This is a genomic window from Segatella copri (assembly GCF_024330485.1).
In the GTDB taxonomy this organism is placed as follows: Bacteria; Bacteroidota; Bacteroidia; order Bacteroidales; family Bacteroidaceae; genus Prevotella; species Prevotella copri_L.
In genome coordinates, this window is the sequence record NZ_JANDWX010000003.1 from 1 (window position 1) to 57671 (window position 57671).

Annotated in this window: 46 protein-coding genes, 2 tRNA genes and 2 rRNA genes (1 of these 50 running past the window's edge); 46 read left to right on the plus strand and 4 right to left on the minus strand. The window is 42.7% G+C overall.

Annotation, left to right across the window (positions count from 1 at the left end; translation table 11 throughout):
• The 9 genes from NNC77_RS03235 to NNC77_RS03275 all read left to right on the plus strand — a co-directional run.
• A 23S ribosomal RNA gene (locus NNC77_RS03235) occupies window positions 1-203 on the plus strand; the annotation flags it as partial.
• Window positions 204-329: 126 nt separating this feature from the next.
• Window positions 330-442, plus strand: a 5S ribosomal RNA gene (rrf, locus tag NNC77_RS03240).
• 120 nt (window positions 443-562) lie between these two features.
• Window positions 563-1729: a sensor histidine kinase gene (locus NNC77_RS03245; protein WP_233339192.1), complete on the plus strand. Its 1167-nt coding sequence runs from the start codon at window positions 563-565 to the stop codon at window positions 1727-1729.
• A 104-nt stretch (window positions 1730-1833) separates the two neighbouring features.
• Window positions 1834-2352 carry a YceD family protein gene (locus NNC77_RS03250; RefSeq protein WP_117728544.1) on the plus strand — a complete coding sequence of 173 codons (519 nt, stop codon included), beginning with the start codon at window positions 1834-1836 and terminating at the stop codon, window positions 2350-2352.
• 28 nt (window positions 2353-2380) lie between these two features.
• Window positions 2381-2566, plus strand: a complete 186-nt coding sequence (gene rpmF / locus NNC77_RS03255) for a 50S ribosomal protein L32 (protein WP_006848356.1) — start codon at window positions 2381-2383, stop codon at window positions 2564-2566.
• A complete protein-coding gene (locus tag NNC77_RS03260; RefSeq protein WP_006848355.1) occupies window positions 2566-3579 on the plus strand; it encodes a beta-ketoacyl-ACP synthase III in 1014 nt (337 codons plus the stop codon). Before rpmF ends, NNC77_RS03260 begins: the two co-directional genes overlap by 1 nt.
• 146 nt (window positions 3580-3725) lie before the next feature.
• Complete coding sequence (era, locus tag NNC77_RS03265) at window positions 3726-4607, plus strand: GTPase Era (RefSeq protein WP_254969949.1); 882 nt, start codon at window positions 3726-3728, stop codon at window positions 4605-4607.
• A gap of 220 nt (window positions 4608-4827) precedes the next feature.
• Window positions 4828-6141, plus strand: a complete 1314-nt coding sequence (gene der / locus NNC77_RS03270) for a ribosome biogenesis GTPase Der (protein ID WP_117694991.1) — start codon at window positions 4828-4830, stop codon at window positions 6139-6141.
• A gap of 39 nt (window positions 6142-6180) precedes the next feature.
• Complete coding sequence (locus NNC77_RS03275; RefSeq protein ID WP_118081422.1) at window positions 6181-6579, plus strand: hypothetical protein; 399 nt, start codon at window positions 6181-6183, stop codon at window positions 6577-6579.
• Between the two features lie 71 nt (window positions 6580-6650).
• Here the strand turns inward: NNC77_RS03275 and NNC77_RS03280 are convergent, their stop codons facing one another.
• Both NNC77_RS03280 and NNC77_RS03285 read right to left on the minus strand, forming a co-directional pair.
• Window positions 6651-7424 carry an ABC transporter ATP-binding protein gene (locus NNC77_RS03280; protein ID WP_203053025.1) on the minus strand — a complete coding sequence of 258 codons (774 nt, stop codon included), beginning with the start codon at window positions 7422-7424 and terminating at the stop codon, window positions 6651-6653.
• A 3-nt stretch (window positions 7425-7427) separates the two neighbouring features.
• Window positions 7428-8174, minus strand: a complete 747-nt coding sequence (locus tag NNC77_RS03285; protein ID WP_006848350.1) for an MlaE family ABC transporter permease — start codon at window positions 8172-8174, stop codon at window positions 7428-7430.
• Window positions 8175-8307: 133 nt separating this feature from the next.
• Between NNC77_RS03285 and lptB the strand changes: the two genes are divergently transcribed.
• The 37 genes from lptB (at window position 8308) to NNC77_RS03470 (ending at window position 53004) form a co-directional block, all read left to right on the plus strand.
• Complete coding sequence (gene lptB / locus NNC77_RS03290) at window positions 8308-9132, plus strand: LPS export ABC transporter ATP-binding protein (protein ID WP_117694997.1); 825 nt, start codon at window positions 8308-8310, stop codon at window positions 9130-9132.
• Between the two features lie 132 nt (window positions 9133-9264).
• A complete protein-coding gene (tig, locus tag NNC77_RS03295; protein ID WP_117728552.1) occupies window positions 9265-10623 on the plus strand; it encodes a trigger factor in 1359 nt (452 codons plus the stop codon).
• A 134-nt stretch (window positions 10624-10757) separates the two neighbouring features.
• On the plus strand, window positions 10758-11420 hold the full coding sequence (clpP, locus tag NNC77_RS03300) for an ATP-dependent Clp endopeptidase proteolytic subunit ClpP (RefSeq protein WP_006848346.1): 663 nt from the start codon (window positions 10758-10760) through the stop codon (window positions 11418-11420).
• A 65-nt stretch (window positions 11421-11485) separates the two neighbouring features.
• Complete coding sequence (gene clpX, locus NNC77_RS03305) at window positions 11486-12715, plus strand: ATP-dependent Clp protease ATP-binding subunit ClpX (RefSeq protein WP_117695001.1); 1230 nt, start codon at window positions 11486-11488, stop codon at window positions 12713-12715.
• A 76-nt stretch (window positions 12716-12791) separates the two neighbouring features.
• Window positions 12792-14972: a DNA helicase RecQ gene (recQ, locus tag NNC77_RS03310; protein ID WP_117728554.1), complete on the plus strand. Its 2181-nt coding sequence runs from the start codon at window positions 12792-12794 to the stop codon at window positions 14970-14972.
• 103 nt (window positions 14973-15075) lie between these two features.
• On the plus strand, window positions 15076-16560 hold the full coding sequence (guaB, locus tag NNC77_RS03315; RefSeq protein ID WP_117728556.1) for an IMP dehydrogenase: 1485 nt from the start codon (window positions 15076-15078) through the stop codon (window positions 16558-16560).
• 14 nt (window positions 16561-16574) lie between these two features.
• Window positions 16575-17561: a peptidylprolyl isomerase gene (locus tag NNC77_RS03320; RefSeq protein WP_117728558.1), complete on the plus strand. Its 987-nt coding sequence runs from the start codon at window positions 16575-16577 to the stop codon at window positions 17559-17561.
• 19 nt (window positions 17562-17580) lie between these two features.
• Window positions 17581-19035 (plus strand): peptidylprolyl isomerase, encoded by a 1455-nt coding sequence (locus NNC77_RS03325; protein WP_117728560.1) that lies wholly within the window; start codon window positions 17581-17583, stop codon window positions 19033-19035.
• 50 nt (window positions 19036-19085) lie between these two features.
• The gene (locus tag NNC77_RS03330) at window positions 19086-20687 is read left to right on the plus strand and encodes an OstA-like protein (protein ID WP_420377566.1); all 1602 of its coding nucleotides are present in this window, start codon (window positions 19086-19088) and stop codon (window positions 20685-20687) included.
• 42 nt (window positions 20688-20729) lie between these two features.
• Entirely contained in the window at window positions 20730-22601 is a 1872-nt protein-coding gene (mutL, locus tag NNC77_RS03335; RefSeq protein ID WP_117728564.1) for a DNA mismatch repair endonuclease MutL, read from the plus strand.
• Window positions 22602-22752: 151 nt separating this feature from the next.
• On the plus strand, window positions 22753-23925 hold the full coding sequence (locus NNC77_RS03340; RefSeq protein ID WP_234564761.1) for an OmpA family protein: 1173 nt from the start codon (window positions 22753-22755) through the stop codon (window positions 23923-23925).
• Between the two features lie 337 nt (window positions 23926-24262).
• Window positions 24263-24337: transfer RNA gene (locus NNC77_RS03345), tRNA-Val, on the plus strand.
• Window positions 24338-24389: 52 nt separating this feature from the next.
• A tRNA-Val gene (locus NNC77_RS03350) sits at window positions 24390-24464 on the plus strand.
• Window positions 24465-24592: 128 nt separating this feature from the next.
• Window positions 24593-25939, plus strand: coding sequence for an adenylosuccinate lyase (gene purB / locus NNC77_RS03355; protein WP_022121328.1), 1347 nt, complete (start codon window positions 24593-24595; stop codon window positions 25937-25939).
• A 94-nt stretch (window positions 25940-26033) separates the two neighbouring features.
• Window positions 26034-27464: a pseudouridine synthase gene (locus NNC77_RS03360; protein WP_022121329.1), complete on the plus strand. Its 1431-nt coding sequence runs from the start codon at window positions 26034-26036 to the stop codon at window positions 27462-27464.
• A gap of 66 nt (window positions 27465-27530) precedes the next feature.
• Complete coding sequence (gene asnS / locus NNC77_RS03365; protein WP_234564762.1) at window positions 27531-28958, plus strand: asparagine--tRNA ligase; 1428 nt, start codon at window positions 27531-27533, stop codon at window positions 28956-28958.
• Between the two features lie 1116 nt (window positions 28959-30074).
• A complete protein-coding gene (locus NNC77_RS03370; RefSeq protein WP_118066454.1) occupies window positions 30075-30464 on the plus strand; it encodes a HEPN domain-containing protein in 390 nt (129 codons plus the stop codon).
• On the plus strand, window positions 30443-30739 hold the full coding sequence (locus NNC77_RS03375; RefSeq protein ID WP_118066456.1) for a nucleotidyltransferase domain-containing protein: 297 nt from the start codon (window positions 30443-30445) through the stop codon (window positions 30737-30739). The genes NNC77_RS03370 and NNC77_RS03375 overlap by 22 nt, the downstream gene beginning before the upstream one ends.
• A 280-nt stretch (window positions 30740-31019) precedes the next feature.
• Window positions 31020-31337, plus strand: coding sequence for a hypothetical protein (locus NNC77_RS03380; protein WP_254969948.1), 318 nt, complete (start codon window positions 31020-31022; stop codon window positions 31335-31337).
• A gap of 111 nt (window positions 31338-31448) precedes the next feature.
• The gene (locus NNC77_RS03385) at window positions 31449-35000 is read left to right on the plus strand and encodes a PL29 family lyase N-terminal domain-containing protein (RefSeq protein WP_254969947.1); all 3552 of its coding nucleotides are present in this window, start codon (window positions 31449-31451) and stop codon (window positions 34998-35000) included.
• A 96-nt stretch (window positions 35001-35096) separates the two neighbouring features.
• On the plus strand, window positions 35097-35597 hold the full coding sequence (locus NNC77_RS03390; protein ID WP_117695021.1) for a hypothetical protein: 501 nt from the start codon (window positions 35097-35099) through the stop codon (window positions 35595-35597).
• Between the two features lie 23 nt (window positions 35598-35620).
• Entirely contained in the window at window positions 35621-38317 is a 2697-nt protein-coding gene (locus tag NNC77_RS03395; protein ID WP_254969946.1) for a hypothetical protein, read from the plus strand.
• Window positions 38318-38335: 18 nt separating this feature from the next.
• Window positions 38336-39481, plus strand: coding sequence for an OmpA family protein (locus NNC77_RS03400; protein ID WP_254969944.1), 1146 nt, complete (start codon window positions 38336-38338; stop codon window positions 39479-39481).
• A gap of 185 nt (window positions 39482-39666) precedes the next feature.
• Window positions 39667-40752, plus strand: coding sequence for a tryptophan--tRNA ligase (gene trpS / locus NNC77_RS03405; protein ID WP_117695026.1), 1086 nt, complete (start codon window positions 39667-39669; stop codon window positions 40750-40752).
• A gap of 194 nt (window positions 40753-40946) precedes the next feature.
• Complete coding sequence (locus tag NNC77_RS03410; RefSeq protein ID WP_234564766.1) at window positions 40947-42794, plus strand: transglutaminase domain-containing protein; 1848 nt, start codon at window positions 40947-40949, stop codon at window positions 42792-42794.
• Between the two features lie 35 nt (window positions 42795-42829).
• On the plus strand, window positions 42830-44980 hold the full coding sequence (locus tag NNC77_RS03415; RefSeq protein WP_254969943.1) for a DUF3857 domain-containing protein: 2151 nt from the start codon (window positions 42830-42832) through the stop codon (window positions 44978-44980).
• A 91-nt stretch (window positions 44981-45071) separates the two neighbouring features.
• Window positions 45072-46367 (plus strand): MATE family efflux transporter, encoded by a 1296-nt coding sequence (locus NNC77_RS03420; protein ID WP_254969942.1) that lies wholly within the window; start codon window positions 45072-45074, stop codon window positions 46365-46367.
• A 193-nt stretch (window positions 46368-46560) separates the two neighbouring features.
• Complete coding sequence (locus tag NNC77_RS03425; protein WP_006848323.1) at window positions 46561-46740, plus strand: tetratricopeptide repeat protein; 180 nt, start codon at window positions 46561-46563, stop codon at window positions 46738-46740.
• A gap of 69 nt (window positions 46741-46809) precedes the next feature.
• Window positions 46810-47040: a 4Fe-4S binding protein gene (locus NNC77_RS03430; RefSeq protein ID WP_006848322.1), complete on the plus strand. Its 231-nt coding sequence runs from the start codon at window positions 46810-46812 to the stop codon at window positions 47038-47040.
• A 3-nt stretch (window positions 47041-47043) separates the two neighbouring features.
• The gene (locus NNC77_RS03435) at window positions 47044-48126 is read left to right on the plus strand and encodes a 3-methyl-2-oxobutanoate dehydrogenase subunit VorB (protein WP_254969941.1); all 1083 of its coding nucleotides are present in this window, start codon (window positions 47044-47046) and stop codon (window positions 48124-48126) included.
• Window positions 48123-48887 carry a thiamine pyrophosphate-dependent enzyme gene (locus NNC77_RS03440; RefSeq protein ID WP_118416053.1) on the plus strand — a complete coding sequence of 255 codons (765 nt, stop codon included), beginning with the start codon at window positions 48123-48125 and terminating at the stop codon, window positions 48885-48887. Before NNC77_RS03435 ends, NNC77_RS03440 begins: the two co-directional genes overlap by 4 nt.
• A gap of 64 nt (window positions 48888-48951) precedes the next feature.
• Window positions 48952-49497, plus strand: a complete 546-nt coding sequence (locus tag NNC77_RS03445; protein ID WP_006848319.1) for a 2-oxoacid:acceptor oxidoreductase family protein — start codon at window positions 48952-48954, stop codon at window positions 49495-49497.
• A gap of 258 nt (window positions 49498-49755) precedes the next feature.
• A complete protein-coding gene (locus NNC77_RS03450; protein ID WP_117586854.1) occupies window positions 49756-50037 on the plus strand; it encodes a hypothetical protein in 282 nt (93 codons plus the stop codon).
• 1 nt (window position 50038) lies between these two features.
• The gene (locus tag NNC77_RS03455) at window positions 50039-50380 is read left to right on the plus strand and encodes an addiction module toxin RelE (protein WP_118081345.1); all 342 of its coding nucleotides are present in this window, start codon (window positions 50039-50041) and stop codon (window positions 50378-50380) included.
• Window positions 50381-51100: 720 nt separating this feature from the next.
• Window positions 51101-51712: a master DNA invertase Mpi family serine-type recombinase gene (locus NNC77_RS03460; RefSeq protein WP_118081343.1), complete on the plus strand. Its 612-nt coding sequence runs from the start codon at window positions 51101-51103 to the stop codon at window positions 51710-51712.
• Window positions 51709-52605 carry a TaqI-like C-terminal specificity domain-containing protein gene (locus NNC77_RS03465; protein WP_437343725.1) on the plus strand — a complete coding sequence of 299 codons (897 nt, stop codon included), beginning with the start codon at window positions 51709-51711 and terminating at the stop codon, window positions 52603-52605. Before NNC77_RS03460 ends, NNC77_RS03465 begins: the two co-directional genes overlap by 4 nt.
• A gap of 150 nt (window positions 52606-52755) precedes the next feature.
• The gene (locus NNC77_RS03470; protein WP_254986857.1) at window positions 52756-53004 is read left to right on the plus strand and encodes a hypothetical protein; all 249 of its coding nucleotides are present in this window, start codon (window positions 52756-52758) and stop codon (window positions 53002-53004) included.
• On the opposite strand, the gene NNC77_RS03475 is transcribed toward NNC77_RS03470, so the two are convergent.
• Window positions 52997-56323, minus strand: coding sequence for an Eco57I restriction-modification methylase domain-containing protein (locus NNC77_RS03475; RefSeq protein ID WP_254986858.1), 3327 nt, complete (start codon window positions 56321-56323; stop codon window positions 52997-52999). The two genes, NNC77_RS03470 and NNC77_RS03475, sit on opposite strands and share 8 nt — an antisense overlap.
• Before the next feature lie 10 nt (window positions 56324-56333).
• Window positions 56334-57671 carry the final stretch of a helicase-related protein gene (locus NNC77_RS03480; protein WP_254969939.1) on the minus strand. The gene runs 1923 nt beyond the window's last position, so only the last 1338 of its 3261 coding nucleotides appear in the window; its start codon lies off the right edge, out of view; its stop codon occupies window positions 56334-56336.

Below are 57671 nucleotides of genomic sequence, written 5' to 3' on the forward strand. Positions count from 1 at the left end.
CGGTTTACCAGTTGTGCCGCCAGGCGCACCGCTGGGTATCTGAGTCTGGATTGGATAAGCGCTGAAAGCATCTAAGTGCGAAGCCAGCCGCAAGATGAGAACTCCATTGAGGGTCGTCAGAGACGATGACGTTGATAGGATGCAGGTGTAAAGACAGTGATGTCAAAGCCGAGCATTACTAATTGCCCGAACACTTTCTTTATGAAAGTTCATAGTTTCAACTGTATGTACAGTCTGAATGGTGCTGAAAGTTGTAATTCAACATTCAACAATCAACATTCAACATTACTTATACGTTTGCTTGTGTGCAAATACGTCATAACCCATTATCAGGTGGTTATTGCGGTGAGGTCCCACCTCTTCCCATTCCGAACAGAGAAGTTAAGCTCACTTGCGCCGATGGTACTGCAATGCAATGCGGGAGAGTAGGTAGCCGCCTCCTTTCAATTTCAGAAGCCTCGATTACGAAAGTAGTCGGGGCTTTTTTTGTTTTTTTATCTGCTCAAGATGTTTTTTATCAGCAGATGACGTTGATTACACGGATTTTTATTATCTTTGCAGCATGATTTGGACCGATAGAATAAGACAGGTGAAGATTTTTTTGGTGATAGCGGCAGTGTTTATTGCTGTCGCCTCTCTTGTTGTGTCTCATTTTCTGGTTCGTGATCTAGCAGAAGAGGAACGCAACCGTATGGCGGTTTGGGCTGAAGCTATGCGTACGCTCAATAATGCCGATGAGAATACTGACTTGAACTTGGTATTGAAGGTTATCAATGAAAATAATTCCATTCCGGTTATCGTAATGGATTCTGAAAACCATGCTCAGACTTTTCGTAATGTTGATGTGGAAGGGAAAGATTATGCTGATTCCCTTGCTTATGCTTCTGCCATCGGTCAGCGGCTCTTGAAACAAGGCAAGAATATTAAAATTGAACTAGATGATTCAACGCATGACTATATTCAGGTTTGCTATGATGAATCCCTCATGATACGACGTCTGTCAGCTTATCCTTATATTCAGTTGGGGGTAGTCATGCTCTTTGTGGTTATTGCCATCTTTGCTTTGCTTACTTCCAAAAGAGCGGAACAGAATAAGGTGTGGGTGGGGTTGTCTAAAGAAACTGCTCATCAGTTGGGTACTCCAATTTCCAGTCTGATGGCTTGGATTGAAATTCTGAAGATGAATTATCCGGATGACGAACTCATTCCTGAAATGAACAAGGATATCCAGCGTTTGCAACTGATAGCAGACCGTTTCTCAAAGATAGGTGCCCTGCCAGAACCTGTTTCTGCAAGTTTGAACGAAGTGATGAATCATGTTATAGACTACATGGATCGTCGAACATCGAAGAATGTTAAAATGGTGAAGGAAATACCTGAACAGGATGTTATCGTTAAGATGAATGCCTCTCTCTTTGAATGGGTGATAGAAAATCTGTCGAAGAATGCTGTTGATGCTATGGGAGCAAATGGTGGACAGATTACGCTCCATGTGGAAGAAATAGATGATAAAGCTATTATAGAAGTTTCAGATACAGGAAATGGTATAAGAAAAAAAGATTTGAAGAATGTATTCCGTCCCGGTTTTACTACCAAAAAGCGAGGCTGGGGCTTAGGTTTATCACTAGCTAAACGAATCGTAGAAGAATACCATCATGGTAAAATATGGGTGAAAAGTACAGAAATTGGGCATGGAACCACCTTCAGAATCGAGTTAAAGAAAGAATAATCAATTAATAATGAGTGATTTTAGTGATTTTTACATAAAAAATTATTTTATCTCAAAAATTATTTGTAACTTTGCAGCCCGAAACAATATAGTATATATTGAATATGTGTAACATAGATTCTTTTAAGATTGATTTGAAAGCTTTACCTCAAGGTATAACCGAAAAGGAATTTAAGCTTACCAATGAATATTTTGAGGCAATCGATGCTCCTGATGTTCAGAGAGGCGAGTTGTCAAGTAGTCTGTCTATCAATAGGACGGATGACTTCTTCGAACTCAATTTCCATACTAAGGGAGTGGTTCACATACCATGCGACATCTGTCTGGACGATATGGATCAAACCATTGAGACTAATGACAGGCTAGTCGTAAAAATCGGAGAAGAGTACTCAGAGGATGATGATCTGGTGACTGTGGCCGAGAACGAAGGAATACTCGATGTCGCCTGGTTTATCTATGAATTTATAGATCTCAATATTCCCATCAAGCATGTGCATGCACCTGGAAAATGCAACCCTGCTATGATTGAAAAGCTCAATGAGCATTCTGCCGCCCGAAGCGGTGAGGAAGAAGAGGAAACTGTAGATCCACGCTGGGAAGCTCTATTAAAATTGAAAAAATAAAAATTAAAATTTTAAACATTTAAAAATTATGGCACATCCTAAAAGAAGACAGTCAAAGACACGTACACTTAAGAGAAGAACTCATGATAAGGCAGTAGCTCCTACATTGGCAGTTTGCCCTAACTGTGGTGCATACTATGTATACCACACTGTTTGCCCTACTTGCGGTTACTATCGTGGTAAGGTTGCAATCGTTAAGGAAGCAGCTGAATAATGGGTAAAATTAATGCTGTAATTACAGGTGTCGGTGGCTACGTGCCAGACTATATCCTCAACAACGAGGAATTGTCTCGCATGGTAGATACTACAGATGAGTGGATTACCACCCGTGTGGGTATCAAAGAGCGCCGCATCCTTACAGAGGAAGGCCTCGGAACCAGCTATCTGGCGCGTAAAGCTGCCAAGCAGTTGATTCAGAAGACTGGCGTTGATCCAGATACAATCGATGCACTGATTGTAACAACCACGACACCTGACTACAAGTTCCCTTCTACAGCATCTATCGTCCTCGGTAAGCTGGGCTTGAAGAATGCTTTCGCATTTGACTTCTCTGCAGCTTGCTGTGGATTCTTGTATACCCTTGATGTTGCTGCAAGCATGATTCAGAGTGGTAGATACAAGAAGATTATTGTGATTGGTGCTGACAAGATGTCTTCATTGGTAGATTACACAGACCGTGCTACTTGTGTTCTCTTTGGAGATGGAGCAGGTGCGGTTTTGGTGGAGGCAACTGAAGAGGAGAACGTTGGTGTTCAGAACTCATACCTTCGTACAGATGGACAAGGTTTGCCTTTCCTTCACATGAAGGCTGGTGGTTCTGTTTGCCCTCCATCACATTTTACAGTTGATCATCGCCTGCACTATCTTTATCAGGAAGGTCGTACTGTATTCCGTTACGCAGTAACAGATATGAGCAACGACGTGATGAAGATCATGGAAATGAACAATCTGAAGGCTGATGATGTGAACTGGGTAATTCCTCACGAGGCTAATCTCCGTATTATCGAGGCAGTAACCAAGCGTGCTGGAATTCCACTTGATAAGGTGGTTGTAAACATCGATCATTATGGAAATACTAGTGCAGCAACAATCCCATTGGCACTCTGGGATGCAGAAAGCCAATTGAAGAAGGGCGATAACGTCATCTTCACAGCATTTGGTGCAGGATTTGTACATGGCGCTTCTTTCTATAAGTGGGCGTATGATGGCGCTGCTTACGGAAAGTAATCTATAAAAATAGGATAGAATAATAATCTATATAAGGAAACGCATCTTTCTTATTTCTCTATAAATAAGTAAGGATGCGTTTCTTTAGCTTAAAAACAATAGAGCTTAACTTCTTGATAGTAAAATTTTGCTAAATTCAATTTTTTATGCATAAAGCTGGTTTCGTAAATATAGTAGGTAACCCTAATGTGGGAAAAAGTACCTTGATGAATCAATTGGTGGGTGAACGTATTAGTATTGCAACTTTTAAGGCTCAGACAACCCGTCATCGTATCATGGGTATTGTGAATACTGATGATATGCAGATTGTATTTTCTGATACTCCTGGTGTTTTGAAGCCTAATTACAAGATGCAGGAGATGATGCTTGCCTTCTCTGAGAGTGCATTGGCGGATGCTGATGTGCTGCTTTATGTGACTGATGTGATAGAAAACCCTGAAAAGAACATGGAATTCTTGGAAAAGGTTAAGAAACTGCAGATTCCTGTACTCTTGCTCATCAACAAGATTGATCAGAGTGATCCGAAGAAGTTGGGTGATATTGTTGAAAAATGGCACTCTTTGTTGCCTAATGCAGAGATTCTTCCTATCTCAGCGAAGAATAAATTCGGAACGGATATGCTCTTGAAGCGCATTAAGGAACTCTTGCCGGAATCTCCTGCTTTCTTTGATAAGGATCAGCTGACAGACAAGCCTGCCCGTTTCTTCGTTTCAGAGATTATCCGAGAAAAGATTTTGCTCTATTATGATAAGGAAATACCTTATTCTGTAGAGGTAAGAGTGGAGCGATTTAAGGAAGATGAAAAACGTATCCACATTAATGCAGTGATTTATGTTGAACGTGATTCCCAAAAGGGTATCATCATCGGGCACCAGGGTATCGCATTGAAAAAGGTGAATACCGAGAGTCGTAAGGCTTTGGAAAAGTTCTTCGACAAGAAAATCTTCTTGGAGACTTTCGTAAAAGTTGATAAGGATTGGCGCAGCTCTCAGCGAGAACTTGATGCCTTTGGATATAATCCGGAATAATTGATAGTTAAGAGTTAATAGTTTAAAGACGCCTTAATAACTATAAACTATCAACTGTAAACTATCAACTAAAATAACTCCTCCCTGAATGTAATCGAGGGAGTGACTCTCGCCAAAAGAGCGAGGGCCGGAGCAAGGTCAGCTTCGGCAAATTATTAACTTGGATGCAGAGACCACATCCTTGAATACCTCCTAAAAGGAAGGAGGATAATGACTGTTTATGGCAAATTTAGTAGCTATTGTAGGACGCCCTAATGTGGGTAAGTCTACTTTATTTAATCGTTTGACTCAATCACGTCGCGCTATCGTTAGTGATACTGCCGGTACTACTCGTGACCGCCAGTATGGTAAGTGCAGTTGGAATGGTAGAGAATTTTCGGTTGTTGATACCGGTGGTTGGGTTGTAAAATCTGATGATATTTTTGAAGATGCTATCCGCAAGCAGGTGCTTGTTGCTACCGAAGAGGCTGACCTGGTTCTCTTCCTGGTAGACGTTAACACTGGCCTTACTGATTGGGATGAAGACGTGGCGCTTATTTTGCGTCGTGCCAAATTGCCTGTTATCCTTGTTGCTAACAAGGTTGATAACAGCGCAGAGTATTATCAGGCTGCTGAGTTCTACAAGTTGGGCTTGGGTGATCCTCAGTGTATCAGTGCTGCTACAGGTGGTGGTACTGGTGATTTGCTTGATATGATTCTGGACAAACTTCAGGACAATCCGGAGGAGGCAATCGAAGAAGATATTCCTCGTTTTGCGGTAGTAGGTCGTCCGAATGCTGGTAAGAGTAGCATTATCAATGCTTTTATCGGTGAGGATCGTAATATCGTGACAGAAATTGCTGGTACTACACGTGATAGTATCTATACCAGATACGATAAGTTTGGTTTCGATTTTTACCTGGTTGATACAGCTGGTATCCGTCGTAAGAACAAGGTAAGCGAAGACTTGGAATTCTATTCAGTGATGCGTTCTATCCGTGCCATCGAGAATAGTGATGTCTGCATCCTGATGCTCGATGCTACCCGTGGTATCGAGACCCAGGATATGAACATCTTCCAGTTGATTCAGAAGAACAACAAGAGTCTGGTGGTTGTAGTAAACAAATGGGATTTGGTTGAGGAGAAGAATCAGAAGGTAATTGATACTTTTGAAAATGCAATCCGCAAGCGTATGGCTCCATTCGTAGACTTTCCTATCATCTTTGCTTCTGCCTTGACTAAGCAGCGTATTTTCCGAGTATTGGAAACAGCCAAGGAAGTTTACCAGAACCGTAAGGCTCATATTGGAACTTCTAAGTTGAATGAGGTGATGTTGCCTATTATCGAGGCATATCCTCCACAGAGCATAAAGGGTAAGTATATCAAAATTAAGTATTGCACCCAGTTGCCTAATACAACGATTCCTTCGTTTGTGTTCTATGCAAACTTGCCTCAGTATGTCAAGGAGAACTATCGCCGTTTCCTGGAGAATAAGATTCGTGAGAACTGGTCATTACATGGCTGTCCTATCAACGTCTTCATTCGTCAGAAGTAAATAAATGAAGCGAAGAATGCAGAATCAAAGTGTATAAAAATGAAGAAACTTTTGATTTTTATGATATTCATGGTGGGATTGGTATTTTCTTCCTGTAGGGAGGAAAAGCCTGATCCTGGCTATCTTGCAGGTATTGCTGCCAAGGGATATTATGATTTGCTTTTAGAGGGCAAGTATAAGGAGTTTGTAGACGGCTACAATCAACCTTATCGGTTGCCAAATGGCTATCAGAATCAATTGCTGATGAATGCCAAAATGTTTGTTGAGCAGCAGCAAGATGAACATAAAGGTATGGTTAAGGTGAATGTACTGAATGCAAAGGCTGATACAGCGCATCATGTTGCTGATGTTTTTCTGCAAGTGGTGTATGGTGACAGTACTAAAGAACAGATAGTGGTACCTATGGTAGAGGTCAAGGATGCCTGGAAAATGAGATAGTATTTATTTTGTAATAAAAAAGCCATCAGCCAGTTTCTGGGCTGATGGCTTTTTTTTTGAACGATACTGTTTTATTTGTTTTTAGCTTCTTCCAGCTCCACCTCCTTTACTTTGCGGAAGAGATCGGAAGCAAAGACTAAATCGTTGAGTTTCTCGTTTGTTGAGGTCATCACTTCATCTTTGTTGCCTTGCCATTCTTTATGACCTTGGTAGATAAAGCAGATGTTTTCACCAATGCCCATCACCGAATTCATGTCGTGGGTGTTGATGATGGTAGTCATATTATAGTCTTTGGTGATGCCTGAAAGCAGTTCATCTATCACAAGTGAGGTCTTTGGATCCAAACCTGAGTTTGGCTCATCGCAGAACAAGTATTTCGGATTCATTACGATGGCACGTGCAATAGCTACTCGTTTCTGCATACCACCCGAGATTTCTCCAGGATATTTCTGCTGAGCCTCTATCAGATTGACGCGGTCAAGACATTCCTGAGCCCGTTTTACGCGCTCCCTGTAATTCATGGTAGAGAACATATCAAGTGGAAACATGACATTCTCAAGTACATTCAGAGAGTCGAACAGGGCTGCACTTTGGAAAATCATTCCCATCTCGCGGCGCATCTGGACTTTTTCTTTTTTTGACATCCGGGTGAAGTCACGGTCATCGTAGAGAACTTCGCCACTTGTAGGCTGAAGTAATCCTACGAGATTCTTCATGAGTACGGTCTTTCCGGAACCGCTCTGTCCGATTATCAAATTAGTCTTTCCTGTTTCAAAGGTGACGTTTATATTGTCTAATACAACCTTGTCGCCAAACGACTTGGTGAGATTTCTAACTTCTATCATAGTTTACGAGAGAATTTGAGTGAGGAAAACATCTGAAAACAGAATCAAAACACTAGAACAGACAACAGCATCGGTTGACGATTTTCCAACCTCAACAGATCCACCTTCTACGGTATAACCGAAATAAGAAGATACGCTGGAAATGATGAATGCAAAGAAAAGGCTCTTGATGATGCTCATCCATACAAACCATTGGTTAAATGAATGTTGCAAGCCAAGTGTCAGATCATCTGGTGGTAGGATATGCCCAATATATGCTGTTCCGTAGGCGCCGATGATACCCATGCCAGAACTGAAGATAACCAGGAATGGCATGATGGTAACCAAACCGAGAATTTTAGGCAGAATGAGGTAACATGCAGAGTTCACTCCCATGATATCAAGGGCATCAATCTGTTGGGTGACACGCATTGTTCCCAACTCCGAAGCGATATTAGAACCCACTTTACCTGCGAGAATCAGACACATGATACTTGATGAGAACTCCAGAAGCATGATTTCTCGGGTGGTGTAACCTGAAACCCATCGTGGCATCCATGGACTCTGAATGTTCAATTTCATCTGGATGCAGATAACTGCTCCAATGAAGAAGGATATCAGTAAAACGATACCAATAGAATCAATACCCAATTGCGACATCTCCTTGATGTATTGTTTCAAGAACATGCGCATGCGCTCAGGACGTGAAAAAGAACGTCCCATCAATATAAGATATTTACCGAAGGTGGTAAGCCATTTTTCTATTAACATGCTATTATAAAACTGAATTTTGCTGCAAAATTAACCAAAATCCTCTAAAAAACTGCAATATTATGAATAGTTTTTGATTTTATAAGCGATATTTCCTTTATTTTTAGTATTTTTGCAGCCAAATTAGCTAATTATGGACGAAATTAACAATAACGAACAGCAAAATCAGAATTCTCTGGTTTTGCGAACAGAGGGATTGGTGAAGCGCTATGGTAAACGAACGGTTGCCAATGGAGTTTCTATCAATGTGAAGCAAGGAGAAATTGTGGGATTGCTGGGACCTAATGGTGCTGGTAAGACAACTTCTTTCTATATGACAACTGGACTTGTTGTGCCTAATGAGGGACATGTCTTTCTGGGAGATCAGGAAATTACTGATTTCCCTGTATACAAACGTGCCCGTGCGGGAATCGGATACCTGCCTCAGGAGGCCAGTGTTTTCCGCAAGATGAGTGTTGAGGACAATATACTTTCAGTCTTGGAAATGACAGGAAAACCACGTAGTTATCAGTTGCAGAAATTAGAGAGTCTTATTAGCGAGTTTCGTCTCAATAAGGTTCGTAAGAATAAGGGTGACCAGCTTTCCGGAGGTGAGCGCCGCCGTACAGAGATTGCCCGTTGCCTGGCTATTGACCCAAAGTTTATCATGCTCGATGAGCCATTTGCTGGTGTTGACCCTATTGCGGTAGAAGATATTCAGCATATTGTATGGCAGTTGAAGTATCGCAATATCGGTATTTTGATTACCGACCATAATGTACAGGAGACTCTGACCATTACAGACAGAGCCTATCTGCTGTTCGAAGGAAAGATTCTTTTCCAGGGCAAACCAGAGGAATTGGCAGAGAATAAGATTGTGCGCGAAAAGTATCTGAGTAATAGTTTTGTGCTCAGAAAGAAGGACTTTCAGCTCATAGATGAGCAAAAAAGAGCCAAAGAAGCAGCGTCTGATGGTTAAAAAATCATTTTTTTCTCTTATATATTAGGTATATCCATTAAAAATGTGTAATTTTGCAAGCCAATTGCGGTTATACACGAAAACTGTAGAATTAAAGAAAATATTAACAATAATAAAATAACAAATATCAAGATGAAAATTTCATTTGAAAATCCTGACAAGATTAATGGTCTTTTGACCCTCGTTGTCGAAGAGGAAGATTACAAGAATGATGTCGAGAAGACATTGAAAGATTATCGTAAGAAGGCTAATGTTCCAGGTTTCCGTCCTGGTCAGGCTCCTATGGGTATGATTAAGCGTCAGTTCGGTCCATCTGTAAAAATGGAAGCTATCAACAAGCTCGTTGGTCAGCAGATTTACAAGTATGTACAGGACAACAATATCCAGATGCTCGGTGAGCCTCTCCCATCAGAGAAGCAGGAGCCAGCTGACTTGGAGAATGGTACTTCTTTCACATTTATGTTTGATATCGCTGTTGCTCCAGAGTTCAAGGTAACTCTCAATGGTCGCGACAAGGTTGATTATTATAACATCACAGTTGATGATAAGATTCTCGATCAGCAGATTGATATGTACGCTCAGCGTGCAGGTAGCTATGAGAAGGCTGAGAAGTACGAGGAGAATGACCTTTTGAAGGGTGACTTGCGTGAGCTTGATGAAAATGGCAATACCAAGGAAGGTGGTATCACTGTAGAGGGTGCTATCCTGATGCCTAGCTACATCAAGGTTGACGAGCAGAAGAATCTCTTCAACGATGCTAAGCTCGGTGATGTAATCACATTCAACCCTAAGAAGGCTTATCCAGAGAACGATACTGAGGTTTCTTCACTCCTGAAGATTGAGCGTGAAGCTGTTAAGGACTTGGAGTCAGAGTTCAGCTTCCAGATTACAGAAATCCAGCGTTTCAAGAAGCATGAAATCAACGAAGAGCTCTTTAAGCAGGTTCTCGGTGAGGATACTGACGTGAAGGACGAGACTGCTTTCCGTGCTAAGATTGCAGAGGGCTTGAAGGCACAGCTCGTTAACGATTCTGATTATAAGTTCATTCTCGACGTTCGTGAGCACTGCGAGAAGAAGGTAGGTGAATTGCAGTTCCCAGATGCACTCTTGAAGCGTATCATGTTGGCTAACAACAAGGATAAGGGCGAGGAGTTCGTAGAGAAAAACTATGCTGAGAGCATCAAGGAGTTGACATGGCATCTTATCAAGGAGCAGCTTATCAAGGCTCAGAATATCAAGGTTGATGACAATGACCTGATGGAGACAGCTAAGGAGGCAGCTCGTGCTCAGTTCGCTCAGTATGGTATGAACAACATTCCTGAGGAGTACATTGAGAACTATGCTAAGGAAATCCTCAAGAAGGGTGACGCTACAGATGCACTTGTAGATCGCTCTATCGACCGTAAGTTGGCTGCAGCTCTGAAAACAGCTGTAAAACTCAACGAAAAGGAGATTTCTGTAGAAGATTTCAACAAGATGATGCAGGAATAACATTTTTTTGAAAAAAAACTTCAAATAAATACGAGGTTATCGACTTTTTTTATTATCTTTGTTCCACCGAACGAGAAATAAGGGTCGATAACCTCTTTTTTCGTATGGCTTAAGACGTAAAATACTATATAGATATGAACGATTTTAGAAAATATGCAACCAAGCATCTTGGTATGAATGGTATGGTGCTTGATGATGTTATTAAGGCACAGGCTCAGTATATGAACCCTTACATCTTGGAGGAGCGTCAGCTGAACGTTACTCAGATGGATGTATTCTCTCGCTTAATGATGGACCGTATCATCTTCCTGGGTACACAGATTGATGACTACACCGCAAATACATTGCAGGCGCAATTGCTGTATCTGGATTCAGTAGATAGTGGCAAAGATATTTCTATCTATTTGAATAGTCCTGGTGGTAGCGTTACTGCCGGTTTGGGTATTTATGATACCATGCAGTTTATCTCTAGCGATGTAGCTACTATCTGTACAGGTATGGCTGCTTCTATGGCTGCCGTGCTGCTCGTTTCTGGTCAGGAGGGTAAGCGTTCTGCTTTGCCTCATAGCCGTGTCATGATTCACCAGCCATTAGGAGGCGTTCAGGGTCAGGCTTCTGATATTGAGATTGAGGCTCGCGAAATCTTGAAGATGAAGAAGGAATTGTATACTATCATTTCAGACCATTCTCATACTCCTTATGATAAGGTTTATGCTGATAGCGACCGTAACTATTGGATGACAGCTGAAGAAGCCAAGGAATATGGAATGATAGATAATGTGTTGGTTCGTAAATAACGAATTGTTTTAAGTAAATATGCGTATATATAATAAGGTGCGCAAGAAGAGATAATAATTATAATATGCCAAAGAAAGTATGTAGCTTCTGTGGAAGATCAGAAAATGAAGTCAGATTACTCATCACGGGTATCAATGGCTTCATTTGCGAAGATTGTGCTAAGCAGGCTTATGAAATTATACAGTCTACAGGGGTCTTGGCTCCTAAAGCTGGGGAGGGTAAGTTTGTTCTCAAAGAGGTGCCAAAGCCTGTAGAGATCAAAAAATACCTGGATGAATATATCATCGGTCAGGATCAGGCTAAGCGCAATTTGGCTGTCGCTGTATATAACCACTACAAGCGTTTGCAGCAGCCAAAGGATGAAGATGGTGTAGAAATCGAAAAGAGTAATATCATCATGGTTGGTAGTACCGGTACAGGTAAAACCTTGTTGGCGCGTACAATAGCTAAGATGTTGGATGTTCCTTTCACCATTGTTGATGCCACTGTATTTACTGAAGCAGGTTATGTGGGTGAAGACGTTGAAAGCATCTTGTCGCGTCTGTTGCAGGTTGCTGATTATGATGTGGCTGCAGCAGAAAGGGGCATTGTGTTCATTGATGAGATTGATAAGATAGCCCGCAAGAGCGATAATCCTTCTATCACGCGTGATGTGAGTGGCGAAGGTGTACAGCAGGGATTGTTGAAACTCTTGGAAGGTACCATGGTTAATGTTCCGCCTAAGGGTGGACGCAAGCATCCTGATCAGGATTATATCCATGTAGATACCAAGAATATCCTGTTTATCTGTGGTGGTGCTTTTGACGGTATTGAGCGTAAAATAGCTCAGCGTATGAATACGCACGTAGTAGGCTATAATTCGGTTCAGAATGTAGCTAAGATAGATAAGAAGGATTTGATGCAGTATATTCTTCCACAGGATTTGAAGTCTTTTGGCTTGATACCTGAAATTATCGGCCGTTTGCCTGTGCTTACTTATCTCAATCCGTTGGATAGGGAGGCTTTGCGCAAAATCTTGGTTGAACCTAAGAATTCAATTGTCAAGCAGTATCAGAAATTGTTTGAGATGGATGGCATCAAGTTGAAGTTTGATGAGGAAGCACTCGATTATATCGTAGACAAAGCGGTAGAGTATAAACTGGGCGCTCGCGGACTTCGTTCAATTGTTGAAGCTGTGATGATGGATGCTATGTTTGAGATTCCATCAGAGAAGGTTAAATCATTCACTGTTACGCTGGAGTATACCAAGCAACAGTTGGATAAATCTCATCTCGGACAGTTGGAAACAGCATAATTCAGTTGGGCTTTTCGCCCAATTGAATGCTATTTAATCGTATATATAGACATATATAATATAATAATAGGTGGATATGACAGAACAGGTTAATCTTACAGGACAGTTGAAGCATTATTTCGGCTTCGATTCGTTTAAGGGTGATCAAGAGGCAATCATCAGAAATTTGATGAGTGGCAATGATACTTTTGTATTGATGCCTACAGGTGGCGGTAAGAGTTTGTGTTACCAGTTGCCTTCGCTCATTATGGAGGGAACAGCTATTGTGATTTCTCCTCTGATTGCTTTGATGAAGAACCAGGTAGATGTTATTAATGGTTTGAGTGAAAGTGATGGCGTGGCTCATTATCTCAATTCATCATTGAATAAGTCGGCTATTGAGAAGGTGAAGAATGATATTCTCAATGGTACGACCAAACTCCTGTATGTTGCACCTGAATCTTTGACGAAAGAAGATAATGTTGAGTTCCTTAAAACAGTAAAGATTTCGTTCTATGCCATTGATGAGGCTCACTGTATCTCTGAGTGGGGACACGATTTCAGACCAGAGTATCGTCGTATTCGCCCTATTATTAACGAAATAGGTGTTGCACCTGTGATAGCGCTTACAGCTACTGCAACAGATAAGGTACGTACTGATATCAAGAAAAACTTAGGCATCATGGATGCCAAAGAATTCAAGAGTTCTTTTAACCGCCCTAACTTGTATTATGAGGTGCGCCCGAAGAACAAGGATATCGATCGTCAGATCATCATGTTTATTCGTCAACACAAAGGAAAGAGTGGTATTATCTATTGTCTCTCCCGTAAGAAAGTAGAGGAATTGGCAGAGGTATTGAAAGCCAATGAAATCAAAGCGGCTCCTTATCATGCCGGTCTTGATTCGGCTACCCGTTCTCAAACCCAGGATGATTTTCTGATGGAGCGTATTGATGTCATTGTTGCTACTATCGCCTTCGGAATGGGTATCGATAAACCTGATGTCCGTTTTGTTATTCATTATGATATACCCAAGAGCTTGGAAGGTTATTATCAGGAAACGGGTAGAGCCGGACGTGATGGAGGCGAGGGTATATGTATCGCCTTCTATGCCCGTAAAGACCTCAGAAAACTGGAGAAGTTTATGGAGAACAAACCTGTAGCAGAACAGGATATCGGCAGACAGTTGTTGCAGGAAACGGCTGCCTATGCTGAATCGTCTGTCTGTCGCAGGAAAATGTTGCTTCATTATTTTGGTGAGGAATATCATGAAGAAAACTGCCATAACTGCGACAACTGCCTGCATCCTACAGAAAAATTCGAGGCTAAGGATGCGCTGCTCGTTGTTTTGGAGTCTGTTGCTGCGGTGAAGGAGAATTTCCGCCAGGAATATATCATCGATTTTGTAAAGGGACGTGCTACTGATGATATCGTTTCTCACAAGCATGATGAACTGGAGGAGTTTGGAGCAGGAGAAGATATGGATGCTAAAGTTTGGAATCCTGTTATCCGTCAGGCGTTGATAGCCGGTTATCTCAAGAAAGATGTAGAGAACTATGGCCTTTTGAAGTTGACAGCTGCGGGTAAGCGTTTCATTAAGAATCCTGAATCATTCATGATCGTTGCTGATAAGGAATTCTCTGATGATTTTGATGGAGCGCCTCTGAGCGAGCATAATACAGGTGCTTTGGATCAGACACTTTTCTCCATGTTGAAAGACTTGCGTAAGACAGTAGCAAAGAAGCATAAATTGCCGCCTTATGTTATTTTCCAGGATATTTCTCTGGAACAGATGGCAACGATGTATCCTGTAGATATGCAGGAATTGCAGAACATACAGGGAGTTGGAGCCGGTAAGGCAAAGAGGTATGGTAAGGAGTTCTGTAAATTGATCAATCAGTATTGTGAAGAGAATCTGATAGAGCGTCCTGAGGAATTACGTGTCAGGACAGTTGCCAAGAAATCAGTCTTGAAGGTAAGCATCATTCAGAGCATAGACCGCCAGATAGATCTTGATGATTTGGCAGAAGCAAAAGGTTTGGATTTCTCAGAATTGCTTGACGAAATAGAGGCAATCGTTTACAGCGGTACTAAGCTGAATATCGATTATTTCATAGAGGAAGTTGTGGATGATGACCATGTAGATGACATCTACGATTACTTCATGGAGAGCGATACTGATGATTTGAATGCGGCTCAAGATGAATTGGGTGAAGACTACAATGAAGACGAAATTCGACTCGTCAGAATCAAGTTTTTGTCCGAACAAGCCAACTAATCACGTTAAATAGCATTAATAAGGTAAGATTTTCGTGAAAAGCGAACTCTATCTGAGAAATTATTGCTAAATTTGCACGCAATAAATTTTTAAAGGTTACAATATGTCATCATTTGTTGCAGATAAAATTGTAATGGACGGTCTCACTTACGACGACGTCCTTCTTATCCCTGCGTATTCAGAGGTACTACCAAAACAGGTAGAGTTGAAAACCAAGTTCTCTCGTAACATCGAGTTGAACGTTCCATTCGTTACAGCAGCGATGGACACCGTTACCGAGGCTTCAATGGCGATAGCTATCGCTCGTGAAGGTGGTATCGGTGTAATTCACAAGAACATGACCATTGAGGAGCAAGCTCGTCAGGTTGCTATTGTGAAGCGTGCTGAGAATGGTATGATTTATGACCCTGTCACCATCCGTCGTGGCAGTACAGTGAAGGATGCTCTTGATATGATGCATGATTATCATATCGGTGGTATTCCTGTGGTAGATGATGAAAATCATCTTGTAGGTATTGTTACCAACCGTGATCTTCGTTTTGAGCGCCACATGGACAAGAAGATTGATGAGGTAATGACTAGCGAGAATTTGGTTACCACTCACATCCAGACCGACTTGGTTGCTGCTGCTGCCATCCTGCAGGAGAATAAGATTGAGAAACTCCCTGTAGTTGACAACGAAAATCACCTGGTAGGTTTGATTACTTACAAGGACATCACAAAGGCTAAGGACAAACCTATGGCTTGCAAGGATGCCAAGGGACGTCTTCGTGTGGCTGCCGGTGTGGGTGTTACTGTAGATACATTGGATCGTGCCAAGGCTTTGGTTGAGGCTGGTGCTGATGCTATCGTTATCGATACTGCTCATGGTCACTCTAAGGGTGTAATTGAGAAACTCAAGCAAGTTAAGGCTGCCTTCCCACAGGTTGATGTTGTGGTAGGTAATGTGGCTACTGGTGAGGCTGCCAAGTATTTGGTAGAGAATGGTGCTGATGGTGTTAAGGTAGGTATCGGTCCTGGTTCTATCTGTACTACTCGTGTGGTTGCCGGTGTTGGCGTACCACAGTTGAGTGCTGTTTATGATGTATATTCTGCTCTTAAGGGTACTGGTGTGCCTTTGATAGCTGATGGCGGTCTTCGTTACTCAGGTGATGTTGTGAAGGCTTTGGCTGCCGGTGGTAGCTGCGTTATGATCGGTTCTTTGGTTGCTGGTACTGAGGAGAGTCCTGGTGATACCATTATCTTCAATGGCCGTAAGTTTAAGAGCTATCGTGGTATGGGTTCTTTGGAGGCTATGGAGCAGAAGAATGGTTCTAAGGACCGTTACTTCCAGGGTGATACCAAGGATGCCAAGAAATTGGTTCCAGAGGGTATCGCTGGTCGTGTGCCTTACAAGGGAACTGTCCAGGAGGTCATCTACCAGCTGATTGGTGGTTTGCGTTCTGGTATGGGATATTGTGGTGCTGCTACCATCGAGAACTTGCACAATGCCAAGTTCGCTCGTATCACAAATGCAGGTGTGTTGGAGAGTCATCCACATGATATCACTATCACTAGTGAGGCTCCTAACTATAGCCGTCCTGAATAATATAATTAGGAAATATGAAGTTTTATGCACTTATAGCGGCAATGCTCCTTTCGGGGAGCATTGCTTTTGCTCATACCGACCCAATTGTTATGATTATTGATGGTCAATCTGTCAAGAAGTCGGAATTTGAGTACTTTTATCAGAAAAATCATTTGGGAAATACGGTTGATTCTAAAAGTGTCAAGGTGTTTACCGATGGCTTTGTTGATTATAAGCTGAAAGTGCAAGCTGCTAAGGATGCTCATCTCGATACTTTGCCTAATATCAGGCGTGTGTTGAAACGATATGATGATGTCGAGTCATGCGAGTTGATGCCCGATAAAGGCAGTGTTCATGTTGCACATATCCTCTTGAGATTGGGACAGAAAGCATCTTACCAGGAACAGGAAGTGGTGGAAAGAAGAATCGATTCTATTTATCAGGCTCTTTGCAAAGGTGCAGATTTTGCTGACCTGGCAAAAAAGTGTTCTGATGATAAAGGGTCTGCGGTCAATGGGGGGACTTTGGCATGGTTTACAAAAGGTCAGACTGTGCAGGCTTTTGAAAAAGTAGCTTTCTCTCTGCGAAAGGGTGAGATTAGTAGACCGTTTATGTCTGAGTTTGGTTATCATATCGTCAAGTTGCTGGATAAACATGATGATGGTAATCAGAAAAAATATGTTGCTGATGCTAAGGTAGAAAATTGGCGGGGAACCTACCAGCAGCAGGAGGAAGTAGAAAACCTTTTGCTGAATGAAATCTGCCAGCGTAATATTTGGGATAAGGCTGCTGCTGATAGAAAAGGTCTGGCTGCCTTCTATGCCAAGAATAAGAAAAAATACAAATGGGAAATGAAGCGCCTGAAGAAGATGAAGGTTAATCTGCCCCGGAATGGCGAATACCCGGATGTGGTACTTGCTGACTATCAAGACTCGTTAGAGAAACAATGGGTCGCACAATTGAGGAAGAAATATAAAGTGGTGGTTTTCCATAGCATGTTGACCACTTTCAATATACATTAATATATTATAGAAACAATACATGAATACTGGATATAAAATGACAATGGCATTTATAGCCCTGCTGATGATAGTAGGAATAAGTGCTAGTGCAACAAGAGCAAGCCGTAGTGCTTTGGCTCATGAGGCTGATTCTGCAAATATCAAGCAACAAGCTGCTGCCGATTCTCAGAAAATCAATGAGGGTAGTGTGGTTGATGAGGTAATTTGGGTTGTCGGCGATGAGGCTATCCTGAAGTCAGACGTCGAGGTAACCCGTTTGCAGGCAGAGGCTGAAGGTATTAAATATACTGGTGACCCAGACTGTTCTATTCCTGAGCAGATTGCCGTTCAGAAACTGTTTCTCCATCAGGCAGCTATCGATAGTATCGAAGTATCTGAGTCAGAAGTCATGAATGGTATCGACGAACAGATCAACAGTTGGGTTTCCATGATTGGTTCTCGTGAAAAACTGGAGGAGTATCGCAAGCAAAGTATCACCCAGATGCGCCAGCAGATGCATGATGATTTCAAAAACCAACAGCTGATTCAGAAGATGAAGCAGGAACTGGTGAAGGATATCAAGGTGTCTCCAGCTCAGGTACGTAAATACTTTAAGGATTTACCTGCCGACAGTATCCCTTTTGTTCCTACAGAGGTAGAGGTTGAGATTCTTACCATGCAGCCACGTATTCCTCTTGAGGAGATTAACCGTGTGAAAAATCAGTTGCGTGAGTTTACTGACCGTGTGAATAAGGGTGAGACTTCTTTTGCTACTTTGGCTCGTCTTTATTCTGAGGATCCGGGTTCAGCCCGTATGGGTGGCGAGATGGATTATATCGGTAGAGGTATGTTGGATCCTGCGTTTGCAAATGTAGCATTCAATCTTACCGATCCTAAGAAAATCTCAAAGATTGTTGAGTCTGAGTTTGGTTATCATATCATCCAGTTGATTGATAAGCGTGGTGATAAGATTAAGTGTCGCCATATCCTGCTCAAGCCTCAGGTTTCTCAGGATGCTATTGATAAGTCTATCGGCCGTCTGGATTCTATCGGTAATGATATCCGTGCCGCTAAGTTTACCTTTGAGCAGGCTGTTGAAGCATTGTCTGATGATAAGGATACCCGCAACAACAAGGGTTTGATGGCCAATGTTACTCCTGACCAGTCAAGAACTTCCCGCTTCCAGATGAAGGATCTACCTACCGAGGTTGCCCGTATGGTAGATACAATGAAGGTAGGTGAGGTTTCTGCACCTTTCACGATGGTGAATTCCAAGGGTAAAACCACTTGTGCTTTGGTAAAACTGGTAAGCCGTGTTGACGGACATAGAGCTACTATTACCGAAGATTTTCAGGTGATGAAGGATGTTGTGTTGGCTAAGGAGCGTGCCCAGACCTTGCACGATTGGGTAGTCAATAAAATCAAGCAGACTTATGTTCGTATGAACGATCGCTATAAGGATTGTAAGTTTGAATATCAAGGTTGGATTAAATGATAAATAAAAGATTAAATAATCATATCAGAGGGCATAGAATCATATCGGTTATGGTTCTATGCCTATTTGGGTTTTGTCTGATGCAAGCCATGCAGGCTCCAAAGAAGCATGCCAGAAAACGCCCTCATGGTGACCGCGTATATCTTTTGCATGCAGATGAATTGTACTATGATATGTTCGGTAATAATCCTGATGCCCAAATATTGAAAGGTAAGGTCTCTTTCTTGCATCAGGGCAGTCATCTTACCTGTGACAGCGCGTATTTCTATCAGGCTTCTAATTCCGTGAAAGCTTTCGGACATGTTCATTACCGGCAGGGAGACACCTTGTCACTCACTTGTAATAGAGCAGAGTATGATGGGCAGATGCAGATGATGAGAGCACGCAAGAATGTGGTCTTGCATCATCGTCGGCAGACTTTGCGTACTGATAGCTTGGATTTCGACCGCTTGTATAATATGGCAAACTTCTTTGACGGCGGAACGCTGATTGATGGTAAGGATAAGCTGGTTGCCGATTGGGGTGAGTATCATACCGAAACGCGTGAGGCTAAGTTTGTCTATAATGTCAAGTTGCGCAGCGGCAAGGATGTTGTTACCACCGATACTTTGTATTACGATGTCCGTAAGTCAAAGGCTCACATGGTAGGACCTTCTAAGATTGTTTCCGGTGCAAGTGTTGTCAAGACAGAAGACGGATATTATGATACCAAGACCGATAGAGCACAGCTTTACGGCCGTTCTACGGTTATAGATAAAGACAAGACACTTACGGGTGATACGCTCTATTATGTAAAGGATGGGGAGAGTACCGGATATGGCAATGTGGTTTATGTAGACAAGAAAAATAAAAATTCCCTGACTTGCAATTATCTGCGTTACAACGAGAAAACCGGTAATGGCTTTGCCACCCGCAATCCTGTAGCGATCGACTATTCGCAGAAAGATACCCTTTGGGTTCATTCTGATACCATGCGTATCAATACCTTCCATATCAATACCGATTCGGTATACCGTAAGGTGCATGCTTATCCTAAGGTCCGTGCCTATCGCCTGGATATGCAGGCCATCTGCGATTCCCTGGTTTTCAATTCTCAGGATTCCTGCATGACCATGTATAAGGATCCTATCGTCTGGAATGGAAACCGTCAGTTGCTGGGCGAGAAGATTCTGGTCTTCATGAACGACTCTACCGTTCGTTTTGCCCATGTCATCGGACAGGCGCTGTCTGTAGAGCAGATGCCGGATAGTGTTCATTTCAATCAGATCAGTTCTTCTGAGATGAAATCTTACTTTGAAAAAGGTGAAATTAAACAAGGAGAGTCTATCGGTAATGTGCAGACCATCTATTATATGACGGATGATAAGGACAGTTCGCTCATAGGCTTGAATTATCTGGAGACCGATACCATGCGCATGTATATGGGACCGGGCAGGAAGATGGAGAAAATCTGGACCAATAAGTTTACGTCTACCATGTATCCTATGACGCAGATTCCGCCGGCAAAATATAAACTCAACAATTTTGCCTGGTTCGAGGACTTGCGTCCTAAAGATAAGAATGATATCTTTGTATGGCGTGGTAAATCCAAGGGCTCCGAACTCAAGAACATTAAGCGTCATGAAGCTCCACTTCAGAAACTGACTGACTGATTATAATGAAGCATCATTTTCTTATATGATTAATATTTTGAGATGAGTGATATTATTCAACTTTTACCCGATTCTGTTGCCAATCAGATAGCAGCAGGTGAGGTTATACAGCGTCCGGCTTCAGTTATCAAGGAGCTGGTCGAAAATGCAGTCGATGCGGGTGCCAGGAATATCCATGTCACAGTTACCGATGCTGGCCGTACCAACATCCAGGTGATAGATGATGGAAAAGGTATGTCTGAAACCGATGCTCGTTTGGCTTTCGAACGTCATTCTACTTCCAAAATCCGTAAGGCTGATGATTTGTTTGCTCTTCGCACCATGGGCTTCCGTGGCGAAGCTTTGGCGTCAATAGCTGCTGTGGCTCAGGTAGAACTGAAGTCACGACAGGCTACCGACGAGATAGGAACCCTGATACAGATTTCTGGTTCCCGATATGAGAAACAGGAGCCATGCTCCTGTGCTGTGGGAAGCATCTTCTCTGTCAGCAATATCTTTTATAATGTACCCGCGCGAAGAAAGTTCCTGAAGTCCAATTCTACAGAGTTGAACAATATTCTGACGGCTTTCGAGCGGATTGCATTGGTAAATCCTCAAATCACCTTTACTTTACATAGCAATGGTACCGAAGTATTCAATTTGCGTGCCGCTAATTTGCGTCAGCGCATTCTCGATGTCTTCGGCAAGCGTTTCAATCAGGAACTCCTGCCGGTAAATGTAGAAACCACTATGTGTAAGGTTTCTGGATTTGTGGGCAAACCGGAATCTGCCAGAAAGAAAGGTGTGCATCAGTTCTTCTTTGTCAACGGGAGATACATGAAACATCCTTATTTCAATAAGGCTGTGATGGCAGCTTATGACCGTCTGGTTCCTCAGGGTGAACAGGTGCCTTACTTTCTGTATTTTGATGTAGATCCGAAGGATATTGATGTGAATATACATCCTACGAAGACTGAAATCAAATTCGAGAATGAGCAGGCTATCTGGCAAATCCTCTCGGCTTCGGTCAAGGAGTCCATCGGTATGTTCAATGATGTACCTACCATTGATTTCGATACCGAGGATAAACCGGACATCCCTGTTTATAATCCAGAGATGAGTACGGCTGCTACGGCACCGAAGATCAGTTTGAATCCTGGTTATAATCCGTTCAAGTCTTCCTCTTCCACAGGAGCTGTCCCTATGGGAGCTAGTTTCTCTGTTCCTAAGTCAAAGCCTCAGGTGGATGAAAAATGGGAACAGCTTTATGAAGGACTCAAAGATCAGGATGATGTGCAGGGGATGGAGCAGACCATGGTGTTTTCCGATGATTCTAGTCAGGATAATACGCCAGACAGTATCATTGCAGAGAAATCGCCAGCCCATTATCAGTATAAAGGTAAGTATATCATGACTGCGGTAAAATCGGGATTGATGATTATCGACCAGCATCGCGCCCATGTGCGTGTCTTGTTCGAACAGTATTTGCGCCAGTTGGCTGACCGGACCTTTCATTCACAGAAAGTCCTCTTTCCTGAGGTTGTGCAGTTCCCGATGTCAGAGAAGGTAATCTTTGAAAAGATCCTGCCTGAAATGGAATCGATGGGCTTTGAACTGGAAGATCTTGGAGGCGGAAGCTATGCCGTAAATTCAGTTCCTGGCGGACTTGAAGGATTGAATCCTCTTAAACTGGTACAGGACATGGTTTCTTCTGCAGTAGAAAAGGGCGTATCAGCCATTGATGAAATCAATCAGACTTTGGCTTTGAGTCTGGCTCGCCAGGCTGCAATACCTCAAGGGCAGATATTGAGTAATGAAGAGATGGAGGGGCTGGTGAATGATCTTTTTGCCTGCCAGAATGTCAATTATACGCCCGACGGAAAGTCGGTACTTTGTATCCTCCGTCAGCAGGAAATTGAGCATCTTTTAGGTTAAAAGCGAGGAAAAATCCCGTTTTTCTTAAAAAAGTTAACGAAAAATGCTATTTTTTTTAGAAAATGAAGGTTATTTCAAAAAATAGTATTATCTTTGCTCCGTCATTCAGAAGGTATATATATATATAAATTGATTTTTAAATTATAAAGTTATGAAAAAGTTATTAGCAGTGCTAGCATTGGCTAGCGTAACAATGGGCAGTATGGCTCAGGATGCAGCAACTACTGAGAAGTATAGCGTTGCAACAAATTCTTTCTGGAGCAATTGGTTTGTTCAGGCAAACGTTGCTGGTTCTGCATTCTGGGGCAACCAGGAAGAGGGTAATGGTTTCTCTAAGAGCCCACTCAAGGGTTTCAGAAACAATCTCGGCTTCTCTGTTGCAGTAGGTAAGTGGTTCACACCAGGTCTCGGTCTCCGTACCAAGCTCAATGGCGCTTGGGGCCGTACAGTAGTTTCTGAGAATAAGTCAACAAATGCAAATAAGTATTGGACTTTGAATGAGCAGGTTTTGTTCAATGTTAGCAATATGTTGTGTGGTTACAACGAGGCTCGTCTTTGGGATTGCATCCCTTACGCAGGTTTTGGTATTAACCGTAACATGAGCGCTAACTGCTATGCTCCTGTAGTTGGTGTTGGTATCTTGAACGAGTTCAAGATCAATAAGAAGTGGGCTGTCAACCTCGATGTAAACTATGCATTAGGTGCTAGCGACTATGATGGTTACACAGGTGTATTGGCAGGTGCTAAGCCTAGCACATCTCGCTCTATCGACAAGGTGATTGCAAGACACGACCGTTCTTTGAATGTTGAGGTCGGTGTTACATACAACTTGGGTAAGGCTACTTGGAACAAGGTTCCAGATGTTGACGCTATCAACGCTCTTCATCAGTCAGAACTCGACGCTATCAATGCTAAGTTGAACGATGCTAATGCAGAGAACGACCGTTTGAAGAATCTCTTGAACAACCAGAAGTCTGTAGAGGATAAGGCAGTTAAGGAGTATGTTGCTACTCCAGTTTCTGTATTCTTCAACATCGGCAAGTCTAAGGTTGCTTCTAAGAAGGATCTCGTAAACGTACAGGCTCTCGCTCAGTACGCTAAGGACAACAACGCTAAGTTGGTAGTTAACGGTTATGCTGACAGCGCTACTGGTTCTGCAGCTGTTAACCAGAAGATCTCTAAGGCTCGTGCTGAGAAGGTAGCTGATGAGCTCGTTAAGTTGGGTGTTGCTAAGGAGAACATCGTAGTTAAGGCTAACGGTGGTGTTAAGGATTTGACTCCTGCTTCTTACAACCGTCGTGCAACTGTTCAGGTTGGTGAGTAATTATACAGTATATATAATATAAGGTATAAAAATAGAATAGGGCATTCTTCCTCGTGAAGAATGCCTTTTTTGTTTCTTTGAATTTCTTAAAAAAGAACTTTTCTTTCTCAATAAGTACCTTTTGGGGTTGAATGAGGTTTTGCAGTCCCATCGTAAGTACTTTCTCTTGGTTGGCTGTTTTTGGCAATTGAAATGCAAAAACTGACCGTTTTTACCCTGAAAATTGAGGAGAAACACCAGAAAATGCACTTTTTTGAAGAAAAAACGAAAAAAGTTGCTGAAAAATTTGGTGGAACCAAAAAATAGTCGTACCTTTGCAACCGCTTACGAAAAGTAAGGGCGCTTAGCTCAGCTGGTTTAGAGCATCTGCCTTACAAGCAGAGGGTCGGCGGTTCGAATCCGTCAGCGCCCACGGGGGTGTTCCCTGTGATTCACTTAAGTGGTTGCAGGGACTTTTTTTTAGAGGGCGTTTAGCTCAGCTGGTTTAGAGCATCTGCCTTACAAGCAGAGGGTCGGCGGTTCGAATCCGTCAACGCCCACAATGGTGAAGGTCTTTCAACAATGTTGAGAGACCTTTTTTTATGCTTTTAAATTATTTTATCACTATTTTCTCTGTTTTCTCACGATAATTCATTAATTTTGCACCCTATATATAATACGTATTGTTATGAATTTAGATTTATTGACTGCCATATCACCAATTGATGGTCGTTATAGGGGAAAAACAGAGCAGCTCGCTAACTACTTCTCAGAGTATGCTCTCATTCGTTATCGTGTACGCGTAGAGATTGAATACTTCATTACTCTATGCGAGTTACCTTTGCCACAGCTTGCTTCTTTCGACAAGTCGCTGTTCGAACGTCTGCGTGACATTTATCGTAATTTTGACGAAAATGAAGCACAGCGCGTAAAAGACATCGAGAAGATTACCAATCACGATGTAAAGGCTGTAGAGTATTTTATCAAGGAAGAATTCGATAAGATCGGAGGCTTGGATGCTTACAAGGAGTTTATCCATTTTGGTTTGACATCTCAGGATATCAACAACACAAGTGTGCCTCTCTCTGTAAAAGAGGCTTTGGAAGAGTGCTTCTATCCGCAGGTTGAAGAGCTGATTGCACAGCTCCAGACTTATGCTGATGAGTGGAAGGATGTGCCTATGCTGGCTAAGACTCACGGACAGCCTGCTTCACCTACCCGCCTGGGCAAGGAAATCATGGTTTATGTTTACCGTCTTACCGAGCAGCTTAATTCGCTCAAGGCTTGCAAGATTACAGCTAAGTTCGGTGGTGCTACCGGTAACTACAATGCTCACCATGTAGCTTATCCACAGTATGACTGGAAAGCATTCGGTAACAAGTTTGTCAGTGAGAAACTCGGTTTGGAACGCGAGCAGTATACCACACAGATCAGTAACTATGACTACCTTGGCGCTATCTTTGACGCCATCCGTCGTATCAACACCATTATCATCGACTTAGACCGTGACTTCTGGATGTATATCTCTATGGATTACTTCAAGCAGAAGATCAAGGCAGGTGAGGTAGGCTCAAGTGCGATGCCTCACAAGGTAAATCCTATCGATTATGAGAACAGTGAAGGTAACCTGGGCATAGCCAATGCCATTCTTCAGTTCCTGGCACAGAAACTTCCGGTTAGCCGCTTGCAGCGCGACCTTACTGACAGTACCGTACTCCGTAACATCGGTGTGCCTCTCGGTCATAGCGTCATTGCTATCCAGAGTACATTGAAGGGCTTGCGTAAACTGATTCTTCACGAGGAGAAACTGCAGGAAGATTTGAATAATACATGGGCAGTTGTAGCTGAGGCTATCCAGACTATCCTTCGCCGTGAGGCATATCCACATCCTTACGAGGCATTGAAGGCGTTGACACGTACCAACCAGCACATGACTGAGGAAACTATTCATGAGTTTATCCAGGGATTGAATGTGAGTGATAGTGTTAAGGCAGAACTGATGGCAATCACACCAAGCAATTATACAGGTATCTAATATACACAAAGGAATTTTGTAGTTTTAGTACATATATAAACGTAAAAATTAGATTTATTAACCCAGCCGTGAGGCTATTAAGTATTTTAAGAAAATGGATTCAGAATTTGAAAACAAACCTCAAGATCAGTCTTCTGAGAATGAGAGAACCCGTGAGGGCTACAACCCAGCAGGTGGTTATCAGAAGAGTTATCGACCAGTAGGTCGCACACAGCGTCCTCGTATCAATTCACATCGCGCATACAGCAGCGACAGAAGTAGCAGTAACAGCGAAGGCGGTTTCCGTCCTGAAGGTTTCGGTGCTGGCTTGCAGAGTACAGGCAGCAGCGAGCGTCCACAGCGCAGCAGCTATCAGAGCCGTGGTGGTTATGGCAACAGCAACCGTGGTGGCTACCAGCCACGTCAGCAGGGAGGCTATCAGTCTCGTCCTCAGCAGGGTGGCTATCGTCCTCGTTACAACAATAATGATGAGCAGGGTGGTTATCAGCCTCGTCAGCAGGGTGGCTATCAGCCACGTCAGCAGGGCGGCTACCAGTCTCGTTCTCAGCAGGGTGGTTATGGCAACAACCGTGGTGGTTATGGTCGTCCACAGGGTGGCGGCTATGGCAACAACCGTGGTGGCGGCTATGGTCGTCCTCAGCAGGGTGGTTATGGCAACAACCGTGGCGGTTATGGCCGTCCACAGGGTGGTGGCTATGGCAACAACCGTGGTGGCGGTTTCCGTCAGCACACTCCTGGTTACGATCCAAATGCTAAGTATAGCATGAAGAAGCGTATCGAATATAAGGAGGAAAACATCGACCCAACAGAGCCATTGCGTTTGAACAAGTTCCTCGCCAATGCTGGTGTATGCTCTCGCCGTGAGGCTGATGAGTTCATCCAGGCTGGTCTGGTAACTGTCAATGGTGAGGTTGTTACCGAGTTGGGTACCAAGATTCTTCGTACCGATGAGGTGAAGTTCCACGACGCTCCTGTAACTTTGGAGAAGAAGGTATACGTATTGCTCAACAAGCCAAAGGATTATGTTACAACCAGCGATGATCCTCAGCAGCGCAAGACTGTGATGGATCTCGTAAAGGATGTTTGTCCTGAGCGTATCTATCCTGTAGGCCGTCTCGACCGTAATACAACAGGTGTACTTCTCTTGACCAACGATGGTGACCTGGCTTCTAAGCTTACTCACCCTAAGTTCCTGAAGAAGAAGGTTTATCACGTTCACCTCGATAAAAACCTGACAGCTCACGATATGGATCAGATCCGTGAGGGTATCACCCTGGAAGATGGTGAGATCAAGGCAGATGCTGTAGAGTATGCTGATGATCGCGACAAGGCACAGGTTGGCATCGAGATTCATAGTGGCAAGAACCGTATCGTGCGCCGTATCTTCGAGAGTCTCGGCTATCGTGTTACCAAGCTCGACCGTGTACAGTTCGCAGGTTTGACTAAGAAAAATCTCCGTCGCGGTGACTGGCGCTTCCTTACTGAGAAGGAGGTAGACATGCTCCGCATGGGTGCTTTTGAATAAGGATAATAAGATATAATAAGAAAGGAGACTATCTGTTTAGTCTCCTTTTTAACCTATTAATTAACAATGGAAAAAGTAAAAAGAACTAAAGTTGTAGACTTGCTCAAGAGTACAGCCTACGGCTCAATCGTGAATGTCAAGGGATGGGTTCGTACCCATCGTAGTAGCAAAGCAGTCGATTTTATCGCTCTTAACGATGGTTCTACTATTAATAATATTCAGATAGTAGTCGACCCATCAAAGGTCGATGAGAATCAGCTCCGTCAGATTACTACTGGTGCTTGTATCAGCGCCGTAGGTACGCTGGTAGAAAGCCAGGGTGCCGGACAGAGTGTTGAAATCCAGTGCGAGAGCATCGAGATTTACGGTCTCTGCGGCAGCGACTATCCTATGCAGAAGAAGGGACAGAGCTTCGAATACATGCGTCAGTATGCTCACCTCCGTCTCCGTACCAATACCTTTGGTGCCGTGATGCGTATCCGCCATAACATGGCAATGGCTATCCACACTTACTTCCATGAGCATGGATATTTCTATTTCAATACTCCGCTCATCACAGCCAGCGACTGCGAGGGTGCAGGTCAGATGTTCCAGGTAACTACCAAGAACCTCTACAACCTGAAGAAGACCGAGGATGGCAAGATTGACTATTCTGATGATTTCTTCGGCAAGCAGACTTCATTGACCGTTTCCGGTCAGTTGGAGGGTGAGCTCGGTGCTACAGCACTCGGCGCCATCTATACCTTCGGTCCAACCTTCCGTGCAGAGAACAGTAATACTCCTCGCCACCTGGCTGAGTTCTGGATGGTAGAGCCAGAGGTTGCTTTCCTGGATATGGACGGTTTGATGGAGTTGGAGGAAGACTTTATCAAGTATTGTATCCGTTGGGCACTTGAGCATTGCAAGGACGATCTTGCTTTCTTGAACAAGATGATAGACAAGGGTCTGATTGCCCGTCTGGAAGGCGTATTGAATTCCGACTTCGTTCATCTTCCATATACCGAGGGTATCCGCATCCTTCAGGAGGCTATTGCCAACGGTAAGAAGTTTGAGTTCCCATGCGAGTGGGGTGATGACCTGGCTTCAGAGCATGAGCGCTTCCTCGTAGAGGAGCACTTCAAGCGCCCGGTTATCATGACCAACTATCCTAAGGCTATCAAGGCATTCTATATGAAGATAGACGTGGAGGAGAGTGGTTTCGGTGGCAAGAGCGGTCAGACCGTTCAGGGTACCGACGTACTGTTCCCACAGATTGGTGAGATTATCGGTGGTTCTGTCCGTGAGGAGAGCTATGACAAGCTGATGGGTGAGATTGAGGCTCGCAACATCCCTATGAAGGATATGAACTGGTATCTCGATACCCGTAAGTATGGTTCATGCCCACACGCAGGTTTCGGCCTCGGTTTCGAGCGTCTGATTCTCTTCGTAACCGGTATGCAGAACATCCGTGACGTGATTCCATTCCCACGTACACCAAAGAACGCAGAATTCTAGAATAAAAAAATGAAGCCTGTTTCGATGTCCTTCGAAACAGGCTTCATTGCTTTTCGCAAGTACTTGCGATGGCCAACGCAGCTACTTGCATCAGTTTACTCTCGATTTTATTGCCACATTTGCCACGCGCATGCTAACTTACTGGCATACAATGGTTTAATGGTGGCAATAGACCCTATTTCTATTGTCACCTTATTGTCACCTATTGCCACACCCTAGGCACACTAAAAACGGTATAATTAACTGATATTCAGGTGCTTCTTGTCTGCTTTTTGTTTTTCTGTTCATTGGAACGCTTGGTGCATCGACTGAACAAAACAAGATTTTTTGCGTTCGATAAAGCCCTTTTTTCGTCTTTTTATCACCAAAAATGGAAGTGAGGCTTATTTTTGATTCAAGTAAGGCTCTTTCGAACTTCAAAAGAGCCTTACTTGATAATGGGCAGGATGCTCCTGAAACTGCGTCACGACGTAGCTGTCACTGCGTCGGGACGTAGTTGTTGTTACGTCGTGACGCAGTGACAGCTACGTCGTGACGTAATTTCTCCAGCATCGTTGGCGGAATAACTCTACCTCCCTCTCATATACTGATAGCTTCGATAAGCATATCGTTGTATCTGTCTATCACATCGTCATTGATACTTTTCCGATATTCACATCAATGCCAGTATATATGATAAGGTGTAATGGGCAGCCAGCCAGTTTAAGTAAGTAGATGAAATCATGTACGTCATTTAACAAGTTTATACGTTTCATTGAGCCGATAGATATGACTGCGTTGGGTTTAAGATACGACTGCGCTGGGCGGAAGATTCGACTGCGCTGGGTTAAAGATTCGACTTCGTTGGGTGGAAGAGTCAATTTCGTTGGCTGAATAATATGACTGCGTTGGCTGAACGAAGTAGCTCAGTTAGCTGAATGAAGCACTTGAGTTATCAGAATGAGGCGGCTTGGTATAATACGATTCGCTAGTCTGTTAGGCGATCCGCCGGAACGCCTAACGGAGGAAAGGACATATCCGGCTCTACGGATTTTTTTATTCTAAAAAATCTTTTTAACACTAAAAATTTGGCAATCTTAATTATTTGGTCTATTTTTGCACAAAAACAAGAAAAGTATGGCAATAGATAAAGTTAAATATTGGAAAGAACTTGCAGACTATGACATCGAAACCGCTGAGGTTATGTACAACGGTGGAAGATGGCTATATGTTGGCTTTATGTGCCATTTGGTTATAGAAAAAACAATAAAGTCGTATTGGAGTGCTATAAAACCAGACGAGGTTCCATACATCCATAACCTCTTGAAGTTGGCACAAAGCTGCGGGTTAGTATCAAAAATGACATCAGAACAGCTAAAGTTTCTTGCGGAATTAATGCCAATGAATATTGAGGCAAGATACCCATCCTACAAAGATGAGCTAGCGAAGAAATTGACTCCAGAATATTGCAGAACATTAATAAATAAAACAAAAGTTTTAAAACAATGGATAGAGAACATGCTTTAATGATAGTAAAATGCTACAAGGAAGCAATACTTCCATTGCTTGCTAATGCGAAAGTATATCTGTATGGTTCTTGTAGTAGAAATGAAGCAAGAAAAGATAGTGATATTGATGTAGCAGTAGTTATACCTAAGCTTAATGGCGACTGGCTGGACACTACATCTTCATTATGGCTTGCCACCCTTAATATAGATACATCTATAGAACCGGTGTTGATTGAAGAATGCAAACCATCACCCTTATATGATGATATAATGCGTAATGGAATAGCAGTATAAAATACAGAAATCCCCCATCCTTCTTTCTCAAGCCGGATGGGGGGTTGCTTATCTTTTAGTATCTTGCTTCATATCTCCAGTATTACTTGTAATTTTGTGCAAAGATACAACTATTTGGGAATAATACCAAAGAAAAACGGATTTTTTTCGGTAATCTGCAGAAAACAACATTCCTGGTAGATACTCATACATTCGTATCTAGATGGTCCCTATATATAATAAGGTGTAGGACCGCCAATCTCCCCTATATATAATAAGGTGTAGGTTTTATATCGGAAAAATGGAGGAAAACAGGGAAAATGGACGGGTTAGAAGCCCAATATGGGGGCTATTTTATAAAAAACATAAGAAAATTAGCCTTTTTTTGAAAAAAAATGCTCAAAAACTTGCAAGTTTCGAAAATTATACTTATATTTGCAACATGAAAAATCTCCTGGCTGGAGATATTCCATATACAACAAGAACTGAGTGGCGACAAAAAGCCACGACATATAAGAACAATAAGAACTTAGTGGTTATAAAAAGCCACACGATATATAAGAACGATAAAATAACTTTTCTAAGAGAACCTTTGAAAGAGAACGAAGAACTTTTCTAAGAGTGCAGACTCTTTTCATCAAACGGAACTCTTAATTCGATATAGAGAATTAATTAATAACTTCCTGCCGAAAGGCTAGGAAAATCGTATAACTTTATAAATTATTACCGTATGAAAAGAAAGTATTTTAGCGCGCTGCTTATGGGTGCATTGACAATTGCCTCGGTAAGCACATTTACTTCTTGTAAAGATTACGACGATGACATTAGTAATTTGCAACAGCAGATTGATTCTAATGCAAAAGCAATTGAGACCATTCAGAATTTGATTAAGGGTGGTGGTCTTGTTACCGGAGTAACAGAAACTAGTGATGGTATTACTGTAAAGCTCAGTGATGGAAAATCAGTCACTATTTCAAATGGTAAGGATGGCGCTCCTGGTACTGCATGGACTATCGGTGCCGATGGTTACTGGTATGAGAATGGTAAAAAGACAGACAACTTGGCTCGTGGTCCTCAGGGCGAGAAAGGCGAGAAGGGCGATCAAGGCGTCAAGGGTGACAAGGGCGATCAAGGCGTCAAGGGTGACAAGGGTGATCAAGGCGTCAAGGGTGACAAGGGTGATGCAGGCACAAGCGCATCCGCAGCATCTTATGAGTACTATGTTCCTGATGCTGAATCTGGTTACTTCGATATCTACAAGGATGGCAAGAAGGTAAGACGCAGTGATGTTAAGTTTGTTTCAGAAACTCCAAACTCTATCACCGCTACTTTGGATAAGCAAAACTTAATCCTCACAGGTGTTAAGGGTATTTCTGGTGAAAAGGTCGTTATTTCACTTACTGGTGATTTGACAGGCTTGGTATTCATGCCAAATCTCTACTTGGATGGTATTGAGACTTTGACTTATGACTACTTGCATGGTGATTACTTGACACATAAAACAGGACTTGGAGGTGAAAGCCGCTTGCTTACTGCTGGCCCTGGTTCTCCAGCTAAGACTGTCACAGGTCTCGATAACTATTTGCCTGATAGATTGGCTAATCGTCCAGTTCCTGCGGTTACAACAGAATTTAATTATGGTCCTGCTTGGGGTGTTAAGTATCACATGAATCCATCAAATGCTGATATGGCATACGAGGATATTGTGGGTTTCAATCTTCTTGAGCCAACAATCTTGAATTATCATACTCGTGCTACTGCTTCAGATCTTGGCGATATTACTTCTCCAGAGACGAACGATGCAGGTAAGGCTCTCTTCAATACTTCTAATGGTATTGTTACAGCAGGTTTGAAGATTCAGCATCCTGAAAAGTTGGAACCATTCCCAACTGTTAAAGATAAGAATGAGACAGCTAATACCGTTGCTTTGCAGGCTAAGACTGCTGCAAGTACAGTAGCTGAAGGCAAGGTTACTTCTGATTATGCTCTGATTCAACCACAGAAGGCTTACCTCGAGGCTTTGTACTGGAGATTGAAACCTCATTATGCTGGATTAGGTCTGCCTAATACCCGTATGGGTGACGAAAAGGGTATTCCTACTGCTAATACATTCGGTACAACTGCTGCTGATGCTACTGCTCAGGTTCACGTTTACGACTCACCTCAGGAGGCTTTGGCAGATCCAGCAGGTGCAGCTCTCGAACTTTACTATAACAGCGCAGAGGGTATTGATATTGCAAGCTACCTCGGACTCCATATGTTGGTAGAGGATGTTAAGCAGTTTACTCCTGGTACTCCTAATAAACTTGGTGTTAACCTGAAGGAGATGTCATTAGAAGAAGGTAAGGATTGGGGCTTGACTTATCAGTTCAACCTCGTTGAATACAAGGTAGACGGTAACGCTACAATTGATAGCCGTTATGCTAAGTGGGTTAACAAAGACGCTGGTATTCTCCGTGCATGGAATGTTGATGCAGAGGGTAATCCAACTTCTGAGTCTGCTACTTCTATCGACCGTGAGCCATTGGTTCAGGTACTCGTTAAGCGTGGTGATAAGGTGGTTTTGGATGGTTACATCTTGATTCACATTACACGCCAGAACCCAGAGGTTGCTCCTAATAAGGCAATTGATTTGTTGACAAAGGATGCTAAGTTCGATCTCTGCAATGATATTGATGATTTGAAGACTACATGGGCTCAGTTCTCTGCAACTGTATTGACAGAGGGTCTTGAGAATATGACAAAGAAGGACTTCGATGAGCAGTATACTATTGATTCTAAGGGCATATACGGTTCTGATGCTGCTGGTAATAATACTTTGGATCTGAAGATGTTCAAGGCTGCTCCTGAGAAGGGTGGTACATACGACGCTGCTGATGATCTTGGTAATATTGAGTACTTCGCTAATACAGAGGGTACAACTAACCATGTCTTCAAGTGGCACTTAACTGCTGCAGATCTTGAGAAGTTGACTCATGATCAGGTTAATCCTGTTACTGTAACTCGCTATGTACGTTACATTGGTAATGCAAAGGCTAAGTATCCTTACATCTATGTTAAGTTGACTTACAACTTGTCACGTATCAATAAGAACCAGACATTCGGTGAGTTGATTCCTGAGTATTGGAAGGGACTTAATGGTTCTGAAAATGGTAAGGAAGCTGTTATCTTCGATGTTAAGGAGCCTACAGATGGTAACGATATCTTAGGTATTAGCCGCAAGGTTACTTCTACTTTGAAGGGTAATGTTGCTAAGTTAGTAGGTCCTCACAAGTATTACTTCGTTCCTGAGCCTGTTGTAGTTGGTGGTTATACAATCACTCCACAGAGCAGTGCTGCTGATACCAAGTGGAACAAGTTGTTCTGCAAGTATATCACTGGCGACTCTCACGTATTCAGCAAGGCTAAGTTGCAGGAAACTCTTGAGGGTTGTGCTATTGACTACGCAGATGGTGCATTCATGAATGAAGATCTCTATGCAGTAAAGGGTACTTCTTATGTTAAAATTGCAACATTGGATCCTGCTACTAGTGAGATTACATTGATAAAGAATGAAACAACAAAGGCTGTCTTGAATGCGATTGGTTATGCACCAGCAAATGCTAATATCCAGAAGGAGCTCCGCTCTTGGGTAGGTGTTGTAACTGAGAATACTTGTGGTGTAGCTGAGTTTGTTAAGGATGGTATCTTCCTGACAGCTTGGGAGCGTCCAATCAACTTGATTGATGTTGCTACAGAGCCACGTATCGATGCTAACACCAATGGTAACGTTATCTACGCTCTTGATCTCTTCAAGTTGTACGACTGGCGTGGTTGGAATACTGAAGAAGAGTCTGAGGCAGGTTGTGTAGCTAACCAGAGTAATATGTGGGGTGACCACCTCTGGTTCTGGGGTTACTACAATGTGAAGTCTATCACAATCGATACTACACCTGCTAACGTTGAGACAACTCTTGGCGGCGGTCATTGGACTACAATGGATCAGATTAGTGGCCAGGTTGAACTCAGATGCGGTAATATAAGTGGTGTTGCTACAGATTCTAAGACTAAGGGTAAGGTAACTTACACCAACGATTTGACTTCTTACAACTCTGAAAGTCAGAATGCTGCTTTGGCAACCTTTATGGAGGCTAATAAGGCTAAGTTCGGTACTATCTGGTACTACAACAATGGTGGTAACGTAGAGACCTTCAAGGTAAGAGTTCCTATCACTATCGCTTACGAGTGGGGTGAGTTTACTACTAAGGTTGAGTTCACTATCAAGGGTACAATTGGTGATTAAGACATTTATTGAAAAGAAAATTAATAATTAAGCTCTAATTAGAGGGTGTGCCTAAAAGAGCGGCGCACCCTCTTTTTATTTAAAAATGTGACGGGTATGAAAAAAACTATATTATATTCTCTCTTGGCTATATTGGTCTTCTCATTATGCTCATGCGGTGAGAAAAAGAAAAGTCGCGAACAGCAGGTTGATGAATTCAGAAGCGAATTGACTGAAGAAGATACGGCTGCTATGTTGAAACTTTGTGATGATGCCATGGCGCAGCTCAAGGCAAAGGATTATAACGCAGTGCTTGCCAATTTGCATGAATATACCGATTCTACGCAAGAAGTGAAACCTCTCACAGAAGAAACAAGACAAAGATATCTTAACAAGTTTAAGATGTTCCCTGTATTGGATTATACACGCGTATATTACTCATTCCAGTTGCAAGGCTGCAATGATGTGAAATATGATGTTACCTTTGCAACGGCAAAACAGGCTGGAACCGCTGAACCGGCAAAGACAGCTTATATGTTCAATCCGGTGAAAGTAGACGGCACTTGGAAACTGTGTGTAAAGACGGCTACTGACGAAATAGATATGAACATGCGCTAATAAAACATTTAAACTTACCTATTATGAAGAAATCATTGTTTGTCATATTACTGGCTTGTGTGTCTGCACCCGGTTGGGCTCAGATACAGCGCACTGCTGTATTTGATTTCAGTCAGCCACTCAGCCTTACTCCTTCCATAACTCCACCTGAAGGTAATAGTAATGAAGTTCCCGTTACTGATAATGTTTTCTCTAATGGCGACATTACTATTGATTTTGAGTGGGGTAATCAGGGATTGGGTACAGCCATCGTTAACTTTACTAACATCTATATTCATGATATCTCCTATTATCTCAAAGTCAGTCAGCAGGCTTTGATGAAAGTGCATGCACCTGTTATCGGACGTCTTGACAGAGTATCTTTCTCCGAAGGTAGTACTGTAGGTGATCTTCGAGTGACAGACGATGAATTAGGAAGTCAGGAAGATGGGTACAAGACATGGATTAATGATAAAAAGCAGGATATCCATGACTTAATATACAAAAACAGTTTTTCGAATGCTCAATTAAAAAAGATTACGGTACTCTATACCATGCCGTCTACCATTCTGACAGCTACGGGTGATTTGGAGAATGGCAGTGTTTTAGAGTACTTTGAAAACATGCATCTTACATTCGACCGCAACATGCTGGTTAAAGATGCATCCAAAATCACACTCTCTGATGGAACGAGCAGCCAAATGCTTTCTGCTACTGTAAAAGACAATGTGGTAACCTTATCTGCTGCTAGCCAGATAGCAAAGAATGGTACATATATACTTACGGTTCCTGCAAAGAGTTTTGTTGATAAGGAAGGCTTTGAGAACAAGGAAATGAAATTCTCTTTTGTCATCAAGGCTCCTTTTAGTCCTGTTTCGATTACTCCTGCAGCGGGAACCATTGAAACTTTACCTCTTACTATTGCCGTAGACTTCGGAGAGAAGGTTGGATATGTAGATGAGGCTGCCAGCGTGAAATTACTGAAAGATGGTAACGACTATCTGACAGCAAAGGCTGTCAAGGCATCTGATACGAAAGTTAATTTTGAAATACAGGGCGCTGCAGGTGCTATCTCAAAGATGGGTACTTATAAACTTATTGTGCCTGCTAATGTAGTTTGCAACGACAAGAAGGGCGATGCCGAATGGGAACGCTACAATAAGGCTTTTGATGTAGAATATGTTGTTGTCGGTTCTGCCGCATATTTGAAAGCTCTGAAATTGTTGCAGAATAATTCGGTGGGCTATCCTAAGGTTACCAGTGCCGCTTATGTCGCTTTGAACGAAGTTGTCGGGAATGAGGCATCAACAGATGCAGAATTCAAGGCTGCTATTGATGCTTATTATAATGAAACTGATGTTCTTCTTCCAGAGAACAAGAAGTGGTATAAGATAGCCAGTGTAAATAAGAAGAATGAACGAAAGTATCTTGCCGTAAGTGACAATCAGGTTCTGTTAGTAGACAATATTGATGAAGCTTCTGCGTTTGAGGCGTTAGACCATAGTGGAGTCTTCACCTTGGGTGATGCTGATGACAATATGCTGAATGTCAATGGAGTGACAGCTGATGCAGGTGCAGAAGTAAGCAAACTTACAATTGCCAAACTGGATGGCTCTGCTGTACAACTCGAATCGGGTGATGTCTTTGATGCAGACAAAGCATTGGGTACTTTCTCATTCAAGGGATCTTATCCATCTGTAACGGGAAGCTCTAGCGTTGCTTATGCTTTGTGCAATCATGCAGACAAGAAATATCAGACAGAAGCAGCTGTTGCTGCTCCATATTGGCAAAGCAGTCTGACCAGTGCCTTCGCATTCGTTGAGGTTGAAAAACCGGCTGCTGCTATCAAGACCGTAGAGACAGCTTACAAGTTGACACCTGCAATAGTAGGAAGCAATGCCGATCTCCTGACTCTTTCTTTCGATGAGTTGACTCATGTTACAGTAATGAGTGATGCTGATACCTATATTGCTAATGAGAAGGGTGAGCGTGTGAAAGACGTTACCTTTACTCCGGTAACAGGAAAAGACAATCAGTTTACTGTTGCGTTGACTGACCTGGCAAAGGCTAGCTATCAGCTGGTAATCCCAGAAGGAACCTTCCATTATGAAAAGAATAATAAGGAAGTAAAGACTCAAGCTATCAAGGAAAGTTTTACGATAGGAAAGGGCGGCTCTCCTGAAGATCCAAATCTTAAATCAGATTATTCAATATACCAGATGTTGCCTGATATATCAGGTTTTGTCAAGGATGTTGCATTGAATGGATTTATGATTAAAAACATTGGATACTATGTTGGCTTGGTTGCTAATCCTGATAGAGAAGTGAGACTTGCAGTTTACGACAACAACAAGACGATTCGTACAGGACACTTTGAAAGCTATGTAGATCCAGAAGATCCGACAACGCCGACATTGCTGTTAGTCTTTGATACACCGCTAAGAGAAGGTGAATTGAAAGCCGATCTTTACGCTATAGTAATTTTGCAGGGAACCTTCGGAGATACAAACTTTGGAAAGTTCCTTGAGGACAAGACCACAACCCAAGCCAGTGATTGTCATACTAACCCAAGAATGACGATTACAATCGAAGTAGACAATGATAAGGCTACTGGTATCGAACATGTTGTGAATTCTACTGAGAAGAACAATGTAATCTATGATGTCCAGGGACGTAAGGTAAAGCAGATGAACCGTTCTGGTATCTACATTGTGAATGGAAAGAAATTCGTAAAGAAATAAAATTTAATGTAGAAAGTTATGAAATCAATTAAACTGTTCATGGCAACGGCCATGTTAGCCATCGGCTCTACAGCCGCTATGGCGCAAGCATCCTACACAGACAAGGATGGAAACGAATATCAGTTTAAGCGTCACTGGTTCCTGGATATTCAGGCTGGTGGGCAATATACTTTAGGTGAGGCAAGCTTCTCAGACCTGCTTTCTCCTAACTTCCAGGGTGCCATCGGCTACCAGTTCTCTCCTGTTTTCGGACTCCGTGGTCAGATAAACGGTATCTGGAGCAAGGGCGGATGGAACGGATACAAGGCTACCAAGGACGGTACTCCGTATACCGCCAGCTACAAATGGAAATATGTAGCTCCGGGTGTGGACTTTATGTTCAACCTCTCTAACCTCTTCTGTGGCTGGAACCCGAACCGCGTGTTCAACGCTACTGCCTTCGTTGGTGGTGGTATCAACTGGGCAGGAGCTAACCAGGAGGTAAACGACCTGGCTGCTAACATCAAGAATCAGAGCAACTATCTGCTGGAATATCTCTGGCAGGGAAAGAAGGTTCGCCCATACGGCAGAGCCGGTATCGACCTGGAATTCAAGGTAAGCAAGGCTGTGAGCATCATGCTCGAGGGCAATGCCAACATGATTTCAGACAAGTACAACTCTAAGAAGGCAGATAACCCTGACTGGTACTTCAATGCACTGGCAGGTGTACGCATCAACCTGGGCAAGAGCTATACCAAGAAGGCTAAGCCGGTAGAGGAACCTGCTCCGGCACCAGCTCCTAAGCAGGAATATGTAGCTCCTAAGCCAGAGCCTAAGCCAGCTCCTGTAGAGAAGAAGGTAGAGGAGATTCGCCGTGACATCTTCTTCACCATCAATTCTTACAAGATTGCTCCTTCTGAGGATGCTAAGATCCGTGAGGTGGTTGACTTTCTGAACAAGAACACAGAGGCAAAGGTTGTAGTAACCGGCTATGCTGACAAGGGTACAGGCAATGACGTCATCAACGACCGCATCGCTGCCAAGCGAGCAGCAGCTGTGGTTTGGATGCTGACAAAGAAATATAATATACCTTCTGAGCGCATTACAGAAAAATCTAAGGGTGCACGTGTGCAGCCTTTTGCAGAAAACGCAAAGAACCGTGTAACGATCATGATCGCTAAGTAGTACGGTAAGTTTATAATGCGACAATCAATTATTTTAATTGGTGGCGGGGCATCCTCAGGATGCCCCGTTTTTCGTTCAGCTATCCCTTCCTTCTCCCGCTCATTTTGTTATTTTTTCACCATTTCTTGCAGTTTCTCAATATTTTGTTGTACCTTTGCACAAAAATAATAATAAATTGCAAGAAAATGGGAAAGATTATATTGACGGGCGACCGTCCTACAGGTAAACTTCACCTGGGTCATTACATCGGCTCTCTGCAGCGCCGAGTACAACTTCAGAACGCTGGCGACTTCGACAGAATGTTCGTTTTCATGGCAGATGTTCAGGCTTTGACTGATAATGCCGACAATCCTGAGAAGATTCGCCAGAACATTACAGAGGTGGCTCTTGACTATCTCTCTGCGGGCCTCGACCCACAGAAGTGTACACTCTATATCCAGAGTATGATTCCAGAGTTGGCAGAGTTGACTACCTATCTGATGAACCTCATCAGCGTATCTCGTGTTCAGCGTAACCCAACCGTGAAGACTGAGATCAAGATGCGTAACTTCGAGGCAAACATTCCGCTCGGTTTCTTCTGCTATCCTGTGAGTCAGGCTGCCGACATCACCGCTTTCAAGGCTACAACCGTGCCTGCCGGTGAGGACCAGGAGCCTATGCTGGAGGTAACCCGCGAGTTGGTTCGCCGTTTCAACCAGACTTATGCACCTGTATTGGTAGAGCCGGAGATTCTGCTTCCAGAAATTGCCTGCTGCCGTCGTCTTCCAGGAACTGACGGTAAGGAGAAGATGAGTAAGAGTCTCGGCAACTGCATCTACATGAGCGACGATGAGAAGACCGTTTGGAAGAAGGTGAAGAAGATGTCTAACGGTGAGCCACGTATGAGCATGGAAGAGCCAGGACATCTGGAGGGCAATGCCGTGTTCACCTATCTCGAGGCATTCTCTACTCCTGAGGACTTCGCTGAATTCTGGCCAGAGTTCAAGACTTTGGATGAGTTGAAGGAGCAGTATGTGAAGGGTGGTATCGGTGACGGTACCTGCAAGAAGTTCCTGAACAGCGTCATCAACAAGATGCTCGACCCAATCCGTGCCCGCCGTCATGAGTTTGAGCAAGATATTCCTGAGGTATTCAATATCCTGAAGAAGGGTAGCGAGGATGCCCGCGAGTTTGCAGCCCAGACCATGGATGAGGTTCGCAAGGCTATGCGTATCGACTATTTCAGCGATGCTGCCTATATTGAGGAGCAGGCTGCGAAATTTAAGGTTTGATGATGATGTAAAAGATAGAAATATAAAGTGAAAAGGCAAAAGTTATCGTCAGCTGGTAACTTTTGTCTTTTTTATATTATTATGATATGTTTTTAACGCAAAAAACAAAATAATTTCTTTTCTTATCCTTTGTTCTCGTTTTTTTTTCTTATTTTTGCAAACAGAATAAACAAAAGAAGCAGAGTATAATGAAAATGAGAAAAATGCTCCAATACAGACTTGCTGATTTAGATAGTATGCTGGTATTGCTCTTCGCTTTTTTGCAACCCATCTCGGCTCAAAAAGCTGATGACAATGTGCATATATTGCAATGCAATGATAGATACGTCTTCAAAACTGATGACGCAGGTAAGACTATTGTTGTTAACACTACGGATTATGAGTATGGTGTAACCCAATATTCCGCTCTAGTTCAACCATGTGCTTATTACGGAGAGTTTATTCGTTTGGACAAGGCACAGTGTAAGGGGTATGCACAATACAAGTCAGCCATTCCTCGTAATGTCTTTTACGATGATACCAAGATTTGCTACTTTAGCTATCAGATTCCAAAGGTTGGCAAGACTCTGAAGGCTTCTTTTACTCGAACCTATCTCAATCCTATTTATTTCACAACTATTCCTTTGTGTGAAGCTAATTATGTAGAGCATAAGAAAATAGAGGTAATCAAACCAAAAGCCTTCCAGCAGTTTCGGATAAAAGAATATAATCTTCCTGCTGGTATAGAGAAAAGTACTACATGTAATGCTGAGGGAGATTCCGTTTTTACTTATGTGATTCATTCCTTACCTGCACAGCTGATAGAACCTAATTCTCCATCTTGGGGATATAGTGCTCCTCATCTCTTGGTGTTGGGAGCATTCCAAAGTCTGCAAGATATGTTTGTCTGGTCTCATCAGTTGGCTAATGTGGATTGCTCTATTCCTAATCAGGAAGAAATACTAAGAGAGATACAGAAAGGGGCAAAAAACGATTATGACAAGATAGCCAATACTTATGCCTGGGTACAGCAGAATATCAGATATTTGGCTTTTGAGGCAGGCATTTCTGCCCATCAACCAGCAACACCTGCTGAAACTATTCGTAAGCGTTATGGTGATTGCAAGGCTATGGCTCTTTTGCTCAAAACCTTGCTCAAGGCTCAAGGCTTTGATGCTCGTCAAACGGATATAGGGACATGGGATGTACCTTATTCTTTGCAGGAAAATCCTTCTATTGCATCTATTGATCATGCGATATGTACGGTTTTCTATCAGGGAAAGCCATATTATCTGGATGCTACGAATCCATATGTTCCTCTAGGCTATGTGCCAGACAATATACAAGGAAAAATGGCTTTGGTAGAAGACGCAGATAGCTTTCGTATGAATAAGTTACCTGAACTGGCTGCTGATTCTTGCTTTTCTTCTATAACATATCAGACAACCTTAGAATCTGGGGATGATGGAAACTACGATATAAAGGGAAAATTGTACTCTAAATGGAAGGGCGATATGAAGTCTTGGATACTAGTGGGGAATGACGCTACGGCACAAGATGAAAAAGAGAAGGCCTTGGTGGCAGCGATGGGGGTTGATGAACGATTGGATAAGATTGGGGATATAGTGATGACGGGAAATCGTCCTCGGGATGAGTCTTTGAATATCACTGCTTTTTTTATGAAAAAGGGAGCTGGGCAACTGGTTGACGGTACTGTTTATTTAGATACCAATCTCGATGAGAGCCTTTTTCTGACTCCAGTGGATACAACCAAACGGGTTTCCGATTACATGATAGACTTGCGGTCCAAGGAAGTACGTGATGTAAAGATTTTGATTCCAGAGAAAATGGAGGTCAGTAGTCTCCCCGCACCTTATCAGATTCATACTGCATGGGTTGATTTTTGTCGCACTTATTCTCAAACAGGCAATCAGATTGTTATGCATAAGGAGTGTGTAATACACCACAGACGTGTTCCGCGAAGCGAAATCCCTGCTTGGAATAAGATTATAAGTGATTGGGGAGCAGCTTGTAATGAGCAAGTAGTATTAAAGGAAAAATGAGTTAAATGTATTATTCATAGTCAAAAAGTTGAATTATGGGAAAGATTAAAGTAATCCGAGTTGTCTTCAGTATTCTGTTGGTACAGCTCTTGACGTTGTCAGTGAATGCTGACGAGAAAGCTGATTATTTGAAGTTGGCGCAAAAGGTGCGGCAAGAAGTTTGGAGCAGTACGCCTGCTGACTTTCAAAAACGAACGGTTCCCGACAGATACAAGAATGCTTCGGCCGTCATACTATCTTATTATCGGGAGTTGAGCACGGATTATTATCGTAAGGCAACGGCTGATCTGGTGCTCAATCTTCGCCTTACTCGTCAGATAGACTGTACGGATATGGAGCGTATGTTAATTCAAATCAATGACAAAAAGGCGTTGAAGGATTATTCTGAGTTTACTTTCAAGACGAAAAGTAGAAAGTGGACCTGGGGATATCATCATAAAACGCAAACGGTGCTTGGCATTCGTGTTATAAAGAAGAATGGTAACGTACAGGAAGTAAGTTTAGATGACTATGTAGATGTCAAGGAAGGCAAAAATGACAAGGACTTGAGTCAGAAGATAGCTGTGCCTGGTTTGGAAGTGGGAGATTGTATTGATGTCTTTTCTCTAGACCAAATAGATACACAGGAACAACAGCTGGATCCTTTCTATTTTGTTCTTCGTCAAGACGAACCTGTCCTTTATACCAAGGTTCACTGTGTGCTAGACCAAAGTCTTGCCACCGTCTATCGGACGATGAATGGTGCCCCTGATTTTACTCAGACCACAGACAAGGACAAAAATGCAGTGCTTGATATGGTTATGGATAAGCCGGTAGATGCAGAATCATCCATTTGGTATAATTCTTTGGAGCAGTCACCTTTTATAGAGATGTATATTACCCCGACCAAGGCTAAAGTGGCAGTAGTAGAGAAAGCTATGCGCCAAAAAGGTGTTCGAGGCAATCCTGATGTAACACCAATCCTGCAAGACGATTGGAAATTGCTGAAATCTTATGTGTCTAAGGGGGGATATTCTCCTGCTGGTCTTCCTAGTACGTATAAGAGCGTCTTCAAGTCTGCCAAAAAAGAGGGGATGTCTGCCGAGGAGAAAGCTGACCGTATTTATTCTTTTGAGTATGTTAGTGGGGGAGCTTCTCAGAGGGTTTTTAATACAGTGGCTAATTATTTGCGTAAATTGGGCGTGGAAATAGAAATGGGCATTACCACTCCGTTTGGTGCATTGCCTGTTGATAAACTGATTAATTATAATTCTACATCTTGGTTCTTCCGCCTTAAGGGAACTGATGTGTACTACTTCCCTGGGACTTATCCTAAGGTTGCTTCCGAGATACCTTATATATATCAAGGAAGAAAGGCATATATGCAAGATTCCGAGGAACAAATAACGATACCTGTGAGTCAAGCTGAAGACAATAAGTCGGTGAATGATATGGTGGTTAAACTTGATGGTACTAAACTTGATATCAGTAGGAAGGTAACTTATTCGGGTGAACAGAAAATGTACGGTCAGTCTTTGGTGAGTCCTGATAACACGCTTTTTGGTTCAAGCCAACTTGAAGCTTATTGGCGATATTTGAAATACGACGACAAAGATCCGTACTCTTGTTATACTAAGAAGGAATCTGCTGAATTAAAAGGAGCTTTCAATGAATATCGGAAAAATGCCATAGATCCGTTTAAGGCTGAAATCAGTAGTTATCACGATGGTGATCCTGTGCAAGTCGGTGGCTATGGAGTAGATTGCGTGGGAATCCGTCGAGATAGTTCTAACTTTGTTTATCATGTAGATTATGTGATGGATGGAATGGTGAAACGCGCTGGAAATAACTATTTGTTGTCGGTAGGTAAGTTAATAGGAAGTTCGTTGAAACTGGAAGGCAAGGATCGAGAGCGTATCGATGATGTTTGGCGCAAGATGGCGTTTGTTGATGAATGGAATATAGAGATTCCGTTGCCGCAAGGATATAAGGTCTCTGCTGAAGCATTAAAGAAGATTGAGACTTCGGTGGCTAATGAGTGTGGAGAATTCACGGTTAAGGCTACCGCTGGAAATGAAAGTGTAAAAGTGTATGTGCGCAAATGTTTTGCTCATAGAGTGGAACCTGTCTCAAACTGGAGCAAACTGTTGGCTTTGGTTGATGCTTGTAGCGCTTTCACTGATAAGCAGATGGTAATAGCGAAATGAATGTAAGTTTATTGAGTATATTTTTAAATTCTAAAAGAGGTGGTTACAGCTTGAAGGTCATATACCGGTAAAACTAAATGAGGTTTAAGAATTGAAAAAGGTGAATAAACGAATATTACAATTAGCGGTTCCGTCGATAATATCCAATATCACGGTACCGCTTTTGGGGTTGGTTGATGTCGCTATTGTCGGGCATATCGGCGATGCAGCGTATATCGGAGCCATTGCCGTGGGCTCGATGCTCTTCAATGTCATCTACTGGCTGTTCGGCTTTCTGCGAATGGGAACCAGCGGAATGACTTCGCAGGCTTTGGGAAGGAGAGATTTGGCTGAGGTGCTGAGGCTCCTGGTGCGCTCTCTGAGTATCGGTGTGGGGATAGGAGTGCTGTTCTTCGTTCTTCAGAAATGGCTGATAGGCTGCGGACTCTGGGCGATGTCGCCGGAAGCGGATGTCGTGGAACTGGCACGAAGATACTGTTATGTCTGTATCTGGGGAGCCCCGGCAGTGCTCGGACTCTACGGATTTACGGGCTGGTTTATAGGTATGCAGAACACGCGCATTCCGATGATGGTATCGCTGACGCAGAATGTGGTGAACATCGTAGCCTCTCTGCTGCTGGTCTTTGTCGGCGGTATGACGGTAGAAGGCGTGGCGCTCGGAACGGTCATTGCCCAATGGTGGGGATTCCTGATGGCATGTCTGTTCTATCGCATCTGGTATCGCCGGTTAAGCAAGTATGACTATCGCCGGCATCTCTTTGCTGCCGAACCGCTGAAGCAGTTTTTCTCGCTCAATAAGGATATCTTTCTCCGCACCCTCTGTCTGGTGGCGGTCAACCTCTTCTTTACGGCGGCAGGTTCCAGGGAGAGTACCATCGTGCTGGCTGTGAATACGCTGCTGATGACGCTCTTTACCATCTTCTCTTATTTTATGGATGGTTTTGCTTATGCGGCAGAGGCGTTGAGCGGCAAGTATTATGGAGCCCGAAACATGGGAGCATTCCGCGAGGTGGTTAGAAGAACGATGGGTTTTGGAGCTGTCGTGGCAGTAGGTTTCACCTTATTATATATAGTGGGTGGCGAGAATTTCCTCTCTTTGCTCACGAGCGATAAGCAGGTGATAGCTGCATCGGGCGAGTATTTCTGGTGGGCTGTGCTGATTCCGCTGTCTGGCATGTCGGCATTCGTCTTCGATGGCATCTTTGTAGGCATCACACAGTCTAAGTCGATGCTCTGTTCTACCGCTGTAGCCTCGGCTTCGTTCTTCGGTCTGTTCTTCGGCTTGCATCCTTTTCTGGGCAATCATGCCCTGTGGTTGGCCTTCATTCTCTACCTCTTGTTAAGGGGAATCGTACTGTTCGTCATTTACCGTAAAAAACTGCGGTAAATGACGAATAGTGTTTTTATAGAATATTTTAGTAGAAATAATGCACATCTTTCATAAAAATTGCACACTGAATTATAGTGTGCGCATTTTTGTGAAAAACTACATTAATATAGTTTAAATCTTAGGCTTATATTCTTTTTCTTAGCCGAAAATTAGTAATTTCGCAGAGCAAAACTTAAAAAGAAAAGAGTAAATGACAGCAGAAGAATATTATCAGCAGGGTAACGCCTGGCGCAAGCAGGGTGACTTTAAGCGTGCCCTCGACTGCTATATGGAGGCCATTGCCCTCGATCCGGAGAGCCCTGCCGTAGCAGCCAAGGAGATGCTGGATGATATCATGAGCTTTTATTGCAAAGACTACTACAATCCATAACAACCGACATGTGGACAGCAGGAGCTTTGTTTACTCCAATGGTAAAGATAATTAGTAAGAAATTAGAATATGAGTAAGATTAAAGGGGCTATTGTAGTCGACACCGGGCGTTGCAAGGGATGCTCGCTCTGTGTGGAGGCTTGTCCTCAGCATGTCATCGCATTGGCAGAGAAAAAAGTCAATGTGCATGGTTACCGTTATGTAGAGGCAGCAGTACCTGATGCGTGTGTTGGTTGCACTTCGTGCGCCATCGTGTGTCCGGACGGCTGTATCACTGTTTATCGTAAGAAGGAGGACTAAATAATGGCAAATCAGGAAGTTACATTAATGAAAGGCAATGAGGCGATAGCCCATGCCTGTATCAGATGTGGTGCGGATGGTTTCTTCGGCTATCCTATCACACCTCAAAGTGAGATTATAGAGACGCTGGCTCTGCTCAAGCCATGGGAAACATCAGGTATGGTGGTTCTGCAGGCTGAGAGTGAGGTGGCGGCTATCAACATGGTTTATGGTGGCGCCGGTGCCGGTAAGCGTGTCATTACCACTTCTTCAAGTCCGGGTGTGGCTTTGATGCAAGAGGGTATCTCTTACATGGCAGGTGCTGAGATTCCGGGCGTTATCGTCAATGTGCAGCGTGGCGGTCCGGGTCTGGGTACCATCCAGCCATCCCAGAGTGATTATTTCCAGGCTACCCGCGGTGGTGGTAACGGCGACTATAATGTGATTGTGCTGGCTCCTGCTTCTGTTCAGGAGATGGCTGATTTCGTTGATCTCGCCTTTACGCTTGCCTTTAAGTATCGCAATCCTGCGATGATTCTGAGCGATGGTGTCATTGGTCAGATGATGGAAAAGGTGGTTCTGCCTCCTGTCAAGCCTCGTCGTACAGAGGAGGAGATTGCGAAGGAATGCCCTTGGGCTACCATCGGCCGTCCGAAGAATCGTCCAGTTAACATCATGACCTCTCTGGAACTCAAGCCTGAGGTAATGGAGGAGCGCAATATTGCTCTTCAGGAGAAATACAGAAAAATCCGTGAAACCGAGGTTCGTTATGAAACCGAGCAGATGGATGATGCCGACTATGTTATCGTAGCTTTCGGTAGTGCGGCACGTATCGCCGAGAAGAGCATCGAGAGTGCGCGTGAGCAGGACATCAAGGTAGGATTGTTCCGTCCTATCACTCTCTGGCCTTTCCCTGAAAAGGAGATTCATGAACTCGCCAAGACCAAGAAGGGCATTCTGGTTGTAGAAATCAATGCCGGTCAGATGGTTCAGGATGTGCGACTGGCTGTGAATGGTCTGACTCCTGTGGAGCACTTTGGTCGTCTGGGCGGTATCGTACCTGAGCCGGAGGAAATCGTTGAAGCATTAAAGAAGTTAATAAAATGAATGATATAATTTCACCAGAGAATCTGGTATATAAGAAGCCTACGCTGATGAACGATACCCCGATGCATTATTGCCCGGGGTGTTCGCATGGCGTAGTTCATAAGCTCGTTGCCGAGGTTATCGAGGAAATGGGCATGGAGGATAAGACGGTAGGCGTATGTCCGGTGGGCTGCGCTGTCTTTGCTTATCGCTATTTGGATATTGACTGGCAGGAGGCTGCTCATGGTCGTGCACCTGCTGTAGCTACGGGTATCAAGCGCTTGTGGCCTGATCGTCTTGTCTTCACTTATCAGGGCGATGGCGACCTGGCGTGCATCGGTACCTGCGAAACTATCCACGCCCTGAACCGTGGTGAGCATATCGCCATCATCTTCATCAATAATGCCATCTATGGTATGACCGGCGGACAGATGGCGCCAACCACCCTGTTGGGTCAGAAGACTGCTACCTGTCCTTATGGTAGAGAGGCTGATCTTCATGGTTATCCACTCAATATTACCGAGTTGGCAAGCCATCTGCAGGGTACTTGTTATGTAACTCGCCAGAGTGTGGAGACCGTGGCAAGCATTAAGAAGGCAAAGAAGGCTATCCGCAAGGCGTTCGAGGCAAGCATGCAGGGCAAGGGCTCCAGCCTGGTAGAGATTGTTTCTACCTGCAACAGCGGTTGGAAACTCTCACCTGTTGAGGCTAACAAGTGGATGGAAGAGAACATGTTTAAGCAGTATCCTAAGGGTGACCTGAAGGATACAACGGGAATGTAAGTGAAGAACGAAGAGTGAAGAACGAAGGAAGAACGATTTGCTCTTCTAATATAATAATAGAACAATGAAGACAGAAATCATTATATCCGGTTTTGGCGGTCAGGGCGTTCTCTCTATGGGAAAGATTCTGGCTTATTCAGGACTGATGGAGGATAAGGAGGTAACCTGGATGCCTGCTTACGGACCAGAGCAGCGTGGCGGTACAGCCAACGTAACGGTCATTGTGAGCGACAGTCGCATCTCTTCGCCTATCCTGAGCCATTATGATGTAGCCATCGTGCTCAACCAGCCGTCGCTCGACAAGTTTGAGCCGAAGATTAAGCCAGGCGGCATCCTGATTTATGATGGCTATGGTGTGATGAATCCTCCACAGCGCAAGGACATCACTATTTATCGCATTGATGCAATGGACAAGGCTGCCGAGATGAAAAACTCCAAGGTGTTCAATATGATTGTTTTGGGCGGTCTGCTGAAGGTTTGTCCTGTTGTGAGCACCGATGGTTTGAACAAGGCGCTTTACAAGTCATTGCCAGAGCGCCATCATGGTTTGATTCCGCTGAACATGCAGGCAGTGGAAGAGGGAATGAAGATTATCGAAAAGGTAGATTAAATTCAATCATCATTATAGATAAGGGAGCGGGCTGCGTTGCGATGCAGTTCGCTCCCTTGTTTTATTAGGCTGGGTTGAAAAGGAAAAAATGATGCATCTTGCAGATTATATATTTAATTTGCATCATGTAGTTTGCTACATTCAAAAACTGTTGTTGAATGTTTTTCATATCTTAAACTAAAGAAAGTTGTTCTTTTCTTTGGCATTTCCAATTCTTTTCGTTAATTTTGTGGCGTTAATTTAAAAGAAAGGAATAAGATGGAAACGATTAATATTCAGTTTCAAGTACCTTCTACAGGTCAATATACGCTTGACGAATTTGTCGCCAAGCTCAAAGACTATGCTGAAAAATTAGCAAGTTCTATCTCCAAGTCTGGAAACAGTTTCCAGGAAAGATATATGAGCCAGGCAGAGCAGGAAGCCTATGTGGCAGAAAGTCTCAACCGTGCTCTTGATGAACTGGAAGCCCATAAGAAGAATGGGACTAAGCCGATGGATGCTCGTGAATTGTTGAGAAGACTTCGGGAAGAGGAGGCGTAGTATGAAGGTTAAAATTTATACGGAAAAAGAATTTGAGCGACAACTTAGAAAGCTTTCCAAGAAATATCGTTCAATGCTTGATGATTACGATGCTTTTCTTACAGGCTTAGAACAGGATCCTTTTCAAGGTACTAGTCTTGGCAAAGGTGTCAGAAAGGTAAGAATGGCAATAGCTAGTAAGGGTAAAGGTAAGAGTGGTGGTGCAAGGGTCATCACTTATAATCTTTACCAGGAAGGAGATTCCGTTATCATTGATTTGTTGACAATCTATGATAAAGGAGAAATCTCTAATATCTCTGATGAGTTTATCAGCTTTTTGCTTGATAAACGTAAAAATGTATAATACGCAGAATAAGTATCATTGTCTTTCAGTATTATCTGATGCAGAAAGGTCTTTCTCCATACCTCTTGTTTTGAGTAACTGCACTAACTCTTGGGGTGTGGAATATGTTTTTATAAACGGAATTCTTGTTGTCATATACCTATAAAAACAAAAACGCCCCGCACATAAAATATTCAAGTCAATCATTTGTAATGATAAAGAATTGAAGATGTATGTATCCCTTGCATCAAGTTATTACTCCATTATAGTTTCTTTTATCTATTGCAATACGGCATCAGATCAATACGACAGTACGACAATGGTTAAGTAAATCTATAAGTCAGCAGTGTCTCATGGCTATAAATGCTTATCGCATTCGTGTCATTTTGATAAAGAACATAGCTTGATGCTCCATGAGAAACAATGATTGATTTTACTATTTATTTGTGTCTACAAAGACACAGCAAGGTATGTTTTGAGTAACTCAAAACCTTTCGGGTTGCTCTCAAAAGACCTTTCCCTAATCGAGGTGATAGCCCTCCAAAGTCGGGTTACCTTGTTCCAATCTTTGATATTATATGGCTAACACATTTAGTTCGCTTTCGCACACCTTTTCTCGTCATAGCAAGGCTCAAGAAATCTTAGTTTTGCTCATCTGGCTTAACGAAAAGGTTGTACTCATTATTGCTCTATTTTTAGAGTATCGAATAAAATAAGTATAACACAAATAAAGTATTAGCTATGATTTATGGTTACATTCGTGTCAGCAGTGATAAACAGACTGTTGAAAATCAACGCTTCGAAATTAACAATTTCTGCAAGCAAAACAATCTTTCTATCGATGGCTGGATAGAAGAAACTATCAGTGGTACAAAGGCGTACAACAAGCGTGAGCTTGGCAAACTATTGAAGCGAGTAAACAAAGACGATCTCATTATGTGTGCAGAATTGTCACGTCTCGGGCGAAACCTCTTTATGATTATGGAGATACTTAATATCTGCATGACTAAGGAGTGTCGTGTCTGGACTATCAAGGACAATTACCGACTCGGCGATGATATTCAAAGCAAAGTGCTTGCTTTTGCCTTTGGACTTTCCGCAGAAATAGAGCGTAACCTTATCAGCCAACGCACAAAGGAGGCTTTGGCAAGAAAGAAAGCAGAGGGCGTTACGCTCGGTCGACCAAAGGGAAGAAAGAGTTCTCCTGAAAAGTATAAGCTTTACGGAAAAGCTACTCTTATCAAAGAACTTCTTAAAGCAAACGTTTCCAAGCGAAAGATTGCGAAGTTGTGCAAGGTTGACCGAAATACACTTGACAGATATATTAAGTTTTTTTTGACAGAAGAGAAATGAGCGTTTTCGTGCAGCAAAGCGGGTCGGAGTGCGAGTTCTCAAACTCTGACTCTTGGGTGATACTTTCTCCTATCGAGCAGAGTATCAAGCGCAAGATAGAAGCTGTGGGGACTCCTCTCAAAGATTGGGACATAAACATTTATCGTGGAGTTCTAACTGGATATAATGAAGCCTTTATTATATCAACAGAGAAACGTGATGAGATTCTTGCGAATTGTCAGACAGAAGACGAGCGTGCAAGAACGGCTGAACTTATTCGACCGATTCTGCGAGGCAGGGACATCAAGAGGTATGGATATAACTGGACTGGATTGTATCTAATTGCAACTTTTCCTTCTCGCCATTATGATATAGAGAAGTATCCTGCCGTTAAAAATTATCTTTTAGGATTCGGTATTGAACGTCTGGAGCAAACGGGGAAGTCTCACATCGTAAATGGAGAGAAAATAAAAGCGAGAAAGAAGACCAATAATAAGTGGTTTGAAACCCAAGATAGCATCAGTTATTGGGAGGATTTTTCTAAACAACAAATTGTATGGATCGAATTGTCTGATGAGCCAAAGTTTTCTTATGCCCAAAACGTTATGTCCGTGAATACAGTTTTCTTCTTAACAGGAGAACATGTTCTTCATATTTTGGGGTTGTTGAACTCCAAATTAATTACATGGTATTTCAAGCATTGTATAGGTACAACATCTGGAGTTGGAACAAATAGATGGCTAAAATATACTATCGAGCAAATTCCTATTGCACCAATAAATATAGGGATAGAACAATTGGTAAATCAGATATGTTCAAACCTTGATACGACAATAGACGGAAAAATAGATGACATGGTCTGCAAACAATATGGATTAGATGAAGAAGAAATTTGCTTTATAGTTAATCATTAGGAGGATTTTTCTAAGCCAAAAATTTTATGGAAACGAGTTGGCTCAATACTTAGATTCTGCTACAATGACAATGAGGCTTTAGGATTAGACAGTACATGTTTTGCAATAGGAAATAACATAGAATTCGTTTGCTGTGTTTTAAATACTCCAATGGGACACTATTTACTAAAAGATGCCCCTAAAACAGGTACAGGTGATCTGCTAATAAGTGTGCAAGCTGTTGAGCCTTTAAAGATGCCTTCAGTGTCGCATGAACTTAACAAGGAATTTAAAAGGTTATTAGAAATTATGAGTACAAATAGCTCTAATGACATAGAAAACGAGATAAGCCAAAAGATATTTAATCTTTATGGCTTATCTTGTGAGGAGCAGAGATATATTGATGAGAATTTCACTTAATCTCAATATATCCAATAGATATTCGTTCTTCTTTAGAAAGCCCATATAGTTCAAAAAGCCGTTCGTCTATAAGAATGGCTTTTTCTTTTTTATAATCATTTTGAATATCAGTGACCAACGATTTGAATATTTCATTTTCTTTATCACTAACTTTCAGAACAGGGATTTTATCAAAGAATATCTTTCTAAGTTCTCGTGTACCACCTTGCAGTTCTGGAAATTTATCAAGAAAGCAAAATTTGAAAATTGAAGAATTCAAAAATGCTGTCAAATATGCTATATGCTTTCCTGTAATCATAAATGATTTGTCATTTTGCAGAAAGTTCTTTTCATCAAAATAGAAAGGAATATATTTGGTCATATTTGGATACATGATTTTTGGCTTAGAAAAATCCTCCAAATAAGCGCAATTGCGTAGGTTATACGGAGTATCACCCTTATCAGCACGTTTCGATATTCTATCCCAATATTGGTCAAGATGTGCCTTTATAGCAGGATAATCTTCTATATGTACACGTTCCAACTTGCCACGAATACCATTGTGGGTATTGATTAGCCACAGATTTGCCCAGTTATACCCATATCTCTTGATGTCCCTGCCTCGCAGAATCGGTCGAATAAGTTCAGCCGTTCTTGCACGCTCGTCTTCTGTCTGACAATTCGCAAGAATCTCATCACGTTTCTCTGTTGATATAATAAAGGCTTCATTATATCCAGTTAGAACTCCACGATAAATGTTTATGTCCCAATCTTTGAGAGGAGTCCCCACAGCTTCTATCTTGCGCTTGATACTCTGCTCGATAGGAGAAAGTATCACCCAAGAGTCAGAGTTTGAGAACTCGCACTCCGACCCGCTTTGCTGCACGAAAACGCTCAAATTCTTTACGCTATCTTTGTTCTGCTTATTGGTAACTGCGCATAGAGTCTTGTGCTCGTTTACTGCTTTAGCAAAGAGCAGAATATTGGTATCAACAGTTGCGCTCTCAAAGATTTTGACTCCGGCAAAGTCTATGAGTAGCAGAGGGTTCGTATTCTTGGCAAAGAATTCACGCGTCTTCTCACCATATCCTGCACGCATCCATTTATTGGATGTGATATAGCAAAGATGTCCATTGGGCTTAAGCAACTGATAGCCACGTTCGTAGAACAGGCAATAAATATCACCTGTACGTGCGTATGTCTTATAATTGCAATCAGCATACAACTTGGCTAATTTGCCGCCATCATTTTGAAGCTGAATATATGGTGGATTACCAATCACAATATCAAATCCATCATTCACTCCGAACATCCAGGCAGGGTCGAAGAACTCTGCAACTGCATTTTGGTCGTATGGATTCCATGCAGCAAGTTGCTTTGCGTCCTCAGGAGCAAAGTCGTTGTCTTCAGCCAACAATTTAGCCAATTTCTCACGTAGTTGTTTGTCTTTCTCTCGCAATGTACTTTTGCGATAAGCGGTTTTAGCAGAGAAATGCTCATGACGTATTTCTGTCAGTTCTTTCTTTGTCGGCTCGATTTCTGGATTCTCGAACAGATTGTGTGAGACTTGTTTCTTCTTTGCAATCAATGAATTGGCTGCCACAAACTTTGTTTCAAGATTTGGCAATGTAGGAATACCAAAGTTCGGCTTCGTGGCATCTTTCTCACAATTGCAGATAAGAGAAATAAAGAAGCGAAGTTTTGTAATCTGCGCTGCTATACTTTGAATATCACTGCCATATATGCAATTTTCAATGATAGCCAACTTCATTTCATAGATATTCTCGTCAGGAGTGATATGACAAAGAATCTCTATCATTCTGTTAAGCAAGCCCATAGGAAATGCTCCTGAGCCACATGCAGGGTCAAGTATCTTGATTGTCTTTAATTTGTCTGCAATGGTTTTATAATCATCCTCTTTTGTTTTGTCATACACAAACTCTGGAGAGAAGAGCGAACGCACAAATGCCGTATTGCCCAAGTATGAGATAAGGCTTTCGTCCACCATATAGTTCACAATCTCGCGAGGCGTATAGAAAGAACCACTTTGATTACGGGCCGTTTCTTTCGTCTCAGGGTTGTATGCACCCAAAAGGTTCTCAAACACCTTACCAAGCAATTCTGGGTCGAGTGCCACTTGCTGCTCCTCAGGGGAGTTCTCTTCTATAGTGAAATTGTATCGGCTTAGTATGGAGATAAGTCCTCGTTCTGGTTCAAAGAACAGAACGTTTGGCACAACCGCACGATTGCGATAGCGTCCATCGGCAAATTTCTTGTCGTTACGGCTGAAACCATCATAGTTGTATGCCTGTTCTACGCCATCAATAGTCTTTGTCTTGTCAAGGCACTCAAAAAGACCGCCATTAAGGAATGGTACTTCAGAGAACAACTTTATCACTTCATCTTCCCTGATAGTGAACATTTCTGCATAGCGATAAAGTGTCTTGATGTCTTTCTTTACGTTGGTTGCAAACTTACGCTTGTTGCCCTGCTCATCCTCTATGGCACGGTTGAGAGTGCCGAAAAAGAGGTTCTGGAGAATGGCATTATAGTAGTTTCCAACTACGGCACTGTTCGGATCAAAATCCTTGAGTATAGTTTCGAGGAAGTCAACATCAAAGATTTTATTAGGCACAAGTTCTTTCTGTTTGATAAACCAAACAAACATAATTCGGGTTATCAAACGTATAATCTTTGTCTCAATATCTTCTCTGTCATCTGCCTCTATAGATGTGTTGTTCGGGAAATATACTCCAGATGCTGGGTCCACCGCCCATTGATACCACTCATACAAGTCTTTGTAGAATTGCTTGGTAAGTGCCTCAACGGAGAACGCTGCCGTAACATCGCTTAGAGCTAATTTGCTATTCTTCAACGCTCCAAATTGCTCTATTGCAGTACGGCATCCACGTCCCTCACCAAGAAGATACGTAAAACGCTTGGTGTTTGTGGAAAGTTTTTCATAAATACCATCCTTGTTAAATCCCCAAGTCTCGCTGACATAAGAAAAGCGTAGAACACTTTCATTCTTACGATAACAGAACAGGAATGCACCAGCATAGCCCATGTCACGCCAGTCTTTTGTAAGCATATCACGTATGCCAGCTCTGTTTCTCTCAATGTTAACTTTGTCTGAAAGTTCCACCTCATATATGGCAAGCGCTTCACCATCAGAAAGAGAAATCTTTCCCAGGTTGAGTGCGTTTTTTGCCAATCGGCTATTCGCTTTTACTTCCTTTGGGCTTCGCCAAAAACTGACATTGCTGAGAAATATGTCATGAAGCAGTTGCTGCCATGCTTCACGATTATATTTTGATTCTATGATTTCTTTATAGTTCATATTATTATTGTTATTTAAACGATTCTGATAATATTATCTCGGCGTTGCTTTCTTGTTCGTTCAACTGCGACTCTTGCGCCATGTAGTAAGCGGAATATTTCTTAGCCATTTCTATGATTTCTGCTAACGCTTCATCATGTGTCATTCGTGACTTTCCGCTTGTACGTCGTAAGTCTTTCTGTATGCGTTGCAAGCGCTTTGGTATGTAGGTTATGACACCACGCTCTGCCAAAGTCTTGAGCTGAACAACTTTTAGATACAGTTCGTTGTCATCTATTTCACGAATAAAGTTATTCAACAGACTTACCGCAGTACTAACTTGCGCACCAAGTGTGGTCTGAGTGTCTTGTGAAGTCTCTTGTACTCGCATTTCCTCATCTCGCATGGCACGGAACTTCTGCAAAGCCATGTTGATATGTTTGTGATGTTGCTCAATGCGCTCCACAGGCTGCTCTTCTTTAGATGCCTTAAAGTATTTCAACGCATCAAGCACAGAGAGTTCCTTGGCTGTTTCCGAAACAAGGAAGAACACTTTCCTATAATTCGTCTTGAGGAAAACAAGTGTATCGCCAGACAAGGTTACACCTTCTACCGTGCGCTTCTCTCTACCAGTACGACTTCGCAACGACAATTTTTCAATTCGGTTATACTCTCTGCGATTTGTCTTGTATAGAGTTCGAAGTTCCTCATAGAAAGGCAATTCTTGATTTGCTTCTTCCTTTTGCTTCTTCATTCCTTCGTCAAACAACTTGGTCAAGTCCCGGTCAAGAATTTCCTGTTGTGAGTAAATTTGATTATCCTCGCCAAAAGTTGAGTGGAATGTTTGTATCTTACTCAGTGCTATCTGGTTGAGGTTTATCTCTCTGTTGCCCTCACGAGAAGGATAGAACACATAATTATATATGTGCTTAGATGCAGAACCAATACGATTGACACGGCCTATACGTTGCATCAGACGTGTACTGTTCCATGGTGTATCATAGTTGACTATGACATTGGCACGATGCAAGTTAACGCCCTCTGCTAAAACGTCAGTAGTGAGGATTATATTGTAATCGTTGAGCTTTGTTTTATAGTTTGCATCAAAGTTTTCTCGGATAGTTTTGAATAGCTTACTACGATTATCAGCCGAGATCACCAATACATCTTTGCGGTTGATGCGTCGCTCAAGATATTTAACCGTGTCAACTGACTCTGAGAAAACGACAAGCTTTTGCTCTGGATTACGGTCTTCCTTGAACAATTCATGTTTCAGCAATTCTTTGAATTTTGCAAACTTAGAATCGTCAGCATCCGTAATTTTTTCCCATGCCTTGCACATCTTTTCCAATGTCTCTTGGTCGCCTTG

Bases quoted from the DNA above. Each gene is read 5' to 3' on its own strand.
- NNC77_RS03400 (WP_254969944.1), top strand. From the start codon at position 38,336: ATGAAATCAATTAAACTGTTCATGGCAACGGCCATGTTAGCCATCGGC.
- NNC77_RS03415 (WP_254969943.1), top strand. From the start codon at position 42,830: ATGGGAAAGATTAAAGTAATCCGAGTTGTCTTCAGTATTCTGTTGGTA.
- era (WP_254969949.1), top strand. From the start codon at position 3,726: ATGCATAAAGCTGGTTTCGTAAATATAGTAGGTAACCCTAATGTGGGA.
- rpmF (WP_006848356.1), top strand. From the start codon at position 2,381: ATGGCACATCCTAAAAGAAGACAGTCAAAGACACGTACACTTAAGAGA.
- NNC77_RS03320 (WP_117728558.1), top strand. From the start codon at position 16,575: ATGAAGTTTTATGCACTTATAGCGGCAATGCTCCTTTCGGGGAGCATT.
- NNC77_RS03450 (WP_117586854.1), top strand. From the start codon at position 49,756: ATGGAAACGATTAATATTCAGTTTCAAGTACCTTCTACAGGTCAATAT.
- tig (WP_117728552.1), top strand. From the start codon at position 9,265: ATGAAAATTTCATTTGAAAATCCTGACAAGATTAATGGTCTTTTGACC.
- NNC77_RS03435 (WP_254969941.1), top strand. From the start codon at position 47,044: ATGGCAAATCAGGAAGTTACATTAATGAAAGGCAATGAGGCGATAGCC.
- NNC77_RS03425 (WP_006848323.1), top strand. From the start codon at position 46,561: ATGACAGCAGAAGAATATTATCAGCAGGGTAACGCCTGGCGCAAGCAG.
- lptB (WP_117694997.1), top strand. From the start codon at position 8,308: ATGGACGAAATTAACAATAACGAACAGCAAAATCAGAATTCTCTGGTT.
- NNC77_RS03250 (WP_117728544.1), top strand. From the start codon at position 1,834: ATGTGTAACATAGATTCTTTTAAGATTGATTTGAAAGCTTTACCTCAA.
- NNC77_RS03395 (WP_254969946.1), top strand. From the start codon at position 35,621: ATGAAGAAATCATTGTTTGTCATATTACTGGCTTGTGTGTCTGCACCC.
- NNC77_RS03470 (WP_254986857.1), top strand. From the start codon at position 52,756: ATGGGACACTATTTACTAAAAGATGCCCCTAAAACAGGTACAGGTGAT.
- recQ (WP_117728554.1), top strand. From the start codon at position 12,792: ATGACAGAACAGGTTAATCTTACAGGACAGTTGAAGCATTATTTCGGC.
- NNC77_RS03445 (WP_006848319.1), top strand. From the start codon at position 48,952: ATGAAGACAGAAATCATTATATCCGGTTTTGGCGGTCAGGGCGTTCTC.
- NNC77_RS03325 (WP_117728560.1), top strand. From the start codon at position 17,581: ATGAATACTGGATATAAAATGACAATGGCATTTATAGCCCTGCTGATG.
- clpP (WP_006848346.1), top strand. From the start codon at position 10,758: ATGAACGATTTTAGAAAATATGCAACCAAGCATCTTGGTATGAATGGT.
- mutL (WP_117728564.1), top strand. From the start codon at position 20,730: ATGAGTGATATTATTCAACTTTTACCCGATTCTGTTGCCAATCAGATA.
- NNC77_RS03260 (WP_006848355.1), top strand. From the start codon at position 2,566: ATGGGTAAAATTAATGCTGTAATTACAGGTGTCGGTGGCTACGTGCCA.
- NNC77_RS03460 (WP_118081343.1), top strand. From the start codon at position 51,101: ATGATTTATGGTTACATTCGTGTCAGCAGTGATAAACAGACTGTTGAA.
- NNC77_RS03475 (WP_254986858.1), bottom strand. From the start codon at position 56,323: ATGAACTATAAAGAAATCATAGAATCAAAATATAATCGTGAAGCATGG.
- NNC77_RS03285 (WP_006848350.1), bottom strand. From the start codon at position 8,174: ATGTTAATAGAAAAATGGCTTACCACCTTCGGTAAATATCTTATATTG.
- NNC77_RS03455 (WP_118081345.1), top strand. From the start codon at position 50,039: ATGAAGGTTAAAATTTATACGGAAAAAGAATTTGAGCGACAACTTAGA.
- trpS (WP_117695026.1), top strand. From the start codon at position 39,667: ATGGGAAAGATTATATTGACGGGCGACCGTCCTACAGGTAAACTTCAC.
- purB (WP_022121328.1), top strand. From the start codon at position 24,593: ATGAATTTAGATTTATTGACTGCCATATCACCAATTGATGGTCGTTAT.
- clpX (WP_117695001.1), top strand. From the start codon at position 11,486: ATGCCAAAGAAAGTATGTAGCTTCTGTGGAAGATCAGAAAATGAAGTC.
- NNC77_RS03430 (WP_006848322.1), top strand. From the start codon at position 46,810: ATGAGTAAGATTAAAGGGGCTATTGTAGTCGACACCGGGCGTTGCAAG.
- NNC77_RS03385 (WP_254969947.1), top strand. From the start codon at position 31,449: ATGAAAAGAAAGTATTTTAGCGCGCTGCTTATGGGTGCATTGACAATT.
- der (WP_117694991.1), top strand. From the start codon at position 4,828: ATGGCAAATTTAGTAGCTATTGTAGGACGCCCTAATGTGGGTAAGTCT.
- NNC77_RS03440 (WP_118416053.1), top strand. From the start codon at position 48,123: ATGAATGATATAATTTCACCAGAGAATCTGGTATATAAGAAGCCTACG.
- NNC77_RS03380 (WP_254969948.1), top strand. From the start codon at position 31,020: ATGGAGGAAAACAGGGAAAATGGACGGGTTAGAAGCCCAATATGGGGG.
- NNC77_RS03245 (WP_233339192.1), top strand. From the start codon at position 563: ATGATTTGGACCGATAGAATAAGACAGGTGAAGATTTTTTTGGTGATA.
- guaB (WP_117728556.1), top strand. From the start codon at position 15,076: ATGTCATCATTTGTTGCAGATAAAATTGTAATGGACGGTCTCACTTAC.
- NNC77_RS03275 (WP_118081422.1), top strand. From the start codon at position 6,181: ATGAAGAAACTTTTGATTTTTATGATATTCATGGTGGGATTGGTATTT.
- asnS (WP_234564762.1), top strand. From the start codon at position 27,531: ATGGAAAAAGTAAAAAGAACTAAAGTTGTAGACTTGCTCAAGAGTACA.
- NNC77_RS03340 (WP_234564761.1), top strand. From the start codon at position 22,753: ATGAAAAAGTTATTAGCAGTGCTAGCATTGGCTAGCGTAACAATGGGC.
- NNC77_RS03410 (WP_234564766.1), top strand. From the start codon at position 40,947: ATGAGAAAAATGCTCCAATACAGACTTGCTGATTTAGATAGTATGCTG.
- NNC77_RS03360 (WP_022121329.1), top strand. From the start codon at position 26,034: ATGGATTCAGAATTTGAAAACAAACCTCAAGATCAGTCTTCTGAGAAT.
- NNC77_RS03330 (WP_420377566.1), top strand. From the start codon at position 19,086: ATGGTTCTATGCCTATTTGGGTTTTGTCTGATGCAAGCCATGCAGGCT.
- NNC77_RS03465 (WP_437343725.1), top strand. From the start codon at position 51,709: ATGAGCGTTTTCGTGCAGCAAAGCGGGTCGGAGTGCGAGTTCTCAAAC.
- NNC77_RS03375 (WP_118066456.1), top strand. From the start codon at position 30,443: ATGGATAGAGAACATGCTTTAATGATAGTAAAATGCTACAAGGAAGCA.
- NNC77_RS03370 (WP_118066454.1), top strand. From the start codon at position 30,075: ATGGCAATAGATAAAGTTAAATATTGGAAAGAACTTGCAGACTATGAC.
- NNC77_RS03390 (WP_117695021.1), top strand. From the start codon at position 35,097: ATGAAAAAAACTATATTATATTCTCTCTTGGCTATATTGGTCTTCTCA.
- NNC77_RS03280 (WP_203053025.1), bottom strand. From the start codon at position 7,424: ATGATAGAAGTTAGAAATCTCACCAAGTCGTTTGGCGACAAGGTTGTA.